This is a genomic window from Bacillus sp. SIMBA_005, from assembly GCF_046535585.1.
Lineage (GTDB): Bacteria > Bacillota > Bacilli > Bacillales > Bacillaceae > Bacillus > Bacillus pumilus.
Window position 1 is genome coordinate 286,165 of the sequence record NZ_JAWRWI010000001.1, and the last position, 57,671, is coordinate 343,835.

The following is a 57,671-nucleotide window of genomic DNA, read 5'->3' on the forward strand; positions in this document are numbered from 1 at the left end:
CCTTTAGGCAAACTACTTTTTTCTATCTTCATCGTTCTTGCAACCTTTGGTTTTCAAAGATTTCGTTCCTTTTTTCAAAATCTGTTTGCTTTTTACTTTGTAACTTTTTTGATGGGAGGAGGCATGATCGGGGTTCATTCATTTTTGCAAACCAATACAATGATTCAAAATGGTCTGCTGATTTCACAAAATGATGGCTTTGGTGATCCGATTAGCTGGCTTTTTGTTTTAACTGGGTTTCCTGCGATTTGGCTGTTTTCAAAGAAAAGATTAGGAGAGGTTGGTACGAAAAAAAGACAGTATGATGAACAAGTGCTTGTGGAACTACACATTCACGGAGAAACCATTCGTTTAAAGGGACTCGTTGATTCTGGCAATCAGCTGTATGATCCTATGACAAAAACACCGGTCATGATTGTTCAGGCTGACCAGCTAACAGCCATTTGCGGAGAGTCATTTATAGAGCTCATGAAACAGTCTCATCCTGTTGAAGTCATGCAAAAGATCGATGATCAATTTCCTCTTCTTGATCGATTAAGACTTGTTCCATATCGAGCAGTCGGTCATGATCACGGCTTTCTGCTATGCCTAAAACCAGATACAGTCTTCATTTATTCAAAGACGCATATGATTCAGCCTGCTAAGTGTTTTGTAGGGTTGAGTCTGAGCGGTTTATCGGCAGATCAGAAATTTCAATCCATCATTCATCCAGATATGTTAGACGGGAAAATCATCCAAGGGGTGTCGTAGTTTTTGGTGATGTCTTTTATCTTACGAGGTCAACTTGACATTTAGAAGGGAGAAGAAGATGAAAAAATTAAAATTTAAACTCACTTACTACTGGTATAAACTCCTCATGAAGCTAGGTCTAAAGAGTGATGAAATTTATTATATTGGTGGAAGTGAAGCGCTGCCGCCTCCATTATCAAAGGATGAAGAGCAGGAGCTGCTTGTCAAATTACCAAAGGGAGATCAAACCGCAAGAGCGATTCTGATTGAAAGAAATTTGCGTTTAGTCGTTTACATCGCAAGAAAATTTGAAAACACTGGTATTAATATTGAGGATTTAATTAGTATCGGAACCATTGGTCTGATCAAAGCAGTCAATACATTTAACCCAGAAAAAAAGATCAAGCTGGCAACATATGCTTCGAGATGTATTGAAAATGAGATTTTGATGTACTTGCGCCGAAATAATAAAATTCGGTCAGAAGTTTCGTTTGATGAGCCGCTCAACATTGATTGGGACGGAAATGAACTGCTTTTATCAGACGTACTTGGAACAGATGATGATATTATCACGCGGGATATCGAAGCAAATGTAGATAAAAAATTGCTGAAAAAAGCGCTAGAGCAATTAAATGACCGCGAAAAGCAAATCATGGAACTAAGATTTGGCTTAGTTGGCGGTGAGGAAAAAACCCAAAAAGATGTCGCTGACATGCTTGGGATTTCCCAGTCTTATATTTCGAGGCTTGAAAAACGAATCATTAAACGATTACAAAAAGAATTTAATAAAATGGTCTAAAAAATTTTTTTGGAAAGCTCTGTCCCTGCACTGTCAAAGGAAATAACCTTTTTTCTCATGATTCTCGTCATCGCTCGTGCATATTTTTCCATCCCAAGGAGATACTGAACTTTGTACAACAGCTCCTGTAGGGAGGGAAAAAAGTGTCCAGAAATAAAGTGGAAATCTGCGGAGTCGACACCTCCAAGCTGCCTGTTCTGAAAAACGACGAGATGAGAAAATTGTTCAGACAGCTGCAAGATGAGGGTGACGATACAGCAAGAGAAAAGCTAGTCAATGGCAATTTACGGTTGGTTTTAAGTGTGATTCAGCGTTTTAACAACAGAGGCGAATATGTCGACGATCTCTTCCAAGTAGGCTGTATCGGATTAATGAAATCAATTGATAATTTTGATTTAAGCCACAATGTCAGATTTTCAACTTATGCGGTTCCTATGATCATAGGAGAAATCCGTCGATACTTGCGTGATAACAACCCGATTCGGGTGTCTCGCTCACTAAGAGATATTGCCTATAAGGCACTTCAGGTCCGTGAGAGGCTGATTAGTGAGACAAGCAAGGAGCCAACTGCAGAAGACATTGCCAAAGTGCTGGAAGTGCCTCATGAGGAAATTGTTTTTGCCCTAGATGCGATTCAAGATCCTGTATCTTTGTTTGAACCGATCTATAATGACGGAGGAGATCCGATTTATGTGATGGATCAAATTAGTGATGAACGGAACAAAGACACACAATGGGTGGAAGAATTGGCCTTAAAAGAGGGCATGCGCAGATTGAACGACAGGGAAAAAATGATTCTTCGCAAACGCTTCTTCCAGGGAAAAACGCAAATGGAAGTTGCTGAGGAGATCGGGATTTCTCAAGCACAAGTCTCAAGGCTTGAAAAAGCAGCCATTAAACAAATGAATAAAAACATCTTTTAAAGCCGCCGCTTCATGTGCGGCTTTTTTCATTCTTATGAGAGAACACGCCTCTAGTATTGACTCTGTTATTTTTTTCATTTAATCTGTTTTTAACAAATGTTATTTTAGATAGCATTTGTTAGGGAACACTTAAGCGGAAAGAAGGGTTATTATGACATTCCATGATGAAAGAAGGCTGCTCATTAAGGTTGCGCATATGTATTATGAAGAAGGCGCCACTCAATCTAACATCGCAGAAGCGGTTGGGGTTAGTCGTTCGCTCATATCGAAATATTTGGCAAAAGCACGTGAAGCAGGAATCGTGGAAATCATTATTCATGATGAAGTCAACCAACAGTATGGATCGTTAGAAAGAAAAATAGAACGCAAATATGGGCTGCGAGAAGTCGTGTGTGTGGAAACACTCAGCAAAGACACAACCAAAAGCCGAATCGGATCCGCGGCGGCAAGTTTTTTATTAAAAGTGATGAAAGATGGACAAGTCATCGGGTTTTCCTCAGGGACAACGCTGCATGAAATGGCGAAAACGCTTACGTCTGTTCAGCACTATCCATCCGTGACATTTGTTCCGCTTGTCGGAGGTGTGGGAAATGAAGATGTCGATATCCACGCCAACTATATTATTGCGAGATGCACAGAGGCACTCAAATCTAAATGTGAGTTTTTACATGTACCCGTCATGCTTGATACGAAAGAAGCGAAAGATGTCCTGATCCGGCAGCCGTCGATCAAAAAAGTGATTGAACTAGGAGAATCATCAAATATCGCGGTTGTCGGAATTGGTGGTGTTCCGCAGCATTCAACGATGGTGAAATCTTATATGACAAGCGGCGAAGAGGACATCCTTCAAGCAAAGGATGTAGCAGGTGACATTTGCTATAACTTTATTGATCATCAAGGGGAAGTATATCCCCACCCATGGAACGACCGGGTGATGGGGATAAGCCCGCAAAAGCTGAAAGAAATTCCGCTTGTCATAGGTGTCGCTGGCGGCGAAGAGAAAATTGAAGCAATTCGGGCGGCATTAGCAGGTGGATTAATTCATGTATTAATTACCGATGAACGAACTGGAGATGCCTTATTAAAGTAACTACCTAATGATATTAGGTAGTTTTTTTGAGTCTTTAGACTCAAAAAGATTGAAAATTTTATCGATTTTATCTTGACACAAAGTTGACACATCATATAAACTAAGTTCATAACAAATGATAAATAAAATAACAAATGTTACAAGAAGCAGATTTTTGTTAATTTTTATAACATTTGTTAAAAGTTTCAGATTATATTTCTAGCAATCTATTGAGAAGCAAGAAAACCTGAAAGGATGATTTAGATGTCAATCTATCAACAATTGTTAGCGCGAGAACGTAGTGGAGATCCAATCAAAGTAGGGATTATTGGGGCAGGCCAAATGGGTTTTGGACTCATTTCACAAATTTCTAAAATTCCAGGCATGATTGTTGCTGGTGTTTGTGATATCCACCTTAGTGCAGCAGAGAAGGCAGCGAATTTTTACAAGCAGCATGCAAAGCCGCATCACATGGTTGTCACAAATGATTACAGAGAAGTGATTCAATCAGATTCCGTGGAAGTTGTCGTAGATGCAACAGGAGTCCCAGAGGTCGGAGCAAACATTTCTTTGGAAGCGCTTAATTCAAAAAAACATCTTGTTCTTTTAAATGTAGAAGTTGATATTACCATCGGATTGGTCATGCATAAGTTGTTCACAAATGCAGGACTTGTTTACTCAGGATCAGCTGGAGATGAACCAGCAGCAACACTAGAATTATATGAATTTGCGAAAACAATGGGGCTTGAAGTACTCGTTGCTGGGAAAGGAAAGAACAACCCATTCTTCCCAGAAGCAAATCCAGATACGTGTAAAGCAGAAGCAGATAGTAAACATATGAGTGCACATATGCTGGCTGCATTCCAAGACGGAACAAAAACAATGGCGGAAATGAACTTATTAAGTAACGCGACAGGGCTTCTGCCAGATAAAGTCGGTATGCATGGAGTCGAAGCGAATTTAGAAAATGTTGCAGATAAATTGAATCAAAAACAGCAAGGCGGCGTGCTCGATAACTTCGGAGTCGTTGAATATGTAAATGGACTTGCACCAGGTGTATTTGTCATCGTGAAGAGTGACCTTGAGCCAGTAGATGAAGAGCTGCGCTACTTAAAAGTTGGAAAAGGCCCACACTACACACTTTACCGTCCTTTCCACTTAGCGAGTCTTGAAACACCTGTTACCATCGCAAAAGCGATCTTACAGCATGATTCATCTATTCACCCAATTGGTGTACCAGTATCAGAAACAGTCGCTGTGGCGAAAAGAGATATTAAAGCTGGAGAATCACTTGACGGAATTGGTGGATACTCAGTAAGAGGTGTTCTTGAAACACATCAAGACATGAAAACGAACGGCCACATTCCAATTGGCTTAATTAGCGGAAAAGTCGTAGCGAAAAAAGACATCAAATTAGGACAATTCCTCACTCACGATGATGTAGAGCTTGATTCAAACACAACGGTCTGGAAGCTGCGTTCATTACAAGATCATTTATTTCAATCATAAGGGCGTGAAGCTGTGGAAAAATTAGCGATCGTACTTTGTATCATTCTCATTGTGCAGTATGGGTTATCTTTTATTCAAATCAAGTACTACCGCAAGAGCATGGATTCACTTATTGATGATTACAGAGGGAAGCAAGGCTATCACTTATTTTCAGGGATGGAGCGGCGCAAAGTTGGCCCTGGTGCCATTGCGCTCATCATTGTGGATGAATCGTATATCATTCAAAAATGCCATGTGCTTGGCGGTGTGTCGATCTTATCTAAGTTTAAAGAAGTCCCTTCATATGAAGGAAAGCATGTAGGGGCAGTGTTAGACGAGCACCATATAATGAAGCAGACGTTGAAAAAACGCAAAAAGGGGCCAGCTGTCATGCACGCACTTTCCATGGCAGCTGAACAGGCACTTGTCTCGATTTCGAAAAAAAATATAACAAATGTGAACTAAAGAAAGGGGAGATGAAACATGGAATGGATTCAATGGTTTGGAGAGCACTTTATCGGAATGTTTGAAGCCGGCGGAAAGCAATTCATGGGTCTTGTTACAGGTATCGTTCCAACGCTTGTTGTGTTACTTACTTTCACTTATGCTGTCATGAAGTTTATTGGAGAAGAGCGAGTGAATAGAGCAATTCAGTTTGCTGCGAAATATACCATTTTGCGCTACACGTTAATGCCGATCTTATCCGTTCTTATTTTGACAAACCCAATGGCTTATACGTTTGGCCGATTCTTACCCGAAAAACAAAAACCAGCATTCTATGATTCAGCTGTTTCATTTGTTCATCCGGTGACATCACTGTTCCCATATGCCAACGCAGGAGAACTGTTTGTCTACTTAGGGATTGCGAACGGGATTAAAGAAGCAGGGTACTCTATGTCAGAGCTTGCTGTTCGGTACTTCTTAGTCGGGATCGTCGTCATTTTACTTCGCGGTATTATTACTGAATGGATTACAAAGTACTTAGCAGGAAAAATGAAAGCGAATTCACAATAGGGGAGGGTTAGACATGACAAACCACAAAGTATTTGTAGCAAAAGGTGCTGGCGGATGGGGACAAGGCTTGGAGCTTGAACCAACCGGTAAAAAAAGAAAGGTTGTTTCCATTACAGGGGGAGGCATTCACCCAGTTGCACGTAAAATTGCAGAAATGACAGGGACAGAAGCATGTGATGGCTTTAAAAACTCGATACCAGAAGATGAAATGATGTGTGTTGTCATTGACTGCGGAGGAACCGCGCGAATCGGACTTTATCCAATGAAGCGCATTCCAACTGTAGACGTTTTGGCATCCTCTCCTTCTGGACCGCTTGCAAAACATATTACAGAGGATATCTTCGTATCAGGCGTCACAGAAAAAGATATTTCCTTTGCGGATGCATCAAGTGGTGAGGCAACAGTAGAAGGTCAGGATAACAGTGAGCCGATTGACAAAGAGAATTTCAAAGAAACCTATTCAAAACTGAAAGAGGAAAATCTCGAGCGTCAGGAAAAAGGGAATTTCTTGATGAGGTTCTCAAGAGGAATTGGGAAAGTCACCGGTACGTTCTATCAGGCTGGTCGTGATTCCGTTGATATGCTTTTGAAAAACATTATTCCATTCATGGCATTTGTCAGTATGTTAATTGGAATTATTAATTATACAAAAATTGGTGACTTGATTGCCCATTTTCTATCACCACTGGCAGGATCTATATGGGGACTCTTACTGCTCGTTGTGGTTTGTACATTGCCATTCCTATCACCTGTCTTAGGACCTGGTGCAGTCATTGCACAAGTAATTGGTGTTCTCATTGGTAGTCAAATTGCACTAGGGAATATCCCGCCTCAATTTGCACTTCCTGCACTATTTGCCATCAACGGTCAAGTAGGGTGTGATTTCATTCCAGTTGGTCTATCACTTGGTGAAGCGAAGCCGGAAACGGTACAATATGGAGTACCAGCTGTTTTGTATAGCCGTCTCATTACAGGGGTTCTATCTGTTGTGATCGCATACGCTGCCAGCTTTGGTATGTATTAAACGTATTAAAGGAGGAATCGAGATACATGGTCACACAATCTGTCGTAAAAGAAATCGGGATTTTAGTCCCGCAATTTAAAGAAGATAAGCTGATTGTTTTATTTGGACCCGCAGCGCCGCAGGAATTAAGAGATATGTCCGTCATTCATGAGTTCGAACATTTAGAAGAAGAGCCGTTGAAACTGGGCGGTACCATTCAAGTGGGTGATCAAACGTACACGATTACAGCCCTCGGCAATAAAGCAAATGACAACTTTAAAGAGCTCGGCCATATTTCGATTTACTTCCAAGAGCCGTTTGATGATGTATTACCGGGAGCTGTCTTTGCATCTCCGCACACGTTTCCTGATATAAAAGAAGGCGTACGAATTGAAATTTCGTAACGTTAAAGAAAAGCTGTTCCTCAAAAGGAGCAGCTTTTTTATATGAGGTTTACCAGAAAGAGCAATTGCGATATGCTGTAAACATTCATTATTTGTTTATTCAGAATTTTTACTCAGGAGGAAACGATGGTGTCACTTGAATTAAAGAATGTTTCTTTAAAACGAAATGGAAAATGGTTGCTTCAGTCTGTTGACTGGCAGGTGAACAAAGAGGAGCACTGGGTGCTTTATGGTTTAAATGGTGCGGGGAAAACCGCTTTATTAAATATGCTCTGCTCATATTATTTCCCTACATCAGGTGAGATGACGGTGCTGGGACATGTCTTTGGCAAGGAGGCTCTTGGCGAAAAGCTCAGGAAGAAAATTGGCCTCATTTCTGCGGGACTTGAAAAGAAACTGCACAGAGACGACAATGCATTTGAAATTGTTCTCAGCGGGGCATTTGCCTCCATCGGGCTTTATGAAACCCCGACAGATGAGATAAGAGAGAAAGCCATTGATCTATTAAAAGCATTTGGTTCGTTCAAATATGCGAACCGGACATATGAAACACTCTCACAAGGAGAAAAGCAGAAAGTCCTGATTGCGAGGGCTTTAATGAATGATCCTAAGCTCCTGATTTTAGATGAGCCTGTGACGGGTCTTGATTTTTTAGCAAGAGAACAGGTGCTAGAGACCATCTCATTCATTGCTTCAAAGCCTGATGCGCCTACTTTGCTTTACACGACCCATCATGCAGAAGAGATTTTGCCTGTTTTTCAGCACACCCTATTATTAAAAGAGGGGTCTGTTTTTGATCAAGGGAAAACAAAAGAGATGATGACAAGCGACTTGCTTTCTTCCTTCTTTGAATGCCCGGTAGATGTGATGTGGAGAAATGGCCGTCCTCACTTAAGTAAATTGTAGATAAAAGAAACTATTGGTCTGCGTCCCTGCTTTTCCATCATACATATTATAGTAGAAAACGAAAGGCGGGGAAGGACAGATGATCAGTATTTCTGAATTCCAAATCAAGGATGTTGTCGATGTGTCAAGCGGAAAAAAACTAGGCACCATTGGGGACATTGATATCAATGTTACGAGCGGTAAAATACAAGCAATCATTATCGGCGGCACAGGTAAAATGATGGGATTTTTCGGAAAAGAAGAGGAAATGATTGTGCCGTGGCGAAATATAGTAAAAATTGGCGAAGATGTGATACTTGTCCGATTGTCTTCTTAAAATTCGTATAACTCCTCAATGAATCATTCAATGATCCTTAACATAAGCTCTCCATTCTCAGCAAACAATGTCTTTTTCGGGTAAAAAGATTACGTTTTCATATCAATTTGCAAAAAAACCTGTAGAAAGGGCACATTTGAGTGTAATATTTAATGAATCCCACTAACTGTCTACGCATGTCTTGTGGTAAAATAGGAGCGATATAAAGAGAGATGAATGAAAGGTGGTAGGCAGCTTTGACACACAATTATGACCCCTTTCAGCAGAAATCACCTGATGCAATGATGATTCATGATTGGACGAACATGACATGTTCTGGTAAAGAGGTATTGGCCGGATTTACGACAAAAAATGGCGGCTTCAGCCTTTCTCCATATCAATCATTGAACACTGGACTCCATGTAGGAGATGATGCTTCTAGTGTCCAAATGAATCGTCAAGTAATAGCAGATGCTACTGCTGTGCCGCTCTCTGATTGGGTGTTTGCAGATCAAACACACGAGGACCGCATCAAGAAAGTCACCAAGGAGCAAAGAGGAAGAGGAAGTCTTCATTATCATGAGGCACTGCCTGGAACAGACGGCTTATATACGTCTGAACCGAACATCATGCTCGCTCTTTGTTTCGCCGATTGTGTTCCGCTTTATTTTCTAGCTCCGCAACATGGACTCATCGGAACAGCCCATGCCGGATGGAAAGGAACCGTCAAGCAAATTGGTGCAAAGATGGTAGATCTATGGGTCAATCAAGAAGGTGCTAAGACCGATCAAATACAAGTCGTCATTGGACCATCCATTGGCAGCTGCTGCTACATAGTTGATGATGTGGTCTTGAATCAAGTGAAACAGCTTCCCTTTTCTACAGTGGATGTGTATTCCGAGATATCACAAGGACAATATAAATTAGACTTAAAAACATTAAACAAAAACGTATTGCTTCATGCAGGGATGATAGAAGAAAACATACATGTCAGTTCGATGTGCACAAGCTGCAATGATCAGCTATTTTTTTCACACCGGCGTGATCAAGGGAAAACAGGACGTATGATGTCTTTTGTCGGGTTTAAGGAGGCATAAGAGCAATTGAATGTACGAGAGAATCTCAGACAAATAAATGAACAAATAAACGAAGCATGTAAAAGAGCCGGTCGAAATCCAGACGATGTATCAGTCGTCGCTGTCACAAAATATGTCTCAATTGAACGAGCACAAGAAGCCAAGGAAGCAGGAATTTTGCATTTTGGTGAAAATCGTGACCAAGGGTTACTTGAAAAACAAGCGGCTATAACCGATGAAAGCATTAGCTGGCACTTCATCGGCAGTTTACAAACACGAAAAGTAAAATCTGTCATTCAGACCATTGACTACTTACATTCGCTCGACAGGATCTCTCTTGCGAATGAAATTGAAAAAAGAGCGGATCACACGGTTCGCTGTTTTGTACAAGTGAATACATCACTGGAGGAGTCAAAGCGCGGCCTGCAAAGTGAAGACGTGATTCCATTTGTCAAGCAGCTCGCTAATTTCAAAAAAATTGAAATTGCTGGACTGATGACAATGGCTCCATTTACAGACGATCACACTGTGATACGAAACTGCTTTAAAACATTAAAAAACCTTCAAGAAGAAGTAAAACATCTTAACCAAGTAAATGCACCTTGTCAGCATTTATCGATGGGCATGTCAAATGATTTTGAAATCGCAATTGAAGAAGGTGCGACATTCGTTCGGATTGGCTCTTCACTTGTTGGAAATGAAACAGGAGGTGCGTGACATGAGCATAAAAAATAAGTTTAAAAGCTTTTTCACTCTCGACGATGAAGAGTATGAGTACGAATATATTGATGAAGAAAGAGAACCAGTCCAAGAAGAAAAAGGAACGAAGGACAAAGCGGCATTTCAAGAGCGTCCGCAGACTGGGAAACAAAATGTCGTCAGCTTGCAAAGCGTGCAGAAATCCTCTAAAGTGGTGTTAAGTGAGCCGCGTGTTTATGCAGAAGCGCAGGAGATTGCAGACCATATTAAAAACAGACGTGCAGTCGTCGTCAATTTGCAGCGCATTCAGCACGATCAAGCAAAGCGAATCATCGACTTCTTAAGCGGAACTGTTTATGCAATCGGTGGAGACATCCAGCGTATTGGCTCGAATATATTCCTCTGCACACCTGATAATGTAGATGTATCTGGCACAATATCAGAACTTTTGACAGAGGAAGAACCTCAGAGGTGGTAAATCATAGTGATTCTAAATTTGATTTTTAATTTTTTAGGAACGGTATTAACGATTTACTCATTCGCGATTATTATTTACATCTTTATGTCATGGGTGCCATCTGCAAGAGAAACAGCAATTGGGCGTTTTCTGACAAATATTTGCGAACCGTATTTAGAACCATTTCGTAAAATTATTCCGCCAATTGGCATGATTGACATTTCGCCAATTGTGGCATTGCTTGTGATTCGTTTTGCATCATCATATGGACTAACTGGTCTTTACAATATGATTGTACGCTTCATGTAGACAGGCTGCCGGGCTTGGCGCTGCCAGGCTCTTTTACATAAGAGGGGAACAAAATGAGCGATATTTATCAACATTTTAGAAAAGACGAACAGCCATTTGTTGACCAAGTGTTAGGCTGGAAAAAAATCGCACTCGACCAGTATCGAATGAAATTAACAGACTTTCTTGATCCGCGTGAACAGTTTATTACCCAATCCGTCATCCAGCATGCTGATGAGCTTGGAATCATGTTTTTTGGCGGGTATGAAGGAGCGGAGCGCAAAAGAGCGCTCATTTATCCTGAATATCTAGAACCGGCTACTCAGGATGCTGAACTGTCTTATTTTCAGGTGAACTATGCGAAAAAGTTTATTTCGCTAGAACACCCGAAGCTCCTTGGTTCACTGATTGGGACAGGCTTGAAGCGTCAAAAATTTGGAGATCTGTTATTTTCTGAGGAAGATGTGCAGTTTATTTGTACGAGTGATGTCGCTGATTTTGTTCGGGCGCAGCTGACGCATGTCGGCAGAGCCTCCGTCTCATTAGAGGAAATCACGCAGGCAGATTTAAAGCCGGTTAAGAGCAAGACTGACATCAAGGAAGATACGATTTCTTCACTGCGGCTTGATGCGGTATGTGCTGCAATCAGCCGTCAGTCTCGGCAAAAGGCACAGCTGTTGGTCAAAAATGGGCTTGTCAAAGTTAACTGGAAAGTCACTGAGGACCCTTCTTTTACAATCGGTGAAGGCGATCAGCTCTCTGTCAGGGGATTTGGCCGCTTTAGCCTCAAAACGATTGATGGGAAGACCAAAAAAGATAAATTTAAAGTAACATTTGAGCTTCTGACATAACGAACTTGAATCTGGAGGTGGCGAGGTTGCCATTAACACCTAATGATATTCATAATAAAACGTTCACAAAAAGCTTTCGCGGCTATGACGAAGATGAAGTAAACGAGTTTTTAAGCCAAGTACGTAAAGATTATGAAATCGTGCTTCGCAAAAAGAATGAACTCGAAGAAAAAGTAAACGAGCTTGATGAAAGATTAGGCCATTTTGCGACAATTGAAGAAACGTTAAACAAATCAATTCTTGTGGCGCAGGAAGCGGCAGAAGACGTCAAACGTCATTCTGATAAAGAAGCGAAATTGATTATTCGTGAAGCGGAGAAAAATGCCGATCGTATTATCAACGAAGCGCTATCAAAATCAAGAAAGATTGCGATGGAAATCGAAGAGCTCAAGAAGCAGTCGAAAGTCTTTAGAACCCGCTTCCAAATGCTCATCGAAGCTCAGCTTGATCTTCTAAAAAATGACGATTGGGATCATTTACTGGAATATGAAGTTGACGCTGTCTTTGACGAAAAAGAATAAGCTCATCATCTTGACATGACATGTACAAGTTGCATATAATACCATCATAAATTAACAAGAGATAAACGTTTGAAAGGGACACTCGCAGTTGTCATATGCGTAATAAAGCGAATCAGGGATGGTGGAAGCCTGACATTACGAGATGCTGCAATGAGATCACCCCTTTAGTTCCTTTTCTGAAATGACCAGTAAGAAAAGGCGTCTGATCACGTTACGATTTTAGAGTGGATAAGCGGCTGATTAAATAGCGCTTGTCTAAAAGGGTGGTACCGCGAGACAAGCCTTCTCGTCCCTTATGGGATGAGAGGGCTTTTTTTATTGTTTTTTAATCAGAATTTGCATATGGAGGAATGGGTATGAACTACAAAGACACCTTATTAATGCCGAAAACAGAATTCCCAATGAGAGGGAACTTGCCGAACAAAGAGCCTGAAATCCAAGAGGAGTGGGCAGAAAAAGACATCTATCAAATGGTTTTAGAGCGGACAAAAGGACGCCCGACCTTTATTTTGCATGATGGACCTCCTTATGCGAATGGTGACATTCATATGGGGCACGCCCTCAATAAAATCCTTAAAGATTTTATTGTCCGTTTTAAATCAATGAATGGATTCCATGCACCGTACGTACCGGGCTGGGATACACACGGCTTACCAATTGAAACAGCACTCACTAAAAATAAAAAAGTCAAACGTAAAGAAATGTCGACAGCTGAATTCCGCAAACTATGCGAGGAGTATGCATGGAAGCAAATCGAGGGTCAGCGCAATCAATTTAAGCGATTAGGCGTCAGAGCAGACTGGGACAATCCATATGTCACGTTAAAGCCTGAGTATGAAGCGCAGCAAATTCTTGTCTTCGGAGAAATGGCGAAGAGAGGCTATATTTACAAAGGACTAAAGCCTGTTAACTGGTCTCCTTCAAGTGAGTCAGCTCTTGCTGAAGCGGAAATTGAATATAAAGACAAACGTTCACCATCCATTTACGTTTCATTTAAAGTGAAAGATGGAAAAGGCGTACTTGAAAACGGCGAACAATTCATCATCTGGACAACAACACCTTGGACACTTCCTGCAAACCTTGGTATTTGTGTTCATCCAAACCTAGAGTACAGTGTTCTTCAAGTAGGTGCTGAGCGATATGTTGTCGCATCTGAGCTTGTTGAACAAGTGGCAAAAACGCTTGGCTTTGAAGAGTATGAAGTCGTGAAAACATTAAAAGGAAAAGAATTAGATAACGTCGTTGCAGAGCATCCGATCTATGGCAGAGATTCACTTGTGATGCTTGGTGACCACGTGACAACGGATGCAGGAACAGGCTGTGTTCATACAGCACCAGGTCACGGGGAAGATGACTTTATTGTCAGCATGAAGTACGGTCTTGACGTACTATGTCCAGTAGACGAAAAAGGTGTTATGACAGAAGAAGCGCCTGGTTTTGAAGGTCTATTTTACGAGGATGCCAATAAAGCCATCACAGAACAGCTTGAAGCAAAAGGCGCGCTGAAAAAGCTCGACTTTATCACGCACTCCTACCCGCATGACTGGAGAACGAAAAAGCCAACGATTTATCGTGCAACCGCTCAGTGGTTTGCTTCGATTAAAGACTTCAGAGAAGCGCTATTAGACAATATTAAAGAAACGAAATGGGTTCCAGCATGGGGCGAAACGCGCCTATTCAATATGGTGCGTGACAGAGGCGACTGGTGCATTTCAAGACAGCGTGTATGGGGCGTTCCAATTCCGGTCTTTTATGCAGAAAATGGGGAGCCGATCATCACAGATGAAACCATTCAGCACGTCTCTCAATTATTTAGAGAACATGGCTCTAATATTTGGTTTGAAAAAGAAGCGAAAGAACTATTGCCAGAAGGCTTTACACATCCAGGCAGTCCAAACGGTGAATTCACAAAAGAGCAGGACATCATGGATGTATGGTTTGATTCTGGTTCTTCTCATCAAGCTGTTTTAGAAGAAAGAGATGATCTTGTTCGTCCGGCAGACCTTTACCTTGAAGGCTCTGACCAATATCGCGGCTGGTTTAACTCTTCCTTATCAACAGCAGTTGCGGTCACTGGAAAAGCACCGTATAAAGGTGTTCTCAGCCACGGCTTTACGCTTGATAAAGAAGGACGCAAGATGAGTAAATCATTAGGCAATACAATTGACCCAACAAAGGTAGCGAAGCAGCTTGGGGCGGAGATTCTAAGACTTTGGGTATCTTCTGTCAACTATCAAGCCGATCACCCGGTGTCTGATGATATCTTAAAACAAGTAGCAGAGGTCTACCGTAAAATTCGTAACACGTTCCGCTTCCTGCATGGTAACCTATTTGACTTTGATCCAGCAGTCAATGCAGTACCTGTAGAAGAGCTTCGCGAAGTGGATCAATATATCTTGATCAAATTAAACAAATTGATTGATAAAGTGAAAAAGGCTTATGATGATTACGAATTTGCGGTCGTGTATCATGCGATTCACAATTTCTGTACAATTGAGCTCAGCTCTTTCTATCTCGACTTTGCAAAGGATGTCGTGTATATCGAGCATGCGGATCATCCTGACCGCCGCAGCATGCAGACGGTCTTCTACGAAACATTAATGGCGTTAGTGAAGCTGACTGCACCAATTCTTCCGCATACAGCAGATGAATTATGGAGCCATTTAAGCTTTGTTGAAGAGCCAAGTGTTCAGTTAACAGATATGCCAGAAGGTGTGGCTGTTTCTCAAGCGGAAGCGACAGAAGCGAAGTTTGACAGCTTTATGGAAGTGCGTGACGATGTGCTAAAAGCGCTCGAAATTGCACGTAATGAGAAAGTTATCGGACGTTCTCTTGAAGCAAGTGTGACCCTTTATGCGACAGAAGAAGTGAAAAACCTTCTTGCATCCATTAAAGAAGATGTGAAGCAGCTCTTTATCATCTCTGAATTAACGGTAGAAGATGCGCAAAATGCTGACACATCAGCACCTGAATACACTTCAGGACGAATTGTGGTTCAAAAAGCAGAAGGAGAACTGTGCGAACGTTCTCGTATTATTTCAAAAGATGTTGGTGCAAACCCGAAATACCCAACATTGTCACTGAAAAATGCTGAAATCGTGGAAAAATATTACCAGAATTAACAGTGTGATATGACCAACTAGCGCCCCGCCATATGCGGGGCGTTTTCTTTTTTGCAGAAATGACAGCGTTTAGAACGAAAGGAAAAATCTTATGGCTTTAAAGTGGACAGCCGGGGCAACAATATGATTATCACGACAGGGCAGGAGTTGAAATAGCGACATGAATGGCGATCTAGAGACGATTTACACGGAACTCCTTCAAATGAAAGAAGAGCTTCAAGCTAAACTGTTTGAATACGCATCATTTCGTTCATCCGCTGAGCATGTCTCAATGAACGAGGTCCAAACGGCCACGCTTCTTTATCACATCAAAGAAGAACTTCAAGATGTGTCTCTCGCTATTGCAAAAATGGAGCAAGGAACTTATGGTATATGTGAGGCAACAGGTGATATCATTCCGCTTGAACAAATGAGTATTCTTCCTACCGCCCGCACGGCTGACGACTTTTTATATCATAAGCAATACGAGAAAAAAGCATTCACTCCTTATCCTCATGAATCAGATGATTCTCATTTTGAAGCCTTCCATATGTAGGGAGGTTTTTGTCTGTCAACTAAAGTTTCTTTACTCCTCCCTGTTTTCTTGATAAAATGCTTAAAGATCAAAGTATGAAAGTGGAGGAACGTGTGTGTTCTATTACATAATCGCATTCGTGATGATTTGTTTAGATCAATTAACAAAATGGCTCATTGTCAAAAATATGATGCTCGGAGATTCTTATCCAGTGATTGATGGCTTCTTTTATATCACGTCACACCGAAATTCAGGCGCCGCATGGGGAATTCTTCAAGGACAAATGTGGTTTTTCTATGTGATCACACTCGTTGTTATTGCGGGAATTGTTTATTATTTGCAAAAGCATGGACAAAAGGACAAGCTGCTTGGAGTTGCGCTGGCCTTAATGCTTGGCGGAGCGATTGGGAACTTTATCGACCGCGTTTTCCGTCAGGAAGTGGTAGATTTTGCTCATTTCGTCTTTGGGAATTATCACTACCCAATCTTTAATATTGCAGATTCTTCTCTATGTGTAGGGGTTATTCTGCTCTTCATTCAAATGCTGTTAGATGGAAAGAAAACGAAGGAGTCAACTACATGAATCAAGTAAATATTGCCGTTTCAGAAGAACAAACAAGTGAACGGCTTGATAAATTTCTAAGCACGACAGAACCAGAATGGTCAAGAACTCAGGTCCAGCAGTGGGTAAAAGATGGGCTGATCGAAGTAAATGGGAAGCAAGTGAAAGCCAATTACAAAGTACAAGCTGGAGATCAGATTAAAGTCGAGATTCCAGAACCAGAAGCACTAGATGTAGAAGCAGAAGCAATGGATCTTGATATTTATTATGAGGATGCAGATGTGCTAGTCGTGAATAAACCACGAGGAATGGTCGTTCATCCAGCGCCAGGTCATGTGTCAGGAACACTAGTAAATGGTCTAATGGCCCATTGCACAGATTTATCAGGGATTAATGGAGTGATGCGTCCTGGCATTGTCCACCGTATAGATAAAGACACATCTGGGCTGTTAATGGTCGCAAAAAACGATATGGCGCATGAATCACTCGTCAATCAGCTTGTGGCTAAGACTGTCACAAGAAAATATACAGCCGTTGTCCATGGTATTATCCAGCATGATACAGGTACAATTGATGCCCCAATTGGCAGAGACAAAAAAGACCGCCAAAGCATGACAGTGACAAAAGAAAGTTCTAAACAAGCCGTCACTCACTTTGATGTGATTGAACGTTTTGAGGACTTCACGGTGGTGGAGTGCCGACTTGAAACAGGAAGGACACACCAGATTCGTGTTCATATGAAATATATCGGTTATCCGCTTGCAGGAGATCCGAAATATGGTCCGAGAAAGACAGTCGATTTCAATGGTCAGCTGCTGCATGCAGGTGTTTTAGGATTTGATCATCCAAGAACTGGCGAATATATCGAGTTCACAGCACCAGTTCCTGCCGATATGCAAGCTTTTATCGATTCATTAAGAAATAACGATTGACAGGCCGTTCTTTTTTTGAAATAATGAACGAAGAAATGAAGATTCTTTAAAACAGTCCAGAGAGGCTGAGAAGGATAACGGATCAATTTGTGCACGTGTATGCACAAATGAACGCCCCTCTCTGCCCTTTGCAGAAGGGGCTTTTTATTTGTCAAAAAGAGGTGTGAAAGATGGAACAAAAAGCAGTCATTCTTGATGAACAAGCGATTAGACGAGCGCTGACCCGAATTGCACATGAAATGATTGAGCGCAACAAAGGGATGAAAGATGTCATCCTTGCGGGGATCAAGACAAGAGGCATTCATCTTGCAAAGCGCCTTGCAGAGCGCATCGAGCAAATTGAAGGAAATCCAGTCATAGTGGGTGAACTTGATATTACGCTATACCGTGATGACCTGACAAAAAAGACAGACAACCAAGACCCGCTTGTAAAGGGTGCAGACATTCCAGCTGACATTAATGACAAAACACTAATCGTCGTTGATGATGTCCTGTTTACAGGCAGAACTGTTAGAGCAGCTATGGATGCCCTAGTGGATGTAGGAAGACCATCTTCCATTCAGCTTGCTGTTCTCGTCGACCGGGGACACCGGGAGCTGCCGATTCGAGCGGATTATATCGGGAAGAACATTCCGACATCAAAAGCAGAGACAGTGATGGTTCAACTGAATGAAGTAGATCAAAACGACCTTGTCGCTATATATGAAAAATAACCTTTTTAAATGCATTCCAGAGAGTTTGCAAAGAGGGCAATAACAGAGACACCGAGCACGGCTAACATGACGTGTACGGTTTTTCTAGGCCTCTTTGCGCATACTCGCAAAGAGGCTTTTTTAATGAAGAAGGACACATCTAGGAGGAAAAATCATGAGTCAGCAAAAAGCCAATTTAGGCATTAGAGATATCCCAAAACCATTCACATGGCTGTCACTTAGCCTGCAGCATTTGTTTGCCATGTTTGGTGCGACCATTCTAGTACCAAAAATCATCGATATGAGTCCAGCCGTCGCGCTCATCTCAAGTGGTGTTGGAACCATTGTTTACTTAATTATCACAAGAGGCCAAATTCCGGCGTATCTTGGATCGTCCTTTGCCTTTATCGCCCCCATACTGAATGTCAAAGCAACAGGCGGCCCTGGAGCCGCAATGGTTGGTGCCTTCATGGCGGGTGTCGCTTATGCACTCATTGCACTATTTATTAAATGGCTCGGCACAGGTTGGCTGATGAAGCTTCTGCCGCCAGTCGTCGTAGGACCGGTCATTATGGTCATCGGGCTCGGACTCGCTGGAACAGCTGTTAACATGGCGATGTATGTTGATCCGAATGCAACCGAGCTTGTATACAGCCTTAAGCACTTAACGGTCGCGGGTTTCACACTGGCTGTCACGATTATCAGCATGATTTTCCTAAGAGGTTTCCTAAGCTTAATTCCAGTATTAATCGGCATTATCAGCGGCTATCTCTTTGCCTTAACACAAGGTATTGTGAACTTTCAGCCGGTCATTGATGCAAAATGGTTTGCTGTACCAGACTTCGTCGTACCATTTGTCAATTACACACCTGCTGTGACATTAAGCATTCTCACCGTGATGGTGCCGGTTGCCTTTGTGACAATGTCTGAGCATATCGGCCACCAAGTGGTGTTAAGTAAAGTTGTAGGGCAAGATTTCATTAAAAAACCTGGTCTTCACCGCTCCATTTTAGGAGACAGTGCGGCGACAATCTTCGCTTCACTCATTGGCGGACCACCAACAACAACGTATGGAGAGAACATCGGCGTCCTCGCCATCACAAGAGTGTTCAGTATCTTCGTCATCGGCGGAGCAGCAGTATTTGCAATCTGCTTCGGCTTTGTCGGAAAAATCTCAGCATTAATCAGTACAGTACCGTCTGCGGTCATGGGAGGCGTTTCGTTCCTGCTCTTTGGGATCATTGCCTCAAGCGGTCTGAGAATCCTGATTGATCATAAAGTGAATTTTGAAGAAAAGCGGAATCTCATTATCGCATCAGTCATCTTAGTCATCGGAATTGGCGGGGCATTCATTGAGGTGAAACAAATCAACCTCACACTATCTGGAATGGCGCTTGCTGCCATCACGGGTGTCCTGTTGAATCTGATCCTGCCGCAGCAAAAAGCGGCCGATGACGAGTCAAATGAATCGAATACAGAAAACCTTTTAAAAGAAGTCCAGTGAGGCTGACAAGGGTTCTAAAATGAGCAGAATGCACGAATGTGCCGCTGCTTCTTTTGGAGAACCCTAAGCTGCCGAGGCTTAGGGTTTTTTTGAACCTGAAAGTGATGAAAAACTAGAGGGGGCAGAAAAAATGAATAATCTATCGACAATGAGCAGCTTATCTAAAGAAGAGATTTTACAGCTGATTGAAGAAGCAACGGCTCTCAAAAAAGGGAAACAAGAGCTTGGCTTAGCGGGAGAATTTGTAGCAAACCTCTTCTTTGAACCAAGCACAAGAACACGATTTAGCTTCGAAGTCGCTGAAAAGAAACTGGGGATGAATGTACTGAACTTAGATGCGGCAAGCACCTCCGTCCAAAAAGGCGAAACATTATACGATACGGTAAAAACGCTCGAATCCATTGGCGTGAAAGCATGTGTGATCAGAGACAGCACTGATGAATACTACAACGAGCTAATCGGGAAGGTTGGGATTCCCATCATCAATGCTGGAGATGGCTGCGGGCAGCACCCGACCCAATCACTGCTTGATTTAATGACCATCTATGAAGAGTTTGGCTGCTTTGAGGGCTTAACGATTTCGATTCATGGAGACATCAAGCACAGCAGAGTGGCAAGGTCGAATGCTGAAGTACTCTCAAGGCTCGGAGCGACAGTCCTTTTCTCAGGGCCTGCTTCCTTCCAAGATGAGCAAAATCCTCACGGAACGTATGTCCAAGTAGACGAAGCCATTAGACAATCTGATGTGGTGATGCTGCTTAGAATCCAGCATGAACGGCACGCTGAAAAAATGGGCAATGAAGATTACTTATCGACTTATGGATTAACGGTAAACAGGGCAAACAACATGAAAGAACGAGCCATTATCATGCATCCAGCGCCAGTAAATAGAGGTGTGGAGATAGATGATTCTTTAGTGGAATCAAAGCAGTCACGAATTTTCAAGCAAATGGAAAATGGCGTTTATGTCCGAATGGCGGTATTAAAAAGAGCTTTTCAAAATAGCAGACTACATCAAAAAGGGAGAGATTCTGTCTATGTCGTATCTCATTAAAAACGGTTTTATCTTAACAAGCACAGGTGAAAAAGTGCAGCAGGATATTAGGGTAGAAGGAGAAGTGATTCAAGCGATTGGTCACTTAGAAAGAGAAGACGGAGAAGAGGTCATTGATGCTAAAGGGCTATTTGTTTCACCAGGCTTAATTGATCTGCATGTACATTTAAGAGAGCCAGGCGGAGAGAAAAAGGAAACGATTGAAACAGGTTCTAAAGCAGCAGCAAGAGGTGGCTATACAACGATCGCAGCGATGCCTAATACACGTCCAGTTCCAGATACAAAAGAGCAAATGGAATGGCTCATGAATCGGATCGAAGAGACTTCTTCTGTCAGAGTACTGCCATATGCCTCCATCACAACTAGACAAATTGGGGAAGAGATGACAGACTTTGCAGCACTAAAAGAAGCAGGCGCCTTCGCTTTCACAGATGACGGAGTAGGCATCCAAACAGCAGGCATGATGTACGAAGCGATGAAAAAGGCGGCAAGCCTTGATCAAGCAATTGTGGCACACTGTGAAGATAACTCGCTTATTTACGGCGGATGCGTTCATGAAGGAGAGTTTTCAAAAGCAAATGAATTAAACGGAATACCGTCCATTTGTGAATCGGTGCATATTGCAAGAGATGTTCTTTTAGCAGAAGCAGCGAACTGTCATTATCATGTATGTCATATCAGTACAAAAGAATCTGTGCGAGTCGTTCGCGATGCAAAAAAAGCAGGCATCCGTGTGACGGCAGAGGTGTCACCGCATCACCTGCTCTTATGTGATGCAGACATCCCAGGGCTTGATACGAACTATAAAATGAACCCGCCGCTCAGAGGAAAAGAGGATCGCGAGGCACTCATCGAGGGACTGTTAGATGGAACGATTGATTTCATCGCAACAGACCATGCGCCGCATACAGAAGAAGAAAAGAACGAAACGATGCAGCGCGCACCTTTTGGAATAGTCGGGCTTGAAACAGCGTTCCCGCTTCTGTATACACGATTTGTCAAAACGGGCGAATGGACATTAAAAGAACTCGTTGATTATATGACGATCAAGCCAGCAGAAGCTTTCTCCCTTCCTTATGGAAAGCTGGAAGAAGGACAAACAGCTGATATGACACTCATTGATTTAAACAAAGAAAAGGCAATCGATAAAAAGAGCTTCTTATCTAAAGGACAAAATACACCGTTTGACAAATTGACTGTATCAGGATGGCCGGTCATGACACTTGCATCTGGGAAAGTCGTGTATGAAGAGGGGAGACTAGTAAAATGAAGAGACGCTTAGTGCTAGAAAACGGAACAGTATTCGAAGGAACAGGCTTTGGCAGCTTAGAATCATCAGTCGGAGAAGTTGTCTTTAATACAGGGATGACAGGCTATCAAGAAATTTTGTCTGATCCATCATACTGCGGACAAATTGTCACACTCACTTATCCGCTTATCGGCAACTACGGCATTAACCGTGATGATTTTGAATCGATCACACCGTTTGTAAAAGGGCTGATTGTGAAGGAGCTTTGTGAAAAGCCCTCAAACTGGCGCTCTTCATACTCGCTCGATGAGTATTTGAAAATGAAAAACATTCCAGGGCTTAGCGGAATCGATACACGAAAGCTGACGAGAATGATTCGAAGTGCAGGAACGTTAAGAGGGGCATTTGCAGGACCGGATGAAGAAGTAGAAGACGTGGTTCACCGCCTTCAAACAATGCAGCTGCCAACTGATCAAGTGAGTCAAGTTTCTGTGAAAAATGCGTACCCAAGCCCAGGAAGAGGAAAAAGAATTGTCCTTGTCGATTTCGGCATGAAGCACGGCATTTTGCGTGAGCTCAATAAAAGGGACTGTGATGTCATCGTGGTGCCGTACAATATCACGGCAGATGAAGTCCTGCAGTTAAAGCCTGATGGAATCATGCTTTCAAACGGTCCTGGGGATCCTGTTGATGTACCAGAAGCAGTCGAGATGATTCAGCAATTGATTGGAAAGGTTCCGCTCTTTGGCATTTGCCTTGGACATCAATTATTCGCACTTGCATGCGGCGCAAGTACTGAAAAAATGAAATTCGGTCACAGAGGATCGAATCACCCAGTGAAAGAACTAGCAACCGGCAAGGTGACACTGACATCTCAAAACCACGGCTACACAGTTAGTGCCATTAACGAGGATGTGCTCGAAGTCACACATATCGCCCTAAACGACAATACAATTGAAGGATTAAAACATAAAGAAGCACCAGCATTCACTGTCCAGTACCACCCAGAAGCATCACCTGGTCCAGAAGATGCCAACTACTTATTCGACCAGTTCATGGACATGATTCATACAACTGAGAAAGAAGGGGAAGAAGTATGCCAAAACGCGTAGACATCAAAAAGATTTTAGTCATCGGATCAGGTCCAATCATCATCGGTCAGGCAGCAGAGTTTGACTATGCAGGCACACAGGCTTGCTTAGCACTAAAAGAAGAAGGCTATGAAGTCGTACTTGTGAATTCCAATCCAGCGACCATCATGACAGATACAGAAATGGCCGATAAGGTATACATCGAACCACTGACACCAGAATTCTTAACACGAATCATTCGAAAAGAACGTCCTGATGCGATTTTGCCAACACTTGGCGGACAAACTGGATTGAACCTTGCTGTTGAATTATCAGACCTTGGCGTATTAGCTGAATGCGGTGTTGAAGTACTCGGTACAAAGCTGTCAGCTATTCAAAAAGCAGAAGACAGAGATCTATTCCGTAATTTGATGAATGAACTAAATGAGCCTGTACCAGAAAGTGAAATCATCCATAACCTCGAAGAAGCGATGGCGTTTACGAACCAAATCGGTTTCCCTGTCATTGTGAGACCAGCTTATACATTAGGCGGAACAGGCGGCGGAATTTGTACAAACGAGCAAGAGCTGAAGGAAATCGTCGAAAATGGTTTGAAGCTAAGCCCAGTCACACAATGCTTACTTGAAAAAAGTATTGCAGGCTTTAAAGAAATTGAATATGAAGTCATGCGTGATAGCGGTGATCATGCGATCGTTGTTTGTAACATGGAAAACTTTGATCCAGTCGGTATCCACACAGGTGACAGTATCGTTGTGGCGCCAAGCCAAACGTTAAGTGACCGTGAATATCAGCTGCTTCGCAATGTGTCGCTCAAGCTGATCCGGGCACTTGGTATTGAAGGGGGATGTAACGTACAGCTGGCAATTGATCCAGACAGCTTTCAATACTATATCATCGAAGTAAACCCGCGCGTGAGTCGTTCTTCTGCACTTGCGTCGAAAGCAACTGGTTATCCAATTGCCAAACTTGCAGCGAAAATTGCTGTCGGCTTAACGCTCGATGAAATGATGAACCCTGTCACAGGTAAAACCTATGCTGCCTTCGAACCGGCACTTGACTATATTGTGTCTAAAATTCCGCGTTGGCCGTTTGATAAATTCGAATCTGCCAACAGACGTCTTGGCACGCAAATGAAAGCAACGGGTGAAGTAATGGCGATCGGCCGTACATTAGAAGAGTCTCTTCTAAAGGCTGTCCGTTCACTTGAAGCTGATGTGCATCACATTGAATTAAAAGATGAAGCAGATATCACAAACGAAGTGCTTGAAAAGCGGATTATCAAGGCGGGAGACGAACGATTATTCTATATCGCCGAGGCGCTTAGAAGAGGCTATACGGTTGAACAGATACATGAATTCTCAAAAATTGATTACTTCTTCCTTCATAAGCTGGAAGGCATCATCGCTTTTGAAAAGACATTAAAAGAAAACAAAGGCAATAGAGCCGTATTAAAAGAAGCGAAAGAAAAAGGCTTCTCAGACATCTATATTAGCCGCGAGTGGAATATGAAAGAAGCGGATGTCTACACGCTAAGACAAGAAGCAGGCATCGTACCTGTTTACAAAATGGTAGATACTTGTGCAGCTGAATTTGAATCAGAGACGCCATATTTCTACAGCACATATGAAGATGAAAATGAATCAGAACGTACAGACAAGAAAAGCGTCATCGTATTAGGCTCAGGTCCTATCAGAATCGGTCAAGGAGTAGAATTTGATTATGCGACCGTTCATTCTGTGTGGGCAATTAAACAAGCAGGGTATGAAGCAATTATTATTAACAACAACCCTGAAACGGTCTCAACAGACTTTAGTATTTCAGACAAGCTCTACTTTGAACCACTTACTGTAGAAGATGTGATGCACATCATCGACCTTGAAAAACCAGAAGGTGTTGTCGTTCAGTTTGGCGGACAAACAGCAATTAACTTAGCCGACGAATTATCAAATAGAGGGGTTAAGATTCTTGGAACTTCCCTTGAAGATCTTGATCGCGCGGAAAACCGAGACAAGTTTGAACAAACATTAGAAGCACTTGGCGTGCCGCAGCCTAAAGGGAAAACAGCTACATCTGTGCCAGAAGCTGTAGCGATTGCCAATCAGATCGGCTACCCAGTCCTTGTCCGCCCTTCCTATGTATTAGGCGGTCGCGCAATGGAAATCGTTTATCAAGAAGCTGAGCTTCTTCACTACATGGAGAATGCAGTGAAAGTCAATCCGCAGCACCCAGTGCTCATTGACAAGTATTTGACAGGAAAAGAAATCGAAGTAGATGCCGTGTCTGATGGCGAAACTGTCGTGATCCCAGGCATTATGGAACACATTGAAAGAGCTGGAGTTCACTCTGGTGACTCGATTGCGGTTTACCCGCCGCAAACATTGTCTGAAGAGATCAAAGCGAAGATCGCAGAATACACGATCAAGCTTGCAAAAGGACTCAACATTATTGGGCTGCTAAACATTCAATTTGTTCTCTCAAAAGGTGAAGTGTTCGTACTTGAAGTGAACCCGCGTTCAAGCCGGACAGTACCTTTCTTAAGTAAAATCACAGGCATCCCGATGGCAAACCTGGCGACAAAGGTCATTTTAGGAGAAAAACTGAAAAACTATGGCTACGAAGAAGGACTTCACACAGAGCAAGAAGGGGTGTACGTCAAAGTTCCAGTCTTCTCTTTTGCGAAACTAAGAAGAGTCGATATTACACTCGGACCTGAAATGAAATCAACAGGTGAAGTCATGGGGAAAGATGTCACAATCGAAAAAGCTCTTTACAAAGGATTAATTGCATCAGGCATTCAAATTCCTAAAGATGGGACAGTTCTTCTGACAGTTGCTGATAAGGATAAAGAAGAAGGACTTGAGATTGCGAGAAGATTCCATTCAATCGGCTACCATATTTTAGCGACAGAAGGAACAGCGAATTACTTAAAACAAGCCTCCATCCCATCAAGTGTTGTCGGCAAAATAGGAGAAGAAGGCAAAAATCTTCTCGATGTCATTCGAAACGGGGAAGCCCAATTTGTCATCAACACTCTGACAAAAGGAAAACAGCCGGCAAGAGACGGCTTTAGAATCAGACGTGAAGCTGTTGAAAATGGCGTAGCTTGCTTAACGTCGCTAGATACAGCAGAAGCGATTTTAAGAGTACTAGAAAGCATGACATTTAGAGCGGACGAAATGCCAGAAGTGAAAACGAATGCTGAGGTGACGGTAACGATATGAAAAAAGCATACTTGACGGTCGTCTCAAATCGAGAGATCGCTGATCATATTTACGAAATGACATTAAAAGGTGACCTTGTGGACTCCTTTCAAACGGCTGGACAATTTCTTCATATCAAGGTCAGTGAGTCCATGACACCGCTGCTGAGAAGACCGATCAGTATTGCCAATATTCATGCCGAGAAACAAGAAGCAACCATCATCTATCGCGCAGAGGGAGAGGGCACAAAGCTCCTTTCCCAAAAGCGGGATGGGGAATCCGTTGATGTATTAGGGCCGCTTGGCAACGGATATGATCCTTCAGTTGTTCAGCCAGGTCAGACAGCGTTACTAGTCGGCGGCGGGATTGGAGTACCGCCTTTATATGAGCTGTCCAAGCGTTTAACGAAAAAAGGCGTCATCGTCAAGCATGTCCTTGGCTTTCAATCGAAAAAGAATATATTTTACGAGGAGAAATTCCAAGCACTCGGAGATACATTTATTGCAACAGTTGATGGGACATATGGCGCAAAGGGCTTCGTGACAAGTGTTATTGAAGAGAATGATTTGAGTTTTGATGTCATGCTTTCTTGCGGGCCGACCCCTATGTTAAAAGCAATAAAAGACTCTTACCCCGATAAGCCTGTCTACATTTCAATGGAAGAGCGAATGGGCTGCGGAATTGGTGCTTGCTTTGCATGTGTTTGTCATACAGACCAGCACGAAAAAGCTTACGTCAAAGTCTGTCTGGACGGACCTGTATTTAAAGCAGAGGAGGTGGCATTGTCATGCTAAACGTTGAGTTACCAGGCTTATCTTTAAAGAATCCAATTATTCCGGCGTCAGGCTGCTTTGGATTCGGAAGAGAATTTGCTTCATTATACGACTTATCCGTGCTTGGCGGTATCATGATCAAAGCCACAACCTTAGAACCGAGATTTGGCAACCCGACACCAAGGGTAGCGGAGACAGGTGCCGGGATGCTCAATGCCATCGGTCTTCAAAATCCTGGCCTAAAAGGCGTGCTTGAAAATGAATTGCCTTGGCTTGAGCAGTTTGATACGCCTATTATTGCAAACGTCGCTGGCTCACAGGTCGATGATTATGTTGAAGTAGCGAAGCAGATCAGCCAAGCAAAAAATGTCCATGCCCTTGAACTGAATATCTCGTGTCCAAATGTCAAAACAGGCGGAATTGCCTTTGGTACAGATCCTCAAATGGCAGCAGCATTGACAAAAGCGGTGAAGGACGTGTCCTCCGTTCCTGTCTATGTCAAACTGTCTCCTAACGTAGCCAATATTGTGGAGATTGCTCAAGCGATTGAATCTGCTGGAGCGGATGGACTCACGATGATTAACACGTTAATCGGTATGCGTTTAGATTTAAAAACGGGGAAACCGATTCTTGCCAATAAAACAGGCGGATTATCAGGCCCTGCGGTCAAACCTGTTGCTGTGCGCATGGTACATGAGGTCAGTCAAGCAGTGTCTATCCCGATTATCGGAATGGGCGGGGTGCAAAATGCTGAAGACGTACTTGAATTTTTACTAGCAGGAGCGAGTGCAGTAGCTGTTGGCACAGCCAATTTTGTGAACCCATTTATTTGCCCAGAAATCATTGAAGAACTGCCAAAAGTATTATCAGCCTATGGGTATTCATCTGTAGAGGAATGTATCGGAAGGAGCTGGAAACATGAAGCACTTGCCCATCATCGCGCTTGATTTTCCATCAGGGCAGGAGGCGCTCGCCTTTTTAGAACCCTTTGAAGGGACACCGTTATTTGTGAAGGTCGGCATGGAGCTGTTTTACCAAGAAGGACCTGTCATCCTTGAGGCGCTTAAAGAAAAAAATTGCCACATTTTCCTCGATCTCAAATTACATGACATTCCAACAACGGTGAAAAAAGCAATGAACCGGCTTGCCGCACTTGGCGTTGATCTAGTTAATGTACATGCTGCTGGCGGGAAACAGATGATGCAAGCTGCGTTAGAAGGGCTTGAAAGCGGAACGCCTGCTGGACAAAAACGTCCGGGCATTATTGCTGTGACTCAGCTGACGAGTACATCTGAAGACATGATGAGAAGCGAATTACTCATAGACCGTCCGCTGCAAGAGACTGTTATTCGGTACGGTCAATTGGCATATGAAAGTGGACTAGACGGTGTTGTTTGCTCTGTTCATGAATCCAAAGCCCTTCATGAGCACATCTCACCTGACTTCCTCACTGTTACGCCAGGGATTCGTTTACTAAATGATCAAACCGATGATCAAACCGATGATCAAAAGCGTGTGGCAACCCCTGCTTATGCAAAAGAGCAAGGTGTTTCACAAATTGTTGTCGGAAGGTCAATCACAAAAGCTGAAAAACCATTGGAAGCCTATCATCAAATTTTGAAAGAGTGGGAGTGACTGCCAGATGAAAACAAAAATCGCTAAACACCTATTACAAATCAAAGCGGTCTCATTGAAACCAGACGAACCGTTTACATGGGCAAGCGGTATCAAATCACCGATCTATTGTGACAATCGTCTCACCTTGTCCTATCCAGAAGTCAGACACGACATTGCTGAAGGTCTTAAAGAGTTGATTCTCACTCATTTTGAGGGAGCAGAGGTGATTGCTGGTACTGCAACAGCAGGCATCCCGCATGCGGCTTTAGCGGCAGACCGTCTGAACGTCCCGATGTGTTATGTCAGAAGTAAACCAAAAGCACATGGAAAAGGAAATCAAATTGAAGGTGCCGTATCAAAAGGTCAAAAGGTGGTTGTCGTAGAAGATCTGATTTCAACAGGAGGCAGTGTGCTTGAAGTGGTCGCTGCTCTTCAAGAAGCGGGCTGTGACGTACTAGGCGTTGCTGCAATCTTCACATACGGTCTGCCAAAAGCTGCGGCAGCATTCCAAGAGAAAAACATTCCATATGTCACCCTAACAGACTATGACACCCTGACAGACGTGGCACTTGAGCTGAAAGCGATTGAGCCTTCTGCTATGAATAAATTGAAACGCTGGAGACAAGATCCTTCCTCTGAATCTTGGATGGAAGAAACCGTCTAAAAAGCTGCGCCTCTCCGCACAGCTTTCAGCGTGTAGACAAACCCTCGCATTCTTTGTCAGGACTACGTGCCAGTGCTCACGAATGTTTAATTCGCTCCGCTCTGGTACTCGTCTTTCCTAGACTGCAAAGGTTTTCTATCACGCTGAATACAATCTGAAGCTGCGCGAACCCGCACAGCTTTTTTATTTGGTGAAAATAGTAAAATAGACTCAAATTTAAATAAAAACTAATCCTATCAATAAAGTCGGGTTGACTTTTGTTTGAATTGTGTTAATATTTAAGACAAATTAAAACACTTATCCAGAGAGGTGGAGGGACTGGCCCGATGAAGCCCGGCAACCTGCGATTTGCAAGGTGCTACATCCTGCAAAATGATTCTATTTTGAAAGATAAGGAAATCGTGAGCTTCCTCATCTTTCTTTCGGACTGAAAGGGAGTTTTTTTATTTTAACGGTGAGGAGGAAGTGAGAGCAAAAGCAGGATGAAGACTTAATTGAAGCCTATGCAGAAACTGATTGGGGATATGATTCAGTTTAGTTACACTGATTGTTCAGGACGGTCAAGTGATTCAAGTGGAAGAAGACAGAAAAAATTCAGTTGACGTATTGCGGAGAGTAGTGATACTCCGGAAGGGGAGAAACAATGTTAACTTATGAGAATTGGCAAGAGCCGTCCATTACATTTCAAGAAGACGATTTGTATAAAGGGGCCTTATCTGTGCTGAAATGGGCATATGGTCATTATGGTGATCAGCTCGTATATGCATGTAGTTTTGGTATTGAAGGCATCGTCCTCGTTGATTTGATTGCGAAAGTAAAAAAGGATGCAAGAATTGTCTTTTTAGATACAGGTCTGCATTTTAAGGAAACGTATGACACAATTGATGCGGTAAAGGAAAGATACCCAGGTTTAGATATTGTGCTGAAAACCCCTGAGCTGACGGTTGAGGAGCAAAACGAGCAGCATGGTGATCAACTATGGAAAACGGACCCTCAAAGCTGCTGCCATATGCGTAAGGTCATTCCTTTGCAAGAAGCATTATCAGGCTATCCGGCATGGCTTTCTGGCTTACGAAGAGAGCAGTCACCTAAGCGAGCAGGGACGAACTTTTTAAATAAGGATGAAAAATTCAAATCAGTGAAAGTATGTCCGCTTATCCACTGGACGTGGAAGGACATATGGAGATATGCATCTAGAGAGGAACTTACTTATAATCCGCTGCATGATCAAGGATATCCAAGTATCGGCTGTGCGCCGTGTACACAGCCAGCATTTACTGCCGAGGATCTGCGGTCTGGCAGATGGTCAGGCACAGCTAAGACTGAGTGCGGATTACATGAGTAAGGGAGCATAATGTATGGAAATTGCCGCAATTTTATTTAGTTTATTTTTCGCGCTAAACATTGGCGCAAGTGGTGCAGCTGCTTCAATGGGCATCGCATACGGATCAGGTGCGATTCGAAAGCCGATCTATGCACTCAGTGTATGTGCAGTTGGGATTTTAGCAGGTTCAGTCATTGGCGGCGGTGAGGTCGTCAAAACCATCAGCTCTGGCATTATGCCTGAATCCGTCATTACACTTGAAATTGTATGTATTATTATTGGTTCTGCTGCATTATCGCTCTTTATAGCGAATTTGATGGCTATCCCTTTATCAACGAGTGAGGTGACAGTAGGTGCTGTCGTTGGAGTGGCGGTCGCGTATAAAGTATTGTATGTGAAATCCATTTTAGTCATCGTGTCCTTTTGGGTCATCATTCCTATTGTTGCATTTCTTTTTACATTCATTGTAGTCAAAATCATCAGAATGTTCCCGAAACGAACCTTTTCAAAAAAAGGCACTTTGATTTTATTGATAATTTTGATCATCAGTGGATTTCTAGAAGCATTTTCTGCTGGGATGAACAATGTCGCAAATGCTGTAGGCCCCCTTGTTGCTTCAGGCATTTTATCCGTTGGGCAAGGAACGCTTTACGGCGGACTTTTCGTTGCACTGGGTGCTCTTTTATTAGGAAGAAGGGTGCTGGAAACAAACGGAAAGAAAATCACCCGCTATCAAACGGGCGAAGGGATATTGCTTTCCGGTACCGGTGCTGGACTTGTCATCGTCAGCTCTATTTTTGGGCTGCCAGTTCCACTTACCCAAATCACCTCCTCGTCTATCATTGGACTTGGCATGGCAAAAGGTGGACCTAATATTTTTCATAAACATGTGGTGAAAAAAATGCTGAAAGTGTGGGTAGTATCACCCTTTTTATCACTTAGTCTATCGTATTTGCTAGTGAGCCTTTTCTTAAAAGGTGACTATTACTCTATTTTTATCATGATGAGTGTACTGCTTGCCTCACTTGGTGCGCTAAGTTTGATGAAGGCAGTCAAAAATGAAAGCAGCTCGATTCATGAACAGGGCGGCGGGATTTAATGTTAAATCCGACTATTAACATCTACTAAATATGAACATTGAGAGGAAGATACAAATGAGTTTAACACCACATGGTGGCGTATTAATTAATCGAGTAAATGAAGAATATGATCTCAGCACGGCTGCAAAGGAAATTGAACTAGATGCTATCTCTTTTGCAGACCTTGAACTCATAGCAATTGGTGGGTATAGTCCAATTGAGGGGTTTTTAACAAAAGCTGATTATGAATCTGTTGTGAGCAGTATGCGGCTAGCAAGTGGTGTCGTTTGGTCTCTTCCTATTACATTGCCAGTGACAAAGGAAAAGGCAGGGGAAATCCATCAAGGCGATATTGTGCGTCTATCGTATAATGGAACTGTATATGGCGTGATTGAAGTAGAGGATCAATACACACCAGATAAGGAAAAAGAAGCGGTGAATGTGTATAAAACTGATGACCGCAATCATCCAGGTGTGAAAAAATTATTTGAACGCGGTGACACATACATTGGTGGTAAAATCACACTGACGAAACGCAGCGAAAAACCATTCCCTCAATTTACGTATGAGCCGGAAGAAACAAGACGTCATTTTAAAGAGAACGGCTGGAAAACGATTGTTGGTTTCCAAACGAGAAACCCTGTTCACCGTGCCCATGAATATATTCAAAAGACAGCACTTGAAACCGTCGATGGATTATTTTTAAATCCACTTGTCGGTGAAACAAAATCAGACGATATTCCGGCAGACGTGAGAATGAAAAGCTATCAAGTGTTATTGAACGGTTATTACCCTAAGGATCGCGTCTTTTTAGGTGTTTTTCCTGCGGCAATGCGTTATGCTGGACCAAAGGAAGCAATCTTTCACGCGCTTGTCCGTAAAAATTACGGCTGTACTCACTTTATTGTCGGAAGAGATCATGCAGGTGTTGGTGATTATTACGGCACATATGAGGCGCAGGAGTTATTTGAACAGTTTACAAGCGAAGAAATTGGTATTACCCCGTTAAAATTTGAACATAGCTTCTACTGTAATACATGTGAAGCAATGGCAACGCCAAAAACATGTCCTCACGATAAAAGCGAGCATGTCATTCTTTCAGGTACAAAGGTTCGAACGATGCTCAGAAACGGAGAATTACCGCCAAGCACGTTCAGCCGAAAAGAGGTCATTGAAACATTAATCGAAGGATTAAAAACGACGGTATCTTAATGGGAGGGTATGACATGAGCAACGAACATATCGTGTGGCATGATTCATCTATTACAAAAAAAGAATATCAACAGAAAAACAATCATAAAAGCGGCATTATTTGGCTCACAGGTCTAAGTGGATCAGGTAAATCAACAATCGCAAATGCAGCGGCTAGAGAGCTGTTTGAACAAGGTTATCAAGTCACTGTTCTTGATGGCGATAATGTGCGGCATGGTCTGAATAAAGATTTAGGGTTTTCAGATGATGACAGAAAAGAGAACATCCGCCGCATTGGAGAAGTGGCGAAATTATTTGTTGAGCAAGGAACGATTGTCATCACGGCTTTTATTTCACCATTTCAAGAAGACCGCCGCATTGTCAGACAGTTAGTTGAAGCGGGAGAGTTTCACGAAGTGTTTGTGAAATGTGATTTGAATGTATGTGAAGAGCGTGACCCAAAGGGGTTATATAAAAAAGCTAGAAATGGAGAAATTCCATTTTTCACCGGAATTGATTCACCATATGAAGAGCCGGCAGCACCTGAGCTCGTTCTAGATACAGGTGAATTATCCCGTGAAGAGTCCAAACAGCGTCTTGTTGATTATGTAAAAGGAAAAGCGAAATAATCGCCTGATGGCAGGGGGAGAAAAGCACGATGGGGAAAGTATACATTGTGGGGGCTGGACCTGGAGATCCAGACTTAATCACATTAAAAGCCCATAAGGCAATACAGCAGGCAGATGTCATTTTATATGATCGTCTTGTCAATCAAGAAATACTCGCCCACGCCAAACCTGAGGCGGAATTAATTTATTGCGGCAAACTCCCGAATCATCATACGATGAGACAGGAAGCCATCAATGAAGCTCTTGTCACCCATGCAAAGGAAGGGAATGTGGTCGTCCGGCTGAAAGGCGGCGACCCCTTTGTATTTGGACGCGGCGGTGAAGAAATCGAATGCTTAGCTGAGCACGGAATTCCATATGAAGTTGTCCCGGGAATTACCTCTGGTATTGCAGCAGCTGCTTATGCAGGCATTCCCGTGACGCACCGTGAATTCAGCTCGAATGTTGCGTTTGTCACAGGTCATTATCAAAAGGATGAGCATTTTGAAGAAAAGTGGGAGGCGCTGGCTACGGGGATTGATACCCTTGTGATTTACATGGGCGTCAAAAACGTAGAAAGAGTGCAGCAGCTTCTGATAAAAAATGGACGCGATCCTGAAACGCCAGCAGCGTTTATACACTGGGGAACCACGACAAGGCAAAAGACGACTTGCTGCACTGTGGCGACACTGTCTGAAACCGTTGAAAAAGAAGGTATCGAGCATCCAAGCTTAATCGTTGTTGGAGATGTCGTTCATTTTCACCAAAAGCTGAACTGGTTTGAACCGGCTCTCATTGAGAATTGAGCATGTTAGAGAAAGACACGTGCATTGATCGTGTCTTTTCGTCTGAACAAAACAAGTAAGAAGGAGGAGTCACATGAAACAAGCTGTACTTTATGTTGGGCATGGAAGCAGGGTAAAAGAAGCACAAGATAAAGCCATTTCTTTTATGAAAAGCTGTATGCCGTTAGTAGAAGCCGAAATACAAGAAATTTGTTTTTTAGAACTGACAGCCCCTTCTATAGAGGAAGGTTTTGAAGCCTGTGTGAAAAAAGGAGCTACACACATTGCGATCGTCCCGCTCCTCCTTTTAACTGCAATGCATGCTAAGTCGGATATTCCAGTTGAGATTGAGAAAGTACAAAAACGATACCCGCAAGTGAAGGTCACCTACGGGAAACCAATTGGGGTCAATCAAGAAGTGACAAAAGCAGTTGCTGCAAGAATTAAAGAAGCAGGATATCAAGGCGGGAAAGCACGGATTCTTTTAATTGGCCGTGGAAGCTCTGATCCAGATGTGAAGCGAGATGTGTTTGGCATTTCGGACGATGTCCGGCGGCTGCTTCCTCTCGCAGAGGTCTTACCATGTTTTATTACGGCATGTGAGCCAAATTACCGAGATGTTCTTGCGAAATTAACAGCAAATGATGATACACCTGTTTATCTCGTTCCCTACTTGTTGTTTACGGGTATTTTAATGAAAGAGATTGAAAATGAAGCCGCTCAGGCGAGAGAGAGGCTGAAAGATGTCCGGGTATGCCGGTATATTGGCTTTCATCCGCATGTAAAAGCAGCTTATATTGAACGCGTTAAAGAAACCATTTTAAACAAAGATGATGTGTTTCATTTCCAAGGAGTAAGCCATGCTTCCAGTCCATCTTGATTTAACCAATCAACAAGTGCTCATCGCCGGCGGTGGAAAAATAGCTGCAAGAAGGGCAGAGGCGCTATGCATAGAGCCTTGCCATATCACCATCGTGAGTCCTGACATTTCTAAAGAGATGGCACGTCTCATTGATACATACAACCTGCATTGGAAAGAAAAGAAAGTGGAGGCTGAAGATGTAGAGGATGCATTTTTCATTGTCGCTGCTACAAACGATCCAGCGGTAAATGAATGGATTGCCCAAACAGCACGACCTCATCAGCTTGTGAATTGTGTGAGCCAATCAGAGCTTGGCAATGTGATCGTGCCAAAGGTGGTCAAAGCAGGAAAAGTGACGATTTCAGTCTCTACAAGCGGTGCGAGCCCAGCCCGGACAAAACAACTGGCTGCGGAAATTGAGACATTGCTTGAACAAGAGGATGTAGATGCACTTGATGCTCTCTATATCGAAAGAAAAAAACAACAAAGAAAAAGCCGATAAAATCTCTTTAAAAGATTTTATCGGCTTTTATTATTTTCGCAGCTTTAGAACGACATCTTCGTCAGGCGTGACAAATAATGTTTGCTGCTGATCATACGTCACAAATCCAGGCTTGGCTCCATTTGGTTTTTTCACATGCCGGATTTTCGTGTAATCGACAGGAACGGAGCTCGACTCTTTTGCTTTCGAGAAGTAGGCAGCGATTTGAGCCGCTTCAAGCAGCGTCTGTTCATCAGGCGTTTGATGACGGATGACGACATGTGATCCAGGAATATCTTTTGTGTGCAGCCAAATGTCGTCACGGGCAGCTGCCTTTGTGGTTAAATACTCGTTTTGTTTGTTGTTTTTTCCGACTAAAATTGGAATACCTTGAGACGATTCATACGTTTCCAGCTGAATGGCCGCCGTTTTTTTCTTTTTGGCATTGCGCTTTTGTTTGGCGCGCAAATATTTCCCCTCAACAAGCTCTTCTCTCATTTCCTCTAAATCCTTCGGTGAGGCAGAGGATAGCTGCTGAATCAACTCATCAAAATAAGCAATCTCTTCATGTGTACGTTCAATTTGTTCATTGACCGCTTCTATTGCATTTTTTGCCTTTTGATATTTTGTGAAATATGCCTGAGCATTTTCAGAGGGGGTTTTGTTTGTTTTCAGCGGTATCGTAACCTCTCCGCCATCTTCATCGTAATAATTGATGACAGTTGCTTCTTTATCCCCTTTTTTGATGGCATATAAATTGGCTGTTAGCAATTCGCCATAGAGCTGGTATTTATGAGCATTTTGAGATTCTTCAAGGGTTCTGTTCAGTTTTTTGAGTTTGTTTTCATTTTTCTTTTTTTCATTTACGACAAACCGTTCAAGGTCAGACGCTTGTTGTTTCACTCTGTCTCTTTCAGCTTTGCCGAAATAAAAGCGGTCAAGCAGCTTGCTGAGAGATTCGAATGTTTTCATTTCACCACCAACATGCTGCAGTTCTAATAAATAGAAATATTCTTTTCCGTCTTTTCTTGTGAGCTGCGGGGTAAAGGAATGCATGCGAATAAGCTGGAACATATCGAGCAGTGTATTTGGAATTGTTTCCTGATTGGCTAGACCGGCCCTGTATACAGCTTCCTTTGCAAACAGCGGAGAAACCCCAGAGAATGTATCGACAATTTGCTTTGCGATCATTCCTTCTTGAAAGCGTAAATGCTTTAAAATATCGTCCTTCGTTACTGCAAACGGATTTAATTTTTGCTGCGCAGGCGGCAGAAGGTATTCGTTACCAGGAAGCACTGTTCGATAGCTATTTACAGATGGAGAAAGATGCTTTAGGCCATCGATGATCTGCTGCGTGTCATCTTCGACAAGAATCAAATTACTATGCCTTCCCATAATTTCAATGTAGAGCTTTCGAGTCTGTTCGTCGCCAATTTCATTGCGGCTTCGTACATGAAGTACGATCACCCGGTCAAATCCAATTTGTTCAAAACGCTCAATAAATCCGCCCTCAAGATGCTTTCTAAGGAGCATACAAAACATTGGTGGTTCGCTTGGATTGTCATATTGCTGCTCTGTGAGCTGCACTCTAGCGTAGCTCGGGTGAGCGGATAAAAGAAGCTTATGATTCTTTCCGTTTGCCCGGATATGAAAAATCAACTCGTGTTTATATGGCTGATGAATTTTTGAAATTCTACCGCCAGTTAATGTCTCTTGCAATTCATTTGTCATACCATATGTAAAAATGCCGTCAAATGACATGTTGGATACACCCTCTTCTTTCACACAAATCTACTGAAAGAACCTTCCATTTCTCGTTCTTTAGGCAGTCTTATTATTATAGCATGATTTAGGACGAGTCTGAATAAACTGGCTTATAGAACACTGCATATGAGAGAGAACAAAAGAGGAGTGGACGAGGTCAAATGAATTGGCATGAACTGAACCAAACCGATTTATTAAAAACAATGAATACATCGATAGGTGACGGACTGTCAGAAAAAGATGTACAAAAACGGCTTGAAAAACACGGGTCAAACGAATTGCAGGAAGGGAAAAAGGCATCGGCTCTGATTATTTTTTTAGCGCAATTTAAAGACTTTATGGTATTAATCTTGCTTGCAGCAACGATCATTTCTGCTTTTCTGGGCGAATACATTGATGCAGTAGCCATTGTAGCGATTGTTCTCATTAATGGAGTGCTCGGATTTTATCAAGAACGACGGGCGGAAAAATCCCTTCAAGCGTTAAAGGAATTATCAACCCCGCACGTGTATGCAAGGAGAAATAATGAATGGATCAAGATCCCGTCTAAACATCTCGTGCCAGGGGATATTGTGAAATTTTCAAGCGGAGACCGGATTGGGGCAGATATTAGATTACTAGAAACAAAGAGCCTGGAAATCGAGGAGTCTGCTCTCACTGGCGAATCCATCCCAGCAGTCAAACACGCAAGTCCTCTTTCTAGCAATCATGTCTCGCTTGGAGATTTGACGAACATGGCCTTTATGGGGACGCTTGTCACTAGAGGAAGCGGCGTGGGCGTTGTCATTGGGACAGGAATGAATACAGCGATGGGACAAATTGCCGGCATGCTGGATGCAGCAGGGAATATGGAAACACCGCTGCAAAGACGTCTCGAACAGCTGGGGAAAATCCTCATTGTGGCTGCTTTATTTTTAACGGTGCTCGTTGTGGTTCTTGGTGTTGTGCAAGGACATGATTTGTATCATATGTTCCTCGCGGGAGTATCACTTGCGGTTGCTGCCATTCCTGAAGGCCTGCCGGCGATTGTCACCGTCGCACTTTCCTTAGGAGTGCAGCGGATGATCAAACAAAAATCGATTGTCAGAAAGCTCCCGGCGGTGGAGACACTTGGCTGCGCATCGATCATTTGTTCAGATAAAACAGGAACGATGACGCAAAATAAAATGACAGTGACCCATGTATGGGCAGAGGGCAAAACGTGGAATATTTCTGGTACGGGCTATGAGCCATCTGGTGATTTCACCTTGAACGGAGAACTTGTCCATGTAGACAAACATCCAAGCTTGCAAAAGGTGTTATTATACGGGGCGCTTTGTAATACATCGACCATCGTTGAAAAAGATGGCGAAATGAGGCTTGATGGTGATCCGACAGAGGGGGCACTTCTCACCGCAGCACGTAAAGCGGGTTTTACAGAGCAATTCATCGAAGCAGGATTTCACGTAGTAGAAGAGTTTCCTTTTGATTCAGAAAGAAAGATGATGTCAGTCGTCGTCGAAACGAATCAAAAAGAGCGGTACGTCATTGCAAAAGGTGCGCCGGATGTCCTGATGAACCGTTCAAGCCATATCATGCACGGCGGCCGCACAGCTTCATTTTCAACCACTCACAGGCAAGAAACAGAGGCTGCGATTCAAGGTTTAGCAAGGCAGGCGCTGAGAACGATTGCCATTGCGTATAAAAAAGTTGGGCTGACCGAAACAATCAACACTGTCCAGCAGGCTGAAACTGATTTAACATTTATTGGGTTAGAGGGCATGATCGATCCGCCTCGTCCTGAAGTGAGGCGAGCGATTAAAGAGTGCAGGGATGCGGGCATAAAAACAGTCATGATTACAGGGGATCACGTGGAAACAGCCAAAGCCATTGCGAAAGACTTGAGCCTTTTACCAAAGCAAGGAAAGGTGCTCGACGGAAAAGCGCTAGATCACATGAGTGACAAAGAGCTTGAGCAAACGGCTGAAAATGTATACGTTTTTGCACGGGTATCACCGGAACATAAGCTGAGAATAGTGAAGGCCTATCAAAAAAATGGACATATTGTAGCGATGACAGGTGACGGGGTTAATGATGCGCCTGCAATTAAGCAAGCAGATATCGGTATCTCTATGGGTATCACTGGAACAGATGTCGCCAAGGAAGCTTCCTCTCTTATTTTACTTGATGACAACTTTGCAACCATTAAATCGGCCATTAAAGAAGGCCGGAATATTTATGAAAACATTCGTAAGTTTGTCCGTTATTTGCTGGCATCAAATGTCGGGGAAATTTTGGTTATGCTGTTTGCGATGCTTCTAGCGCTTCCGCTTCCACTCGTTCCTATTCAAATTTTATGGGTCAACCTTGTCACAGATGGTCTCCCTGCGATGGCGCTTGGCATGGATAAGCCAGAAGGCGATGTCATGAAAAGAAAGCCGAGGAATATGAAAGAGGGGATTTTTGCTAGAGGACTCGGATGGAAGGTTGTATCTAGAGGGTTCCTCATTGGACTTGCGACCCTTTTAGCATTTATGTTTGTGTATCACCGTGATCCAAACAACCTGCCATATGCGCAGACTGTTGCATTTAGTACGCTTGTTTTGGCGCAGCTCATTCATGTATTTGACTGCCGCAGTGAACGATCTATCTTTGAACGCAATCCATTCGGTAATCTCTACTTGATTGGCGCGGTTTTGTCATCACTTTTATTGATGTTTGTGGTCATTTATTATCCGCCGCTTCAGCCAATTTTCAAAACGGTGGCGATTGCACCAATTGATTGGCTGCTGATCATCGGTATGTCTGCACTGCCAACTTTTTTACTGGCAGGATCACTTTTGACAAGAAAAAAATAATTCATTATGGTATAATTTTGAGGTAATAGTGTCTGCTATTACCTTTTTCATTTTATTAATATGAAAGAATTGGGTGTTTTGACATGATACGCAGTATGACGGGATTCGGCCAAGCGAGTAAAACGGATGGAGAACTGACAGTGTCAGTTGAGCTAAAATCGGTCAATCACCGTTTTAAAGAGGTTCATGCCCGTTTGCCGAGGCCGCTTTTATATTTCGAAGACACATTGAAAAAAATCATTCTTCGTCACGTGCAGCGCGGTAGAATTGAGCTGTTTGTTACGATTGAAGGCGGTAAACTAGCAAGCCGGTCCTTGCAGATTGACTGGCCGCTGCTCGATGAATACATGAAAGCCGCAAAAGATCTCGAGAAACGCTATCACATTTCAGGCATTCAGCATGCACATGACTTACTGGGGCTGGAGCATGCCGTTCAAGTAGAAGAATCGTCCAGCCGAAATGAGCAATTAGAGCAATTGCTGATTGAAGCTTGTGAAACGGCTGTCAAGGAGCTTTGCTTCATGAGAGAGCAGGAGGGAACATCACTTCAAAAAGACTGTGAGCTGAGGCTTTCTGAATTAGAGGCCTACACAGAAGAAATCAAAGTCTTTGCACCAGAGGTTGTGAGTCAGTATAAAGACAGGCTCAATCAGCGATTGCAAGAATGGATCGGAGAGGCGCTTGACGAAAGCAGATTGACAACAGAGGCTGCGATCTTTGCTGACCGCTGTGACATTACAGAAGAGATTACAAGATTGAAAAGTCACTTTCAGCAATTCCAGCAAATCTTGATGCAAGGCGGTGCTGCTGGCAGAAAACTTGATTTTCTTGTACAGGAGCTCAACCGTGAAGTGAACACCATTGGCTCAAAAGCGAACCATCATCATTTAACAAAGTTGGTGGTTGAAATGAAAAGTGCTATTGAAAAAATAAAAGAACAAGTGCAAAATATAGAATAGTCATTGTGTATGCTGTTTACAGTACGTCTCTTTCGGCGAGACTAGAGACGTTTATAATACAGGGGGACGTTAGAAGATGACCATAAAGTTGATCAATATCGGATTTGGAAACATCATTTCAGCGAATCGGATGATTTCGATCGTCAGTCCGGAATCAGCACCGATTAAACGAATGATACAAGACGCAAGAGATCGAGGCATGCTCATAGATGCTACATACGGAAGAAGAACCCGTGCTGTTGTCATTATGGACAGTGACCATGTCATCTTATCTGCCGTTCAGCCTGAGACTGTCGCGCAAAGACTTTCTGTAAAAGAAGAAATCATAGATGAAGGGCAGGGGTAATACGCCATTATGAAAGAAAGAGGACTTTTAATCGTTCTCTCTGGACCTTCGGGAGTTGGAAAAGGAACGGTCAGACAAGCCATTTTCTCCCAGGAAGATACGAAATTTGAATACTCTATTTCTGTGACAACACGCAAACCGCGTGAAGGTGAAAGAAATGGTGTCGATTATTTCTTTAAATCCAGGGAAGAATTTGAACATATGATTGAAAATAAAAAGCTGTTAGAATGGGCAGAGTATGTCGGGAATTACTACGGCACGCCTGTTGACTATGTAGAACAGACATTAAGCGAAGGAAAAGATGTTTTCCTTGAAATCGAAGTGCAAGGTGCACTTCAAGTAAGAGAAGCATTCCCAGAAGGTCTTTTTATTTTCCTTGCACCGCCTAGTCTTTCAGAACTTCAGAACCGCATCATTACGCGTGGTACAGAGTCTGAGGAGCTCATTCGAAATCGAATGGCTGCTGCAAAAGAAGAGATTGAAATGATGGATGCTTACGACTATGTCGTGGAAAACGATGATGTCGAGCTTGCTTGTGAAAGAATCAAAGCGATCGTCCTTGCAGAACACCTGCGCAGAGACAGAGTCGCACCAAGATATAAAAAAATGCTGGGGGTAGAATAAATTATGTTAGATCCTTCAATTGACTCATTGATGAATAAACTTGATTCAAAATACACACTTGTGACAGTGTCTGCACGCCGTGCACGTGAAATGCAGATCCATCAAGATCAGCAAATCGAAAATACGAAGTCTTACAAATTTGTAGGCAAAGCACTTGAAGAAATTGATGCCGGTCTTTTGACATTTGAAAAAGAGGATCAAGAATAACACATCGCTTCTGCTATGCAGATACGATACGTTCAAAAAAGTCAAAACTATGATTGGTTTTGACTTTTTTGAATTGTAGACGAATTTGTGAAAAGGCCGTTAAGGGGGACAAACTAATGTTACAGTCAAAAAATATTTTGCTCGGCGTCAGCGGAGGAATCGCCGTATATAAAGCAGCTGCACTTACTAGTAAACTCGTACAGGCAGGCGCAAATGTAAGAGTCATTATGACAGAATCTGCTCGTGAGTTTGTGTCTCCGCTTACCTTCCAAGCTCTGTCTCGACATGAGGTGTATGTGGATACATTTAAAGAAAACAATCCAAAAGTCATAGCGCATATTGATGTAGCTGACTGGGCCGATCTCATTCTAGTTGCCCCTGCAACAGCACATACGATTGGTAAAATGGCCGCTGGGCTTGCAGATGATATGCTCACGACGACCTTACTTGCTTCAACGGCTCCTGTATGGATCGCACCAGCTATGAATGTGCATATGTATGATCACCCCGCTGTAAAGCGGAACATCCGAACATTATATGAGGACGGTTACCGGTTTATTGAGCCGAGTGAAGGTTATTTAGCCTGTGGCTACATTGGAAAAGGACGATTAGAGGAGCCTGAAAAAATTGTTGAGCACATCCGTGCATTTTTTGAAGAGTCAAAAAGCTTACCGCTTTCAGGCAAAAAAGTTGTGGTGACAGCAGGTCCTACACGAGAAGTCATTGATCCTGTGCGTTTCTTTACAAATCGATCGTCAGGAAAAATGGGCTATGCGATTGCAGAGGCTGCGCAGCAGATGGGGGCAGATGTCACGCTTATTTCAGGACCTGTTTCTTTAAATGCACCTGATCATGTACATGTGGTGCACGTTGAATCGGCAGAGGACATGTATCAAGCCGCATTAGCTGTGTACGAGGAAGCGGACCTTGTCATTAAATCAGCAGCAGTCGCCGACTATACCCCTGTGACCTCATATTCTCATAAAATGAAAAAACAGGACGGCGCCTTAGAGATTGAATTCACCCGGACAAAAGATATTTTAAAAGAGCTGGGGAAAAGAAAAGAGCATCAAGTGCTTGTCGGTTTTGCAGCTGAAACGCAGGATGTAGAATATTATGCGAAAAAGAAAATCGAATCCAAGCATTTAGATATGATTGTAGCAAACAATGTCACAAAAGAAGGTGCAGGCTTTGGCACAGACACAAATGTAGCAGCCATCATCAAAGCAGATGGTACAACAACAGAATTGCCGATGATGAGCAAAAAAGACCTCGCTTTTGAAATCTTAAAGGAGGCAAAACAGCTGTTGCCAAAAGAGCGTGATCGAGAATGATTGCTGAAGTCATCGTAGATGTCACAACGAAAGCCATTGACCGGCCATTCGATTACCGTGTACCAGATCGCTTCAAAGATCTCGTCAAAGCGGGAATGAGGGTGGTCGTTCCCTTTGGCCCGAGGAAGATTCAAGGGTTTGTGACAAAAGTCAAAGAAGAAACAGACGTAAAAACAGGAAGCATAAAGGACATTGTCGATTTATTTGACTTATCACCTGTTCTGACAGATGAGCTATTGGAGCTTTCCCACTGGCTGACGGAAAAAACGTTGTCCTATCACATTACGGCACTTCAATCGATGCTCCCTGCAGCCATGAAGGCGAAATATGAAAAAGAAATTCAAGTGCTGTCAGATGAAGAACTTCCGCAGTCATTGAAAGAGCTTTTCGGTCAGCGAGATAGCATTCTTTATGCTGACATCCCAGCCGAACAACTAAAACAGATTCAAAAGCATGTCCAAAAAGGTCATTTAGAGGTAAGGTATCACGTCTCGCAAAAATCTGGAAAGAAAAAAGTGCGCACGCTCCAACTAGCTGTATCCAAAGATAAGCTTGAAGAAAAACAGCAGCAGCTGAAGAAAAATGCGGTGAAACAAAAGGCACTGCTCTCCTTTTTGCTTCAAGCGAGTGAGACAACCTTTTTAGCGAAAGACTTGCAGCAGCAAACAGGCGCGAGTTCTCAAACGCTTAAAACCTTTATTCAAGAAGGGCTGCTAACAGAAAGCTATGAAGAGGTCTACCGGGATCCTTATCGTGACCGGGCGTTTACACCTTCTGCCTCACTTGACCTCATGCCAGAACAAAGAGAAGCGGCAAAACATATTCATCAAGCAGTCAGTGATGACCGGCATGAAACTTTTCTGCTGCACGGGGTAACAGGAAGCGGTAAAACGGAAATATACTTGCAGACGATTGATCATGCCCTGCAAAAAGGAAAAGAAGCGATCGTCCTCGTTCCAGAAATCTCGTTAACCCCTCAAATGGTTCAGCGGTTTAAAGAACGGTTCGGTTCAAATGTGGCTGTACTTCACAGCGGCTTATCGACAGGGGAAAAATATGATGAATGGCGGAAAATCCACCGCAAGGAAGTCAAGCTTGTCGTGGGTGCGAGATCGGCTGTTTTCGCACCATTTGAAAATCTAGGCATGATTATCATAGATGAAGAGCATGAATCTTCTTATAAACAAGAGGAAATGCCTCGTTATCATGCCAAGGACGTCGCTATTGAGCGAGCCAGAAGGCATCGATGCCCAGTCGTTTTAGGCAGTGCTACCCCTTCACTTGAAACCTACGCGCGTGCCAAAAAAGGCGTGTTTACATTGCTGACGCTCAAAAACCGAGTCAACCAGCAGCAGCTGCCGCACGTTTCGTTAATTGATATGAGAGAAGAATTGAGAAATGGCAACAGGTCCATGTTTTCAGAAGAATTAATGATCAGATTAAAGGAAGTGCTTGAAAGAAAAGAACAAGCCGTCTTATTTCTGAATAAAAGGGGCTATTCATCCTTTGTGATGTGCCGTGATTGCGGATATGTCGAGCAATGTCCTCATTGCGAAATTTCTCTCACCTATCACCGCTATCAAAAACGGCTGAAATGCCATTATTGCGGGCACGAGGCACCGGTGCCAGCTGAATGTCCAGAATGCCATAGTGAGCATATTCGCTATTTTGGTACGGGTACGCAGCGTGTAGAAGAAGAGCTGACTAAAGTACTGCCAGAGGCAAGAGTCATCCGAATGGATGTGGATACAACGTCTCGTAAAGGTGCTCACGAAAAGCTCCTCACATCTTTTGGGAATAAAGAAGCAGATATTTTGCTCGGGACACAGATGATTGCAAAAGGGCTGGATTTCCCCGATGTCACACTTGTTGGTGTTCTAAGTGCCGATACGTCTCTTCATATCCCTGATTTCCGTTCAAGTGAAAAAACATTTCAGCTTCTCACGCAGGTCAGCGGCAGGGCAGGACGACATGAAAAAGCAGGCTCTGTGATCATTCAATCGTATACGCCTTCTCATTATAGTATTGAATTAACGAAGCAGCATGACTATGAAGCCTTTTATGAACAGGAGATGCTGCATCGCCGCCACCAGTCCTATCCGCCGTATTACTTTTTGGCGATGGTGACAGTATCACATGAGGAAGTGACGAAGGCAGCGCATGTTACGGATCAAATTGTTCAGTTCCTAAAAATGAACTGTGCACCGAATACAAGGATCCTTGGTCCGGCTGCATCACCAATCGCTAAGATCAAAGATAGATATCGATATCAATGCGTGATAAAATACAAAAGGGAAAATGAACTGGCAAGTTTACTACGGAAAATACAAGACCATTATCAAAAGGAAATGGAACAAAAACAATTGATGATTTCAATAGATATGAATCCATATATGATGATGTAAAACGGAGGGCTTTAAGTGGCAGTAAAACCAATAGTCATACATCCGGCAGACGTACTTGAACAAAAGGCAGAGCCTGTCGATACGTTCGATAAAAAGCTTAAAAAACTGCTTGATGATATGTATGATACAATGCTTGAGCTAGATGGAGTCGGACTAGCAGCACCACAAATTGGCATTTCTCAAAGAATTGCTGTTGTCGATATCGGAGAAGAACCTGGCAGAATTGATTTAGTGAATCCCGAGGTTCTTGAAGTAAAAGGAAGTCAAACTGATATTGAAGGCTGCCTGAGCTTTCCATCTTTATACGGCACAGTAGAAAGACCGAGCTATGTGAAGGTAAAAGCCTTTGATAAGAAAGGCAAACCATTTACAATAGAAGCAGAAGGGTTTTTAGCAAGAGCCTTATTGCACGAAATTGATCATTTAGACGGCATATTATTTACGTCGAAAATCATTCAAACTTATACAGAAAAAGAACTTGCGGAAATGGAAGGGTGAAGAAAATGGCACGTATTGTATTTATGGGAACCCCTGATTTCTCAGTACCTGTGCTGCAAACACTCATAACAGAAGGATACGAAGTTGTCGGGGTCGTCACGCAGCCAGATCGCCCGAAAGGCAGAAAACGAGTACTCACGCCGCCTCCTGTGAAAGTGGAAGCCTTAAAGCACGGCATTCCGGTCTTGCAGCCTGAAAAGGTACGCCTTGATGAAGAAATTGATAAAGTACTTGCCTTAAAACCAGATTTAATTGTGACAGCGGCTTTTGGACAAATCCTCCCAAAACGACTACTGGATGAACCTCAGTTTGGCTGTATCAATGTGCATGCCTCGCTGCTGCCAGAACTAAGAGGGGGCGCGCCGATCCATTATGCGATCCTTCAAGGTAAAAAGAAAACAGGCGTTACGATCATGTACATGGTGGAACGACTTGATGCAGGGGACATGATCAGTAAAGTAGAAGTGGAAATCGACGAATTAGACAATGTCGGTACATTGCATGACAAATTAAGTGTAGCAGGCGCTGCACTATTGAAAGATACTGTGCCGAATGTTCTGAGCGGATCTATTTCACCAATTCCGCAAAATGAAGAAGCGGCAACGTATGCACCTAATATAAAGCGAGAGCAGGAAAGGTTAGACTGGACAAAGACCGGAGAAGAGCTTTACAACCAAGTTCGCGGCTTAAATCCGTGGCCAGTTGCCTATACTGAATGGAACGGGGCTCATCTAAAAGTATGGGAAGCGAAAAAAGTGCCACTCGAAGCGCAAGAAGAACCTGGGAAAGTGATTGAGCTTCAAAAAGAAGGTCCAGTCATTGGAACTGGGAATAAACAAGGCCTTTTATTAACAGGTGTACAGCCAGCTGGTAAGAAAAAGATGAGCGGCGAAGACTTCCTAAGAGGCGCAAATATCGAAATTGGACAGAAATTAGGGTTAATGAATGAAGAAAAGTAATGTGAGAGAAGTAGCGCTAGACGCTTTAATCAAACTCGAACAAAACCAAGCATACAGTAATTTGCTTTTGCAGTCAGTCATGAAAGACAAAGACTTGGCAGATCAGGACAAACCGCTCTTAACAGAGCTTGTGTACGGTACTCTGCAAAACAAGCTGGCATTAGATTATATGCTGGCACCATTTGTGAAAAAACCGCAAAAGGTGGCTCCTTGGGTCATGCAGCTTTTGCGGATGTCTCTTTATCAAATGGTCTACCTTGAAAAAATTCCAGATCGTGCAGCCATCCATGAAGCAGTTGAGCTAACGAAAAAGAGAGGGCACAAGGGCATTTCTTCACTTGTGAACGGTGTTCTTCGTTCCGTGCAAAGAGAAGGCGTTCCGGCTTTTGATGCCATCGAAGATCCGGTCAAGCGGCTTTCGATTGAGACAAGCCACCCATTATGGCTCGTGCAGGAGTGGGTTCAGTCATACGGATTTGAAGCAGCAGAAAGCATGTGCCGTATTCATTTAGTACCGCCAAAGCAAACCCTTCGTGTCAATCGAATGAAAACGGACCGCGCTGCACTGCAGCAAGAGCTGCTGGATGCCGGGATTGAAACGGAGCTTGGTGACTTATCTGAAGATGCACTTAAGCTGATGAAAGGGTCCATCGTTTCAACCCCTTCTTTCCAAGAAGGCTATGTGACCATTCAAGATGAAAGCTCAATGCTTGTCGCAAGAGCACTAGACCCTCAGCCGGGAGAAATTGTGCTTGACGCCTGTGCGGCTCCAGGCGGAAAATCAACACATATCGCAGAGCGTATGAACGACGAAGGACAAATTGTTTCACTTGATTTGCACGAACATAAAGTGAAACTCATTAAACAAGCAGCAAAACGTCTGAACCTTACTCAGATTGAAGCAAAAGCGCTTGATGCAAGGAAAGCAAAGGGTGATTACAGCGAAGCTTCATTTGACCGGATTCTGATTGATGCGCCGTGTTCTGGTTTTGGCGTCATTAGACGGAAACCAGATATGAAATATACAAAGTCTCCAGAAGACTCAGCAAGGCTTGCTGCAATTCAGCAGGCAATCTTAAAAGAAACAGCTCCGCTTTTAAAGCCTGGCGGAACCCTTGTATATAGTACATGTACAATGGACCCAACAGAAAATCAACAAGTGATTCATGCGTTTTTACAAGAACACCAAGACTTCGAACCCGATCTATCTCTTAATGAACGGCTGCCTGAGCAGGTTGCTCCGTTTGTTCAAAACGGAAGTGTGCAAATTCTTCCTCATTATTTCGGAACAGATGGTTTCTTTATTTGCAGCATGAGAAAGAAGGGATAAAAAATGACAGAACAAAAAGTAAGAAAAGAACTGAAAACAGATATGCCGTCGATCTATTCATTTGAGCTTCACGAAATGAAAGAATGGTTAAAAGAACAAGACGAAAAACCTTTCCGCGCAGCTCAAATTTTTGAGTGGCTTTATGAGAAACGTGTGACATCATTTGATGAAATGTCTAACCTCTCCAAAGAATTAAGAGAAAAGTTAAAAGATCAATTTACCATCACAACTTTAAAAACCGTGATCAAACAAACGTCTCAGGACGGAACGATCAAGTTTTTATTTGAACTGCATGATGGTTATACAATTGAAACAGTGCTTATGCGTCACGAATATGGAAACTCTGTCTGTGTGACAACACAGGTTGGCTGTCGAATTGGCTGTACATTCTGTGCATCTACACTTGGTGGTTTAAAACGAAACCTTGAAGCCGGAGAAATCGTTGCACAAGTATTAAAAGTGCAGCAGGCACTTGACGAAACAGACGAGAGAGTCAGCTCTGTTGTCATCATGGGAATTGGCGAACCGTTTGATAACTTTGAAGAAATGCTTGCCTTCCTTAAAATCATCAACCATGATAATGGCTTAAATATTGGTGCACGCCATATTACGGTTTCGACAAGCGGAATCATTCCAAAGATCTATCAATTCGCTGATGAGCAAATGCAAATCAACTTTGCTGTGTCATTGCACGCACCGAACACAGAGATCAGAAGCCGCCTAATGCCGATCAATAAGGCATATAAGCTGCCAAAATTAATGGAAGCCATCGAATACTACATTCAAAAGACGGGTAGACGTGTCAGCTTTGAATACGGCCTGTTTGGCGGAGTAAATGATCAAGTTCACCATGCAGAAGAACTGGCAGACCTATTAAAAGGAATCAAGTGCCACGTGAACCTCATTCCGGTGAACTATGTACCAGAGAGAGATTATGTGAGAACACCTAGAGAACAAATCTTCCTATTTGAAAAAACGCTGAAAGAACGCGGCGTAAACGTAACGATTAGACGAGAGCAAGGCCATGACATTGATGCTGCTTGCGGTCAGCTAAGAGCGAAGGAGCGTCAGGAAGAGACGAGGTGACGAATGTTGATAAGGGCAGCCTTTCTTACCGATACAGGAAAAGTCCGTCAGCATAATGAAGATGATGCAGGTATTTTTGAAGCAAAAGAAGATTCACTTCTCGCTGTTGTAGCAGACGGCATGGGAGGTCATCTTGCTGGTGATGTCGCCAGCAAGATGGCAGTCTCTTCTTTAAAAGAATACTGGGAAGAAATATCTTCAATTCCAGAAAAGCCAGCCGATCAAGAAAGCTGGTTAATCTCAAAAATCAGTGACATTAATGACCAAGTTTATGAACATGCGCAAAACAATGAGGAGTGCCAAGGAATGGGGACGACCATTGTATGTGCGCTCGTTCATTTGCAAACGGTCACAATTGCGCATATTGGAGACAGCCGCTGCTACCTGCTAAGAGAAGGAGCGCTGACCCAATTAACAGATGATCATTCACTCGTGAATGAGCTTGTGAAAACAGGTGAAATTTCAAAAGCGGATGCAGAATATCATCCAAGAAAAAATGTGCTCACGAAAGCATTAGGAACAGATAAGCGTGTTCAGATTGATGCACGCACCTTTGAAGTGGACCCAGGAGATCAAATCCTGCTTTGCTCAGATGGTCTATCGAATAAAATAGAAGAAGAGCATTTGATTCATATTTTAACGCAAACAACCGCACCAGAGGAAAAAGTAACAGAGTTAATACAAACAGCGAATGACAACGGCGGTGAAGATAACATTACAGCAGTACTGTTAGAAATCTCCTCCCAGCCAGAGGAGGGTGACAGCAAGTGTTGATCGGAAAAAGGATCAGCGGCCGTTATCAGATTCTTCGCGTCATAGGCGGAGGCGGAATGGCAAACGTCTATTTGGCGGAGGATATGATTTTAGATCGCGAAGTAGCGATTAAAATTTTGCGGTTTGACTTTGCGAGCGATGATGATTTTATTAGACGTTTCCGGAGGGAAGCGCAGTCAGCTGCAAGCTTAGATCATTCGAATATTGTCAGCATCTACGATGTCGGGGAAGAAGATGACATTTATTATATTGTAATGGAATATGTCGAGGGAATGACGCTGAAGGAATACATACACGCCAATGGTCCGCTTCATCCGAAAGAAGCCGTTCGCATCATGGAACAAGTCGTTGCGGCGATGGAAGAAGCCCATGCGAAACAGCTCGTCCACCGTGACATTAAGCCTCACAATATATTAATAGACAATATGGGGAACATCAAAGTCACGGATTTTGGGATTGCCATGGCACTCAGCTCAGCGACCATTACCCATACAAATTCTGTCCTAGGCTCCGTGCACTACTTGTCTCCAGAACAAGCACGCGGGGGTCTTGCAACGAAAAAGTCAGACATCTATTCGCTTGGGATTGTGCTCTATGAACTCATCTCAGGACGCATGCCATTTGAAGGGGAATCGGCTGTCAGTGTTGCACTGAAGCATTTGCAATCAGAGCCGCCATCTGTGAGAAGGTGGAATCCTTCTGTTCCACAAAGCGTGGAAAACATCATTTTAAAGGCGATGGCCAAAGATCCATTTTATCGATATGAAGATGCATCTGAAATGCAAAAAGACTTAAAAACCGCTTTCGATCCAGCCAGATTAAAAGAAAAACGCTTTGTCATTGAAGAAGACCATGAAGCAACGAAAGCGATCCCAATTATTCAAGATCATCAAATCGATCAAGACAATGAAAAAACAGCCGTCCATCCGGCTCAAAAACCGAAGAAAAAAGAGAAACAAAAGCCGAAAAAGAAACGGAAAAAATGGCCATGGATTGTAGCATCTATCTTATTTATATTGACTGCTGCGACAATTTTAGCCATCACTGTGTTTCCAGGGCTGCTTTTTCCAAAAGATGTGGAAGTCACAGATGTATCTGGCATGACAGTTGAAAAAGCAGAAGATACCTTAAAGAAAGCTGGGTTCACCGTCGCTTCGGAGTCAATAGAGATCGCTGATGAGAAAATTGAAAAAGGTCTCGTCGTCAAAACAGATCCGAAAATCGGTACAAAGGTCAAAGAAGGAACAGAAATTCAGCTTTACGAAAGTACTGGCAAGGAAAAGACCGAATTACCTGATGTGACAGGCGAAAAGGTCGATAAAGCAAAAGAAATCTTAGAGAAAAAAGGGTTTAAACAGGTCGTTGTGGAGGAAGTGAATGACAATGACACCGAATCTGGGATTGTCATGGAACAGAGTCCTTCCGCGAATACTGAACTTGTAGCAGCAGATGAAGAAGTCACCTTGACTGTCAGTATAGGTCCTGCCGATATTACATTACGTGATTTAACGACGTATAGTAAGCAAGCGGCATCGAATTATTTAGAGGATAACGGCTTAAAGCTTGATGAAAAAGAAGCGTATTCTGATGATGTGCCAAAAGGCGAGGTCATGAAGCAGGAACCAGGAGCAGGAACGGCTGTTAAACCAGGTGACACGGTCAAGATTACATTCTCTCTTGGACCGAAGGAAAAACCAGCCAAAACGGTGACCGAAAAGATTGCGATCCCTTATGAACCAGAAGCGGAAGGACAGGAGATGAATGTCCAAATTTCCATTGATGATGCGGAGCATAGCATCTCTGATTCATACGAAAGCTTTAAAATCACTGCGCCGACTGAACGGACCATTAAATTTAAGATTGAACCAGGTCAAAAAGGATATTATCAAGTGACGGTTGATGATAAAGTCGTCAGCTCGAAAACGATCGAATACCCTGATGATGAATAAAGGAGGGACTTTATGCCTGAGGGCAAAATTATTAAAGCATTAAGCGGATTCTACTATGTACTGGATGAGTCACAAGAGAGTGGAAAAGTGGTTCAGTGCAGAGCGAGAGGCATTTTTCGAAAAAACAAAATTACACCTCTTGTTGGCGATTACGTCGTGTATCAAGCAGACAACGATAAAGAAGGCTACTTATTAGAAGTAAAAGAACGGACAAACGAACTTGTTCGTCCGCCTATCAGTAACGTTGATCAAGCGGTACTTGTTTTCTCAGCGGCAGAACCAACCTTTAGCACCTCACTCTTAGACAGATTTTTAGTGCTTGTTGAAGCCAATCATATTGAGCCGATTATCTGTATCACTAAAATGGACTTATTGAAAACAGACGAAGAGCGTGAAACGATCATGGCATATGCAGACGACTATCGGCAAATTGGCTATGAGGTTCATTTAACCTCTACGATTGAAGGAGACGGCATTGAGAAGCTGACTCCGCACTTTCACCATAAAATCACGGTATTTGCCGGTCAGTCTGGTGTAGGCAAATCGTCCCTTTTAAATGCGATGAGTCCTGAATTGGCTCTGAAAACAGATCATATCTCATCCCATCTCGGACGAGGAAAGCATACGACAAGACATGTCGAACTCATTCGAACAGCAGACGGGCTCATTGCAGATACTCCGGGCTTTAGCTCGCTCGAATTTACTGGCATCGAAGCAGAAGATCTAGGTCTATACTTTTTAGATATTAGAGACCGAAGTGCAGATTGTAAATTTAGAGGCTGCCTGCACGTGAAAGAGCCTGGGTGTGCGATAAAAGATGCGGTCGAGCATGATCAAATCAAAGAGTATCGCTATCAGCATTATTTAGAGTTTTTAACAGAAATCAAAGACAGAAAGCCGAGGTACTAAATCATGGTTTATATTGCACCTTCCATTTTATCAGCAGATTTTGCCAATTTGGAGAAAGATATCCGTGATGTGGAACAAGGCGGTGCAGATTACATTCATATTGATGTCATGGATGGTCATTTTGTTCCGAATATGACATTTGGGCCAAATGTCGTCGAAGCGATCAGACCGCATACGCGTCTTCCGCTTGATGTTCACCTAATGATTGAGCAGCCAGATCGGTATATTCCTGCATTCGCAAAAGCTGGCGCTGATATTATTTCTGTTCATGTGGAAGCTTGTCCGCACTTACATCGAACAATACAACATATGAAAGAACAAGGTGTAAAAGCAGGGGTGGTCTTGAATCCGCACACACCCGTTTCTCACATTGAGCATGTATTAGAAGATGTGGACCTTGTGTTATTCATGACAGTGAACCCTGGTTTCGGGGGACAGGCATTTATTCCATCTGTCCTCACGAAAGTAAAAGAAGTAAAAGCACTGAGTGAACAAAAGGGCTTAACTGATTTACTGATAGAAATAGACGGCGGTGTCAATGTAGAGACTGCAAAAAGCTGCAAAGAGGCAGGCGCTAATTTACTTGTAGCGGGCTCTGCGGTATACGGTAAAGACAACCGCGCAGCAGCGATCCAGGCAATTCGAGAAGCGTAAAGGAAGGAACCAAAGTCATTGTGATCTTTGGTTCTTTTTACATGGAGAGGAGCGTATATCATGCACATACATATCGTAGCCGGCGGTCCTTTTGAATACATCCCGCCACTTGAACGTGAAGCATCACAAGAGGATGTTCTCTGGATTGGCGTAGACCGTGGAACCCTCTTCTTACTAGAGCACGGCATTATCCCTGCCAAAGCCTTTGGTGATTTTGACAGTGTGACAGAAGAAGAGCTTCGGGAGCTGAAAGAAAAATTGCCTGCCCTGAATGTCTTTCAAGCTGAAAAGGATGAAACCGATTTAGAGCTTGCACTGAACTGGGCACTCAGTCAGCACCCAGCACATATTTACATCTACGGTATTACAGGAGGAAGGGCGGATCATTTTCTAGGAAATATCCATCTTCTTTACAAAGGGATTCAGCACAAGCAGAATATCACCCTTGTAGACAAACAAAATATCATTCAAATGTTTGAACCTGGTACATACGAAATAAAAGAAGATCAGGATAAACAATATGTGTCGTTTCTGCCCTTTGGAACACCGGTTGAAAAGCTGACATTAAAAGGTTTCAAATATCCTCTGAAAAATTGTCATATTGAGCCTGGTTCCACACTATGTATTAGTAACGAACTCATCCACTCAAATGGTACTTTTTCTTTTCGTGAAGGCATATTAATAATGGTAAGAAGCAAAGATTGACCAACCTATCAATGTGGATGGCTGATTAAGCTCAATTGTGCTGCAAGCGGTACTTTTAGGAGGGGGACAAAATGAAATTTTATACAATCAAACTGCCTAGATTTCTTGGCGGCATTGTCCGTGCGATGCTTGGTTCATTTAAGAAAGATTAATGAGTAATCTCCTTTATTTCCACATAAAAACGCCTGCTACAATTTATTGTAGCAGGCGTTTACTCTTGCTTATACACGCTCAACTTTACCAGATTTCAAAGCTCGAGCTGATACATATACTCTTTTAGGCTTACCGTCCACTAGAATACGAACTTTTTGAAGGTTCGCGCCCCATGTACGTTTTGTAGAGTTCATTGCGTGAGAACGATTGTTCCCAGCTTTTGTTTTTCTGCCTGTGATAACGCATTTACGTGCCATTTGTTTCCCTCCTAACTGCGAAAACATCATCATATTCTTCATATACGTACTTAGAGATGCCTCAAGATACTTTAATAATTTACCACAGCTTCAAGGGGTTTGCAAGGATTGTTTACTCCTCTTTCAAGAAAAATACCTTGACATCTTGATAAAAAATCAAGGCTATAGTATAAGTAGGATTGGGTCGGATTGAAGGATTTCTTTTAAAAAGAAGGGTCTTATAGTAAAATAGTGATAACTCAGGGCAATTTCTCAAAAAGGGGGAACCAATATGTCCATTGAACTTAGAACAAAATACGGACAAATTGATATATCAAATGAAGTCATTGCAATGGTGGCAGGAGGCGCTGCGATCGATTGCTATGGTATTGTTGGGATGGCGTCCAAAAATCAAATCAAGGACGGCTTGACGGATATTCTCCGCAAAGAGAACTTCAGCCGGGGTGTTCTTGTGCGTCAAAAAGAAGACCGCATTCATATTGATATGTACATCATCGTCAGCTACGGTACAAAAATATCAGAAGTCGCACATAATGTTCAAACGAAAGTCAAATATACGATTTCTCACACAGTTGGACTTTCTGTTGATTCGGTCAACATTTATGTACAAGGAGTAAGAGTTACGAACCCGTAGTAAGGAGGAAATATATTGTCTATTAGAATTCTTGATGGCCGCTCATTTGCAAAAATGATTCTTGCAGGTGCTCACCATCTTTCTCAAAACGCACAAATTGTGGATGCGTTAAATGTTTTTCCAGTGCCAGACGGAGACACGGGGACAAATATGAATTTGTCAATGACTTCAGGGGCAAAAGCAGTTGAAGAAACAAATACCGATCATATTGGGAAGGTCGGCGTGGCATTGTCAAAAGGGCTATTGATGGGCGCAAGAGGGAACTCAGGCGTCATTCTATCACAGCTATTTAGAGGTTTCAGTAAACAGATCGAACAAAAAGAAACGATTGATGCAAAAGAATTTGCTCTTGCCTTACAGGCAGGTGTCGATACAGCATATAAAGCCGTGATGAAGCCGATTGAAGGGACCATCTTAACGGTTGCAAAGGATGCAGCAAAGAAAGCGGTTGCTGTTTCAGCAACCGAAAATAACATTGACCGCGTTCTTGAGTTAACGATTGAGGAAGCGAGAGCATCACTTGAGCGAACGCCAGATCTACTTCCTGTTTTAAAAGAAGTAGGCGTTGTCGATAGTGGAGGTAAAGGACTTCTCTGCGTATATGAAGGTTTCCTTGCTTCATTAAGAGGAGAGGAGCTTCCTTCGAAAGCGGCCTCTTTACCAACGTTAAAAGAACTTGTCAGTGCAGAGCATCATAAAAGTGCACAAAGCCATATGAACACTGAAGATATCGAATTTGGTTATTGTACTGAATTTATGGTGAAATTTGAAGAAGACAAACAGTCCTTTGATGAGAATGCCTTCAGAGAAGACTTAAGCGAATTCGGAGATTCACTTCTTGTGGTATCTGATGAAACGCTGGCGAAAGTTCATATACATGCAGAGCAGCCTGGAGATGTCTTATCCTATGCACAGCGCTACGGCAGCCTGATCAACATGAAAATTGAAAACATGAGAGAGCAGCATAGCTCGATTGTGAACGAAGAAAAAGAACATGCGACTACTGCACCAAAGGCACCTACTGCTGAAAAACAGCGCTTTGGAGTCGTCAGTGTCGCAATGGGAGAAGGAATTGCTGACTTGTTTAAAAGTATCGGAGCTTCCGTCGTCATTGAAGGTGGACAGACGATGAACCCGAGCACAGAAGACATTGTCACAGCAATTGAAAGCGTACATGCCGAAACCGTCTTTATCTTACCTAATAATTCTAATATTGTCATGGCAGCGAAACAGGCGGCAACTGTCTCAAGTCGTGAGGTTGTTGTTATTCCGACGAAAACCGTTCCACAAGGGATGTCGGCACTCCTTTCTCTCAATGAAGCAGCTTCAAACGAAGATAACGAAGCGGCGATGCTAGAAGCGATTGACCACGTAAAAAGCGGTCAAATTACTTTTGCGGTGAGAGATACCCAAATCGATGGAATCGACATTGCCAAAGGAGATTATATGGGTCTCTTTAAC

The 57,671-nt window shown here is 42.9% G+C and carries 59 protein-coding genes, 1 pseudogene, 1 riboswitch and 1 other annotated feature (2 of these 62 only partly in view); of the genes and pseudogenes, 58 read left to right on the forward strand and 2 right to left on the reverse strand.

Going from position 1 to position 57,671, the window contains the following annotated elements; translation table 11 throughout:
* From spoIIGA to SB660_RS01760, 39 genes and pseudogenes are all read left to right on the forward strand, one after another.
* A protein-coding gene (spoIIGA, locus tag SB660_RS01570; RefSeq protein WP_180309045.1) for a sigma-E processing peptidase SpoIIGA crosses the window boundary here: on the forward strand, positions 1-750 show its 3' portion. It extends 180 nt beyond the left edge of the window; only the last 750 of its 930 coding nucleotides appear in the window; its start codon lies off the left edge, out of view; it ends in the stop codon at positions 748-750.
* A gap of 58 nt (positions 751-808) precedes the next feature.
* Entirely contained in the window at positions 809-1,528 is a 720-nt protein-coding gene (gene sigE / locus SB660_RS01575; RefSeq protein ID WP_007499746.1) for an RNA polymerase sporulation sigma factor SigE, read from the forward strand.
* 143 nt (positions 1,529-1,671) lie between these two features.
* A complete protein-coding gene (gene sigG / locus SB660_RS01580; protein WP_003211879.1) occupies positions 1,672-2,451 on the forward strand; it encodes an RNA polymerase sporulation sigma factor SigG in 780 nt (259 codons plus the stop codon).
* Between the two features lie 151 nt (positions 2,452-2,602).
* Complete coding sequence (locus SB660_RS01585; protein ID WP_180309044.1) at positions 2,603-3,541, forward strand: sugar-binding transcriptional regulator; 939 nt, start codon at positions 2,603-2,605, stop codon at positions 3,539-3,541.
* Between the two features lie 243 nt (positions 3,542-3,784).
* Positions 3,785-5,029, forward strand: a complete 1,245-nt coding sequence (locus tag SB660_RS01590) for an NAD(P)H-dependent oxidoreductase (protein WP_180309043.1) — start codon at positions 3,785-3,787, stop codon at positions 5,027-5,029.
* A gap of 12 nt (positions 5,030-5,041) precedes the next feature.
* Complete coding sequence (locus tag SB660_RS01595) at positions 5,042-5,473, forward strand: transcriptional regulator GutM (RefSeq protein ID WP_180309042.1); 432 nt, start codon at positions 5,042-5,044, stop codon at positions 5,471-5,473.
* Between the two features lie 18 nt (positions 5,474-5,491).
* Positions 5,492-6,022 (forward strand): PTS glucitol/sorbitol transporter subunit IIC, encoded by a 531-nt coding sequence (gene srlA / locus SB660_RS01600; protein ID WP_003210918.1) that lies wholly within the window; start codon positions 5,492-5,494, stop codon positions 6,020-6,022.
* Positions 6,023-6,035: 13 nt separating this feature from the next.
* Positions 6,036-7,046, forward strand: a complete 1,011-nt coding sequence (gene srlE / locus SB660_RS01605) for a PTS glucitol/sorbitol transporter subunit IIB (RefSeq protein WP_061407741.1) — start codon at positions 6,036-6,038, stop codon at positions 7,044-7,046.
* Between the two features lie 26 nt (positions 7,047-7,072).
* Positions 7,073-7,429, forward strand: a complete 357-nt coding sequence (locus tag SB660_RS01610; protein ID WP_007499733.1) for a PTS glucitol/sorbitol transporter subunit IIA — start codon at positions 7,073-7,075, stop codon at positions 7,427-7,429.
* 129 nt (positions 7,430-7,558) lie between these two features.
* Positions 7,559-8,335 carry an ABC transporter ATP-binding protein gene (locus SB660_RS01615; RefSeq protein ID WP_180309041.1) on the forward strand — a complete coding sequence of 259 codons (777 nt, stop codon included), beginning with the start codon at positions 7,559-7,561 and terminating at the stop codon, positions 8,333-8,335.
* Positions 8,336-8,414: 79 nt separating this feature from the next.
* A complete protein-coding gene (locus tag SB660_RS01620; RefSeq protein WP_008344958.1) occupies positions 8,415-8,651 on the forward strand; it encodes a YlmC/YmxH family sporulation protein in 237 nt (78 codons plus the stop codon).
* A gap of 236 nt (positions 8,652-8,887) precedes the next feature.
* Positions 8,888-9,727, forward strand: coding sequence for a peptidoglycan editing factor PgeF (gene pgeF, locus SB660_RS01625; protein ID WP_180309040.1), 840 nt, complete (start codon positions 8,888-8,890; stop codon positions 9,725-9,727).
* Between the two features lie 6 nt (positions 9,728-9,733).
* Positions 9,734-10,423, forward strand: a complete 690-nt coding sequence (locus tag SB660_RS01630; protein ID WP_180309039.1) for a YggS family pyridoxal phosphate-dependent enzyme — start codon at positions 9,734-9,736, stop codon at positions 10,421-10,423.
* A 1-nt stretch (position 10,424) separates the two neighbouring features.
* A complete protein-coding gene (sepF, locus tag SB660_RS01635; RefSeq protein ID WP_003212271.1) occupies positions 10,425-10,883 on the forward strand; it encodes a cell division protein SepF in 459 nt (152 codons plus the stop codon).
* A gap of 6 nt (positions 10,884-10,889) precedes the next feature.
* On the forward strand, positions 10,890-11,171 hold the full coding sequence (locus SB660_RS01640) for a YggT family protein (protein ID WP_058014045.1): 282 nt from the start codon (positions 10,890-10,892) through the stop codon (positions 11,169-11,171).
* A gap of 53 nt (positions 11,172-11,224) precedes the next feature.
* On the forward strand, positions 11,225-12,001 hold the full coding sequence (locus SB660_RS01645; RefSeq protein WP_169056480.1) for a YlmH family RNA-binding protein: 777 nt from the start codon (positions 11,225-11,227) through the stop codon (positions 11,999-12,001).
* Between the two features lie 26 nt (positions 12,002-12,027).
* The gene (locus tag SB660_RS01650; protein ID WP_003211323.1) at positions 12,028-12,522 is read left to right on the forward strand and encodes a DivIVA domain-containing protein; all 495 of its coding nucleotides are present in this window, start codon (positions 12,028-12,030) and stop codon (positions 12,520-12,522) included.
* 59 nt (positions 12,523-12,581) lie between these two features.
* Positions 12,582-12,819: a binding site (T-box leader), on the forward strand.
* A 59-nt stretch (positions 12,820-12,878) separates the two neighbouring features.
* Positions 12,879-15,644: an isoleucine--tRNA ligase gene (ileS, locus tag SB660_RS01655; RefSeq protein WP_410581059.1), complete on the forward strand. Its 2,766-nt coding sequence runs from the start codon at positions 12,879-12,881 to the stop codon at positions 15,642-15,644.
* A gap of 160 nt (positions 15,645-15,804) precedes the next feature.
* Positions 15,805-16,179: a TraR/DksA family transcriptional regulator gene (locus tag SB660_RS01660; protein ID WP_058014042.1), complete on the forward strand. Its 375-nt coding sequence runs from the start codon at positions 15,805-15,807 to the stop codon at positions 16,177-16,179.
* Between the two features lie 94 nt (positions 16,180-16,273).
* Entirely contained in the window at positions 16,274-16,741 is a 468-nt protein-coding gene (gene lspA / locus SB660_RS01665) for a signal peptidase II (protein ID WP_012009890.1), read from the forward strand.
* Positions 16,738-17,652 (forward strand): RluA family pseudouridine synthase, encoded by a 915-nt coding sequence (locus SB660_RS01670; RefSeq protein WP_144462091.1) that lies wholly within the window; start codon positions 16,738-16,740, stop codon positions 17,650-17,652. The genes lspA and SB660_RS01670 overlap by 4 nt, the downstream gene beginning before the upstream one ends.
* 170 nt (positions 17,653-17,822) lie before the next feature.
* Positions 17,823-18,365 (forward strand): bifunctional pyr operon transcriptional regulator/uracil phosphoribosyltransferase PyrR, encoded by a 543-nt coding sequence (gene pyrR / locus SB660_RS01675; RefSeq protein WP_012009892.1) that lies wholly within the window; start codon positions 17,823-17,825, stop codon positions 18,363-18,365.
* Positions 18,366-18,519: 154 nt separating this feature from the next.
* Entirely contained in the window at positions 18,520-19,848 is a 1,329-nt protein-coding gene (locus tag SB660_RS01680) for a solute carrier family 23 protein (protein WP_180309037.1), read from the forward strand.
* Between the two features lie 130 nt (positions 19,849-19,978).
* On the forward strand, positions 19,979-20,902 hold the full coding sequence (locus SB660_RS01685) for an aspartate carbamoyltransferase catalytic subunit (RefSeq protein ID WP_058014038.1): 924 nt from the start codon (positions 19,979-19,981) through the stop codon (positions 20,900-20,902).
* Entirely contained in the window at positions 20,886-22,172 is a 1,287-nt protein-coding gene (locus SB660_RS01690; protein ID WP_410581063.1) for a dihydroorotase, read from the forward strand. The genes SB660_RS01685 and SB660_RS01690 overlap by 17 nt, the downstream gene beginning before the upstream one ends.
* Positions 22,169-23,263: a carbamoyl phosphate synthase small subunit gene (locus tag SB660_RS01695; protein ID WP_169056485.1), complete on the forward strand. Its 1,095-nt coding sequence runs from the start codon at positions 22,169-22,171 to the stop codon at positions 23,261-23,263. Before SB660_RS01690 ends, SB660_RS01695 begins: the two co-directional genes overlap by 4 nt.
* On the forward strand, positions 23,248-26,463 hold the full coding sequence (carB, locus tag SB660_RS01700; protein WP_144462081.1) for a carbamoyl-phosphate synthase (glutamine-hydrolyzing) large subunit: 3,216 nt from the start codon (positions 23,248-23,250) through the stop codon (positions 26,461-26,463). The genes SB660_RS01695 and carB overlap by 16 nt, the downstream gene beginning before the upstream one ends.
* Positions 26,460-27,236: a dihydroorotate dehydrogenase electron transfer subunit gene (locus SB660_RS01705; protein ID WP_410581065.1), complete on the forward strand. Its 777-nt coding sequence runs from the start codon at positions 26,460-26,462 to the stop codon at positions 27,234-27,236. Before carB ends, SB660_RS01705 begins: the two co-directional genes overlap by 4 nt.
* The gene (locus SB660_RS01710) at positions 27,230-28,162 is read left to right on the forward strand and encodes a dihydroorotate dehydrogenase (protein WP_058014033.1); all 933 of its coding nucleotides are present in this window, start codon (positions 27,230-27,232) and stop codon (positions 28,160-28,162) included. Before SB660_RS01705 ends, SB660_RS01710 begins: the two co-directional genes overlap by 7 nt.
* Positions 28,134-28,850 carry an orotidine-5'-phosphate decarboxylase gene (pyrF, locus tag SB660_RS01715; protein ID WP_410581068.1) on the forward strand — a complete coding sequence of 239 codons (717 nt, stop codon included), beginning with the start codon at positions 28,134-28,136 and terminating at the stop codon, positions 28,848-28,850. Before SB660_RS01710 ends, pyrF begins: the two co-directional genes overlap by 29 nt.
* 7 nt (positions 28,851-28,857) lie before the next feature.
* Complete coding sequence (gene pyrE / locus SB660_RS01720; protein WP_044141967.1) at positions 28,858-29,496, forward strand: orotate phosphoribosyltransferase; 639 nt, start codon at positions 28,858-28,860, stop codon at positions 29,494-29,496.
* A 294-nt stretch (positions 29,497-29,790) separates the two neighbouring features.
* Positions 29,791-29,893: riboswitch (SAM riboswitch) on the forward strand.
* Between the two features lie 140 nt (positions 29,894-30,033).
* Positions 30,034-30,153 (forward strand): annotated as a pseudogene (locus SB660_RS01725) (DUF2292 domain-containing protein); the annotation flags it as partial.
* Positions 30,140-30,841 (forward strand): phosphoadenylyl-sulfate reductase, encoded by a 702-nt coding sequence (locus SB660_RS01730; protein ID WP_410581070.1) that lies wholly within the window; start codon positions 30,140-30,142, stop codon positions 30,839-30,841. The pseudogene SB660_RS01725 and the gene SB660_RS01730, both read left to right, overlap by 14 nt.
* 13 nt (positions 30,842-30,854) lie before the next feature.
* Positions 30,855-31,919 carry a sulfate permease gene (gene cysP / locus SB660_RS01735; RefSeq protein WP_410581072.1) on the forward strand — a complete coding sequence of 355 codons (1,065 nt, stop codon included), beginning with the start codon at positions 30,855-30,857 and terminating at the stop codon, positions 31,917-31,919.
* Positions 31,920-31,974: 55 nt separating this feature from the next.
* On the forward strand, positions 31,975-33,111 hold the full coding sequence (gene sat, locus SB660_RS01740) for a sulfate adenylyltransferase (RefSeq protein ID WP_058014030.1): 1,137 nt from the start codon (positions 31,975-31,977) through the stop codon (positions 33,109-33,111).
* A 14-nt stretch (positions 33,112-33,125) separates the two neighbouring features.
* Complete coding sequence (gene cysC / locus SB660_RS01745; protein ID WP_003212173.1) at positions 33,126-33,719, forward strand: adenylyl-sulfate kinase; 594 nt, start codon at positions 33,126-33,128, stop codon at positions 33,717-33,719.
* Between the two features lie 29 nt (positions 33,720-33,748).
* Positions 33,749-34,504, forward strand: coding sequence for a uroporphyrinogen-III C-methyltransferase (gene cobA, locus SB660_RS01750; RefSeq protein WP_058014029.1), 756 nt, complete (start codon positions 33,749-33,751; stop codon positions 34,502-34,504).
* 73 nt (positions 34,505-34,577) lie between these two features.
* Positions 34,578-35,363, forward strand: coding sequence for a sirohydrochlorin chelatase (locus tag SB660_RS01755; protein WP_180309031.1), 786 nt, complete (start codon positions 34,578-34,580; stop codon positions 35,361-35,363).
* On the forward strand, positions 35,344-35,847 hold the full coding sequence (locus SB660_RS01760) for a precorrin-2 dehydrogenase/sirohydrochlorin ferrochelatase family protein (protein ID WP_144462075.1): 504 nt from the start codon (positions 35,344-35,346) through the stop codon (positions 35,845-35,847). Before SB660_RS01755 ends, SB660_RS01760 begins: the two co-directional genes overlap by 20 nt.
* 30 nt (positions 35,848-35,877) lie before the next feature.
* On the opposite strand, the gene SB660_RS01765 is transcribed toward SB660_RS01760, so the two are convergent.
* Positions 35,878-37,587, reverse strand: coding sequence for an Rqc2 family fibronectin-binding protein (locus SB660_RS01765; RefSeq protein WP_410581076.1), 1,710 nt, complete (start codon positions 37,585-37,587; stop codon positions 35,878-35,880).
* 164 nt (positions 37,588-37,751) lie between these two features.
* On the opposite strand from SB660_RS01765, the gene SB660_RS01770 reads away from it, so the two are divergent.
* The 17 genes from SB660_RS01770 to spoVM all read left to right on the forward strand — a co-directional run bounded on the left by SB660_RS01770 (position 37,752) and on the right by spoVM (position 55,318).
* On the forward strand, positions 37,752-40,427 hold the full coding sequence (locus tag SB660_RS01770; protein WP_180309029.1) for a calcium-translocating P-type ATPase, SERCA-type: 2,676 nt from the start codon (positions 37,752-37,754) through the stop codon (positions 40,425-40,427).
* Between the two features lie 83 nt (positions 40,428-40,510).
* Complete coding sequence (locus SB660_RS01775; RefSeq protein ID WP_180309028.1) at positions 40,511-41,386, forward strand: YicC/YloC family endoribonuclease; 876 nt, start codon at positions 40,511-40,513, stop codon at positions 41,384-41,386.
* Positions 41,387-41,462: 76 nt separating this feature from the next.
* Positions 41,463-41,732: an extracellular matrix/biofilm regulator RemA gene (gene remA / locus SB660_RS01780; protein ID WP_008344898.1), complete on the forward strand. Its 270-nt coding sequence runs from the start codon at positions 41,463-41,465 to the stop codon at positions 41,730-41,732.
* Positions 41,733-41,741: 9 nt separating this feature from the next.
* Positions 41,742-42,356, forward strand: a complete 615-nt coding sequence (gene gmk, locus SB660_RS01785) for a guanylate kinase (protein WP_003212381.1) — start codon at positions 41,742-41,744, stop codon at positions 42,354-42,356.
* 3 nt (positions 42,357-42,359) lie between these two features.
* Positions 42,360-42,563: a DNA-directed RNA polymerase subunit omega gene (rpoZ, locus tag SB660_RS01790; RefSeq protein ID WP_003211647.1), complete on the forward strand. Its 204-nt coding sequence runs from the start codon at positions 42,360-42,362 to the stop codon at positions 42,561-42,563.
* Between the two features lie 116 nt (positions 42,564-42,679).
* On the forward strand, positions 42,680-43,897 hold the full coding sequence (gene coaBC, locus SB660_RS01795; protein WP_180309027.1) for a bifunctional phosphopantothenoylcysteine decarboxylase/phosphopantothenate--cysteine ligase CoaBC: 1,218 nt from the start codon (positions 42,680-42,682) through the stop codon (positions 43,895-43,897).
* A complete protein-coding gene (gene priA / locus SB660_RS01800; RefSeq protein WP_410581080.1) occupies positions 43,894-46,302 on the forward strand; it encodes a primosomal protein N' in 2,409 nt (802 codons plus the stop codon). Before coaBC ends, priA begins: the two co-directional genes overlap by 4 nt.
* Positions 46,303-46,317: 15 nt before the next feature.
* On the forward strand, positions 46,318-46,800 hold the full coding sequence (def, locus tag SB660_RS01805) for a peptide deformylase (RefSeq protein WP_058014022.1): 483 nt from the start codon (positions 46,318-46,320) through the stop codon (positions 46,798-46,800).
* Positions 46,801-46,805: 5 nt separating this feature from the next.
* A complete protein-coding gene (fmt, locus tag SB660_RS01810; RefSeq protein ID WP_169056496.1) occupies positions 46,806-47,759 on the forward strand; it encodes a methionyl-tRNA formyltransferase in 954 nt (317 codons plus the stop codon).
* Positions 47,746-49,089 (forward strand): 16S rRNA (cytosine(967)-C(5))-methyltransferase RsmB, encoded by a 1,344-nt coding sequence (gene rsmB, locus SB660_RS01815; RefSeq protein ID WP_180309025.1) that lies wholly within the window; start codon positions 47,746-47,748, stop codon positions 49,087-49,089. The genes fmt and rsmB overlap by 14 nt, the downstream gene beginning before the upstream one ends.
* A gap of 3 nt (positions 49,090-49,092) precedes the next feature.
* Positions 49,093-50,175 (forward strand): dual-specificity RNA methyltransferase RlmN, encoded by a 1,083-nt coding sequence (gene rlmN, locus SB660_RS01820; RefSeq protein WP_058014019.1) that lies wholly within the window; start codon positions 49,093-49,095, stop codon positions 50,173-50,175.
* A 3-nt stretch (positions 50,176-50,178) separates the two neighbouring features.
* On the forward strand, positions 50,179-50,949 hold the full coding sequence (locus SB660_RS01825) for a Stp1/IreP family PP2C-type Ser/Thr phosphatase (RefSeq protein ID WP_058014018.1): 771 nt from the start codon (positions 50,179-50,181) through the stop codon (positions 50,947-50,949).
* Positions 50,943-52,898 (forward strand): Stk1 family PASTA domain-containing Ser/Thr kinase, encoded by a 1,956-nt coding sequence (gene pknB, locus SB660_RS01830; RefSeq protein WP_169056498.1) that lies wholly within the window; start codon positions 50,943-50,945, stop codon positions 52,896-52,898. The genes SB660_RS01825 and pknB overlap by 7 nt, the downstream gene beginning before the upstream one ends.
* A gap of 12 nt (positions 52,899-52,910) precedes the next feature.
* A complete protein-coding gene (gene rsgA / locus SB660_RS01835) occupies positions 52,911-53,807 on the forward strand; it encodes a ribosome small subunit-dependent GTPase A (protein ID WP_180309024.1) in 897 nt (298 codons plus the stop codon).
* A gap of 3 nt (positions 53,808-53,810) precedes the next feature.
* Entirely contained in the window at positions 53,811-54,461 is a 651-nt protein-coding gene (rpe, locus tag SB660_RS01840) for a ribulose-phosphate 3-epimerase (protein WP_058014015.1), read from the forward strand.
* Between the two features lie 60 nt (positions 54,462-54,521).
* The gene (locus SB660_RS01845) at positions 54,522-55,166 is read left to right on the forward strand and encodes a thiamine diphosphokinase (RefSeq protein ID WP_180309023.1); all 645 of its coding nucleotides are present in this window, start codon (positions 54,522-54,524) and stop codon (positions 55,164-55,166) included.
* A gap of 71 nt (positions 55,167-55,237) precedes the next feature.
* Positions 55,238-55,318 carry a stage V sporulation protein SpoVM gene (gene spoVM / locus SB660_RS01850; RefSeq protein ID WP_008354550.1) on the forward strand — a complete coding sequence of 27 codons (81 nt, stop codon included), beginning with the start codon at positions 55,238-55,240 and terminating at the stop codon, positions 55,316-55,318.
* A 69-nt stretch (positions 55,319-55,387) separates the two neighbouring features.
* On the opposite strand, the gene rpmB is transcribed toward spoVM, so the two are convergent.
* Positions 55,388-55,576 carry a 50S ribosomal protein L28 gene (gene rpmB / locus SB660_RS01855; RefSeq protein WP_003212514.1) on the reverse strand — a complete coding sequence of 63 codons (189 nt, stop codon included), beginning with the start codon at positions 55,574-55,576 and terminating at the stop codon, positions 55,388-55,390.
* A gap of 271 nt (positions 55,577-55,847) precedes the next feature.
* On the opposite strand from rpmB, the gene SB660_RS01860 reads away from it, so the two are divergent.
* Together SB660_RS01860 and SB660_RS01865 are read left to right on the forward strand one after the other, a co-directional pair.
* Positions 55,848-56,210 carry an Asp23/Gls24 family envelope stress response protein gene (locus SB660_RS01860; RefSeq protein ID WP_003211680.1) on the forward strand — a complete coding sequence of 121 codons (363 nt, stop codon included), beginning with the start codon at positions 55,848-55,850 and terminating at the stop codon, positions 56,208-56,210.
* 15 nt (positions 56,211-56,225) lie between these two features.
* A protein-coding gene (locus SB660_RS01865) for a DAK2 domain-containing protein (RefSeq protein ID WP_410581087.1) crosses the window boundary here: on the forward strand, positions 56,226-57,671 show its 5' portion. 228 nt of this gene lie beyond the right edge of the window; the window shows 1,446 of its 1,674 coding nt (coding positions 1-1,446); its start codon is at positions 56,226-56,228; its stop codon lies off the right edge, out of view.

Coding starts and splice junctions, on each gene's coding strand:
- sigE (WP_007499746.1), top strand. CDS start 809: ATGAAAAAATTAAAATTTAAACTCACTTACTACTGGTATAAACTCCTC.
- SB660_RS01585 (WP_180309044.1), top strand. CDS start 2,603: ATGACATTCCATGATGAAAGAAGGCTGCTCATTAAGGTTGCGCATATG.
- SB660_RS01590 (WP_180309043.1), top strand. CDS start 3,785: ATGTCAATCTATCAACAATTGTTAGCGCGAGAACGTAGTGGAGATCCA.
- srlA (WP_003210918.1), top strand. CDS start 5,492: ATGGAATGGATTCAATGGTTTGGAGAGCACTTTATCGGAATGTTTGAA.
- srlE (WP_061407741.1), top strand. CDS start 6,036: ATGACAAACCACAAAGTATTTGTAGCAAAAGGTGCTGGCGGATGGGGA.
- SB660_RS01610 (WP_007499733.1), top strand. CDS start 7,073: ATGGTCACACAATCTGTCGTAAAAGAAATCGGGATTTTAGTCCCGCAA.
- SB660_RS01620 (WP_008344958.1), top strand. CDS start 8,415: ATGATCAGTATTTCTGAATTCCAAATCAAGGATGTTGTCGATGTGTCA.
- sepF (WP_003212271.1), top strand. CDS start 10,425: ATGAGCATAAAAAATAAGTTTAAAAGCTTTTTCACTCTCGACGATGAA.
- SB660_RS01645 (WP_169056480.1), top strand. CDS start 11,225: ATGAGCGATATTTATCAACATTTTAGAAAAGACGAACAGCCATTTGTT.
- ileS (WP_410581059.1), top strand. CDS start 12,879: ATGAACTACAAAGACACCTTATTAATGCCGAAAACAGAATTCCCAATG.
- SB660_RS01660 (WP_058014042.1), top strand. CDS start 15,805: ATGAATGGCGATCTAGAGACGATTTACACGGAACTCCTTCAAATGAAA.
- SB660_RS01670 (WP_144462091.1), top strand. CDS start 16,738: ATGAATCAAGTAAATATTGCCGTTTCAGAAGAACAAACAAGTGAACGG.
- pyrR (WP_012009892.1), top strand. CDS start 17,823: ATGGAACAAAAAGCAGTCATTCTTGATGAACAAGCGATTAGACGAGCG.
- SB660_RS01680 (WP_180309037.1), top strand. CDS start 18,520: ATGAGTCAGCAAAAAGCCAATTTAGGCATTAGAGATATCCCAAAACCA.
- SB660_RS01685 (WP_058014038.1), top strand. CDS start 19,979: ATGAATAATCTATCGACAATGAGCAGCTTATCTAAAGAAGAGATTTTA.
- SB660_RS01690 (WP_410581063.1), top strand. CDS start 20,886: ATGTCGTATCTCATTAAAAACGGTTTTATCTTAACAAGCACAGGTGAA.
- SB660_RS01695 (WP_169056485.1), top strand. CDS start 22,169: ATGAAGAGACGCTTAGTGCTAGAAAACGGAACAGTATTCGAAGGAACA.
- carB (WP_144462081.1), top strand. CDS start 23,248: ATGCCAAAACGCGTAGACATCAAAAAGATTTTAGTCATCGGATCAGGT.
- SB660_RS01705 (WP_410581065.1), top strand. CDS start 26,460: ATGAAAAAAGCATACTTGACGGTCGTCTCAAATCGAGAGATCGCTGAT.
- SB660_RS01710 (WP_058014033.1), top strand. CDS start 27,230: ATGCTAAACGTTGAGTTACCAGGCTTATCTTTAAAGAATCCAATTATT.
- pyrF (WP_410581068.1), top strand. CDS start 28,134: ATGAAGCACTTGCCCATCATCGCGCTTGATTTTCCATCAGGGCAGGAG.
- pyrE (WP_044141967.1), top strand. CDS start 28,858: ATGAAAACAAAAATCGCTAAACACCTATTACAAATCAAAGCGGTCTCA.
- SB660_RS01730 (WP_410581070.1), top strand. CDS start 30,140: ATGTTAACTTATGAGAATTGGCAAGAGCCGTCCATTACATTTCAAGAA.
- cysP (WP_410581072.1), top strand. CDS start 30,855: ATGGAAATTGCCGCAATTTTATTTAGTTTATTTTTCGCGCTAAACATT.
- sat (WP_058014030.1), top strand. CDS start 31,975: ATGAGTTTAACACCACATGGTGGCGTATTAATTAATCGAGTAAATGAA.
- cysC (WP_003212173.1), top strand. CDS start 33,126: ATGAGCAACGAACATATCGTGTGGCATGATTCATCTATTACAAAAAAA.
- cobA (WP_058014029.1), top strand. CDS start 33,749: ATGGGGAAAGTATACATTGTGGGGGCTGGACCTGGAGATCCAGACTTA.
- SB660_RS01755 (WP_180309031.1), top strand. CDS start 34,578: ATGAAACAAGCTGTACTTTATGTTGGGCATGGAAGCAGGGTAAAAGAA.
- SB660_RS01760 (WP_144462075.1), top strand. CDS start 35,344: ATGCTTCCAGTCCATCTTGATTTAACCAATCAACAAGTGCTCATCGCC.
- SB660_RS01765 (WP_410581076.1), bottom strand. CDS start 37,587: ATGTCATTTGACGGCATTTTTACATATGGTATGACAAATGAATTGCAA.
- SB660_RS01770 (WP_180309029.1), top strand. CDS start 37,752: ATGAATTGGCATGAACTGAACCAAACCGATTTATTAAAAACAATGAAT.
- SB660_RS01775 (WP_180309028.1), top strand. CDS start 40,511: ATGATACGCAGTATGACGGGATTCGGCCAAGCGAGTAAAACGGATGGA.
- remA (WP_008344898.1), top strand. CDS start 41,463: ATGACCATAAAGTTGATCAATATCGGATTTGGAAACATCATTTCAGCG.
- gmk (WP_003212381.1), top strand. CDS start 41,742: ATGAAAGAAAGAGGACTTTTAATCGTTCTCTCTGGACCTTCGGGAGTT.
- rpoZ (WP_003211647.1), top strand. CDS start 42,360: ATGTTAGATCCTTCAATTGACTCATTGATGAATAAACTTGATTCAAAA.
- coaBC (WP_180309027.1), top strand. CDS start 42,680: ATGTTACAGTCAAAAAATATTTTGCTCGGCGTCAGCGGAGGAATCGCC.
- priA (WP_410581080.1), top strand. CDS start 43,894: ATGATTGCTGAAGTCATCGTAGATGTCACAACGAAAGCCATTGACCGG.
- fmt (WP_169056496.1), top strand. CDS start 46,806: ATGGCACGTATTGTATTTATGGGAACCCCTGATTTCTCAGTACCTGTG.
- rsmB (WP_180309025.1), top strand. CDS start 47,746: ATGAAGAAAAGTAATGTGAGAGAAGTAGCGCTAGACGCTTTAATCAAA.
- rlmN (WP_058014019.1), top strand. CDS start 49,093: ATGACAGAACAAAAAGTAAGAAAAGAACTGAAAACAGATATGCCGTCG.
- SB660_RS01825 (WP_058014018.1), top strand. CDS start 50,179: ATGTTGATAAGGGCAGCCTTTCTTACCGATACAGGAAAAGTCCGTCAG.
- rsgA (WP_180309024.1), top strand. CDS start 52,911: ATGCCTGAGGGCAAAATTATTAAAGCATTAAGCGGATTCTACTATGTA.
- rpe (WP_058014015.1), top strand. CDS start 53,811: ATGGTTTATATTGCACCTTCCATTTTATCAGCAGATTTTGCCAATTTG.
- SB660_RS01845 (WP_180309023.1), top strand. CDS start 54,522: ATGCACATACATATCGTAGCCGGCGGTCCTTTTGAATACATCCCGCCA.
- spoVM (WP_008354550.1), top strand. CDS start 55,238: ATGAAATTTTATACAATCAAACTGCCTAGATTTCTTGGCGGCATTGTC.
- rpmB (WP_003212514.1), bottom strand. CDS start 55,576: ATGGCACGTAAATGCGTTATCACAGGCAGAAAAACAAAAGCTGGGAAC.
- SB660_RS01860 (WP_003211680.1), top strand. CDS start 55,848: ATGTCCATTGAACTTAGAACAAAATACGGACAAATTGATATATCAAAT.